The 57671-nt window shown below is 45.6% G+C and carries 50 protein-coding genes and 2 pseudogenes (1 of these 52 running past the window's edge); 29 read left to right on the top strand and 23 right to left on the bottom strand.

Annotated features, from left to right (window positions below):
* From WH43_RS20930 to WH43_RS17480, 4 genes are all read left to right on the top strand, one after another.
* On the top strand, window positions 1–200 hold a 200-nt coding region (locus WH43_RS20930; RefSeq protein WP_286049995.1), incomplete at its 5' end, for a hypothetical protein.
* 176 nt (window positions 201–376) lie between these two features.
* Window positions 377–796, top strand: a complete 420-nt coding sequence (locus WH43_RS17470; protein WP_053425856.1) for a hypothetical protein — start codon at window positions 377–379, stop codon at window positions 794–796.
* Window positions 797–1060: 264 nt separating this feature from the next.
* A complete protein-coding gene (locus WH43_RS17475; RefSeq protein ID WP_152342889.1) occupies window positions 1061–1291 on the top strand; it encodes a hypothetical protein in 231 nt (76 codons plus the stop codon).
* 404 nt (window positions 1292–1695) lie between these two features.
* Window positions 1696–2007, top strand: coding sequence for a hypothetical protein (locus WH43_RS17480; RefSeq protein ID WP_053425858.1), 312 nt, complete (start codon window positions 1696–1698; stop codon window positions 2005–2007).
* Between the two features lie 26 nt (window positions 2008–2033).
* On the opposite strand, the gene WH43_RS17485 is transcribed toward WH43_RS17480, so the two are convergent.
* The 6 genes from WH43_RS17485 to WH43_RS17510 all read right to left on the bottom strand — a co-directional run bounded on the left by WH43_RS17485 (window position 2034) and on the right by WH43_RS17510 (window position 10014).
* Complete coding sequence (locus WH43_RS17485) at window positions 2034–2723, bottom strand: response regulator transcription factor (protein WP_053425859.1); 690 nt, start codon at window positions 2721–2723, stop codon at window positions 2034–2036.
* Window positions 2717–4024 carry a sensor histidine kinase gene (locus WH43_RS17490; RefSeq protein WP_053425860.1) on the bottom strand — a complete coding sequence of 436 codons (1308 nt, stop codon included), beginning with the start codon at window positions 4022–4024 and terminating at the stop codon, window positions 2717–2719. The genes WH43_RS17485 and WH43_RS17490 overlap by 7 nt, the downstream gene beginning before the upstream one ends.
* 1 nt (window position 4025) lies before the next feature.
* A complete protein-coding gene (locus tag WH43_RS17495) occupies window positions 4026–5510 on the bottom strand; it encodes a TrkH family potassium uptake protein (protein ID WP_053425861.1) in 1485 nt (494 codons plus the stop codon).
* A 224-nt stretch (window positions 5511–5734) separates the two neighbouring features.
* Window positions 5735–6652, bottom strand: coding sequence for a histone deacetylase family protein (locus WH43_RS17500; RefSeq protein ID WP_053425862.1), 918 nt, complete (start codon window positions 6650–6652; stop codon window positions 5735–5737).
* 3 nt (window positions 6653–6655) lie between these two features.
* Window positions 6656–8518 carry a GNAT family N-acetyltransferase gene (locus tag WH43_RS17505; RefSeq protein ID WP_053425863.1) on the bottom strand — a complete coding sequence of 621 codons (1863 nt, stop codon included), beginning with the start codon at window positions 8516–8518 and terminating at the stop codon, window positions 6656–6658.
* Window positions 8519–8571: 53 nt separating this feature from the next.
* Entirely contained in the window at window positions 8572–10014 is a 1443-nt protein-coding gene (locus WH43_RS17510; RefSeq protein WP_053425901.1) for an aminotransferase-like domain-containing protein, read from the bottom strand.
* A gap of 121 nt (window positions 10015–10135) precedes the next feature.
* Between WH43_RS17510 and WH43_RS17515 the strand changes: the two genes are divergently transcribed.
* The 4 genes from WH43_RS17515 to tyrS all read left to right on the top strand — a co-directional run bounded on the left by WH43_RS17515 (window position 10136) and on the right by tyrS (window position 15161).
* A complete protein-coding gene (locus WH43_RS17515; protein WP_053425864.1) occupies window positions 10136–11044 on the top strand; it encodes a DMT family transporter in 909 nt (302 codons plus the stop codon).
* A 273-nt stretch (window positions 11045–11317) separates the two neighbouring features.
* The gene (locus WH43_RS17520; protein ID WP_053425902.1) at window positions 11318–12931 is read left to right on the top strand and encodes an ABC-F family ATPase; all 1614 of its coding nucleotides are present in this window, start codon (window positions 11318–11320) and stop codon (window positions 12929–12931) included.
* A 77-nt stretch (window positions 12932–13008) separates the two neighbouring features.
* Window positions 13009–13788 (top strand): response regulator transcription factor, encoded by a 780-nt coding sequence (locus WH43_RS17525; protein WP_053425865.1) that lies wholly within the window; start codon window positions 13009–13011, stop codon window positions 13786–13788.
* A 92-nt stretch (window positions 13789–13880) separates the two neighbouring features.
* Window positions 13881–15161, top strand: a complete 1281-nt coding sequence (gene tyrS, locus WH43_RS17530) for a tyrosine--tRNA ligase (protein WP_053425866.1) — start codon at window positions 13881–13883, stop codon at window positions 15159–15161.
* Window positions 15162–15227: 66 nt separating this feature from the next.
* Here tyrS and WH43_RS17535 read toward each other — a convergent pair whose 3' ends face one another.
* Complete coding sequence (locus tag WH43_RS17535) at window positions 15228–16469, bottom strand: cation:proton antiporter (RefSeq protein ID WP_053425903.1); 1242 nt, start codon at window positions 16467–16469, stop codon at window positions 15228–15230.
* 210 nt (window positions 16470–16679) lie between these two features.
* On the opposite strand from WH43_RS17535, the gene WH43_RS17540 reads away from it, so the two are divergent.
* The 3 genes from WH43_RS17540 to WH43_RS17550 all read left to right on the top strand — a co-directional run bounded on the left by WH43_RS17540 (window position 16680) and on the right by WH43_RS17550 (window position 19914).
* The gene (locus WH43_RS17540; protein WP_053425867.1) at window positions 16680–17147 is read left to right on the top strand and encodes a Dps family protein; all 468 of its coding nucleotides are present in this window, start codon (window positions 16680–16682) and stop codon (window positions 17145–17147) included.
* Window positions 17148–17498: 351 nt separating this feature from the next.
* Complete coding sequence (gene htpX, locus WH43_RS17545; RefSeq protein WP_053425868.1) at window positions 17499–18383, top strand: protease HtpX; 885 nt, start codon at window positions 17499–17501, stop codon at window positions 18381–18383.
* Between the two features lie 220 nt (window positions 18384–18603).
* A complete protein-coding gene (locus WH43_RS17550) occupies window positions 18604–19914 on the top strand; it encodes a hemolysin family protein (protein ID WP_053425869.1) in 1311 nt (436 codons plus the stop codon).
* A gap of 56 nt (window positions 19915–19970) precedes the next feature.
* On the opposite strand, the gene WH43_RS17555 is transcribed toward WH43_RS17550, so the two are convergent.
* Entirely contained in the window at window positions 19971–22277 is a 2307-nt protein-coding gene (locus tag WH43_RS17555; protein ID WP_053425870.1) for a methyl-accepting chemotaxis protein, read from the bottom strand.
* A gap of 205 nt (window positions 22278–22482) precedes the next feature.
* Between WH43_RS17555 and WH43_RS17560 the strand changes: the two genes are divergently transcribed.
* Window positions 22483–23349 carry an MBL fold metallo-hydrolase gene (locus WH43_RS17560; protein ID WP_053425871.1) on the top strand — a complete coding sequence of 289 codons (867 nt, stop codon included), beginning with the start codon at window positions 22483–22485 and terminating at the stop codon, window positions 23347–23349.
* A 25-nt stretch (window positions 23350–23374) separates the two neighbouring features.
* Window positions 23375–23929: a dienelactone hydrolase family protein gene (locus WH43_RS17565; protein ID WP_053425872.1), complete on the top strand. Its 555-nt coding sequence runs from the start codon at window positions 23375–23377 to the stop codon at window positions 23927–23929.
* 23 nt (window positions 23930–23952) lie between these two features.
* Here the strand turns inward: WH43_RS17565 and WH43_RS17570 are convergent, their stop codons facing one another.
* The 4 genes from WH43_RS17570 to WH43_RS17585 form a co-directional block, all read right to left on the bottom strand.
* A complete protein-coding gene (locus WH43_RS17570; RefSeq protein WP_053425873.1) occupies window positions 23953–24756 on the bottom strand; it encodes a DUF1338 domain-containing protein in 804 nt (267 codons plus the stop codon).
* An 84-nt stretch (window positions 24757–24840) separates the two neighbouring features.
* Entirely contained in the window at window positions 24841–26325 is a 1485-nt protein-coding gene (gene astD, locus WH43_RS17575; protein WP_152342891.1) for a succinylglutamate-semialdehyde dehydrogenase, read from the bottom strand.
* Window positions 26322–27353, bottom strand: coding sequence for an arginine N-succinyltransferase (gene astA / locus WH43_RS17580; RefSeq protein ID WP_053425874.1), 1032 nt, complete (start codon window positions 27351–27353; stop codon window positions 26322–26324). Before astA ends, astD begins: the two co-directional genes overlap by 4 nt.
* 84 nt (window positions 27354–27437) lie before the next feature.
* Window positions 27438–28643 (bottom strand): aspartate aminotransferase family protein, encoded by a 1206-nt coding sequence (locus WH43_RS17585; protein ID WP_053425875.1) that lies wholly within the window; start codon window positions 28641–28643, stop codon window positions 27438–27440.
* A gap of 154 nt (window positions 28644–28797) precedes the next feature.
* Here WH43_RS17585 and WH43_RS17590 point away from each other — a divergent pair, with 154 nt between their 5' ends.
* The 3 genes from WH43_RS17590 to WH43_RS17600 all read left to right on the top strand — a co-directional run bounded on the left by WH43_RS17590 (window position 28798) and on the right by WH43_RS17600 (window position 31794).
* Window positions 28798–29226, top strand: coding sequence for an Lrp/AsnC family transcriptional regulator (locus WH43_RS17590; RefSeq protein WP_053425876.1), 429 nt, complete (start codon window positions 28798–28800; stop codon window positions 29224–29226).
* Between the two features lie 144 nt (window positions 29227–29370).
* Window positions 29371–31059, top strand: a complete 1689-nt coding sequence (locus WH43_RS17595; protein ID WP_053425877.1) for an NAD-dependent malic enzyme — start codon at window positions 29371–29373, stop codon at window positions 31057–31059.
* Window positions 31060–31215: 156 nt separating this feature from the next.
* On the top strand, window positions 31216–31794 hold the full coding sequence (locus tag WH43_RS17600) for a hypothetical protein (RefSeq protein ID WP_053425878.1): 579 nt from the start codon (window positions 31216–31218) through the stop codon (window positions 31792–31794).
* A gap of 282 nt (window positions 31795–32076) precedes the next feature.
* Here WH43_RS17600 and WH43_RS17605 read toward each other — a convergent pair whose 3' ends face one another.
* Window positions 32077–32388 carry a hypothetical protein gene (locus WH43_RS17605; RefSeq protein WP_053425879.1) on the bottom strand — a complete coding sequence of 104 codons (312 nt, stop codon included), beginning with the start codon at window positions 32386–32388 and terminating at the stop codon, window positions 32077–32079.
* Window positions 32389–32691: 303 nt separating this feature from the next.
* Here WH43_RS17605 and WH43_RS17610 point away from each other — a divergent pair, with 303 nt between their 5' ends.
* The 9 genes from WH43_RS17610 to WH43_RS17650 all read left to right on the top strand — a co-directional run bounded on the left by WH43_RS17610 (window position 32692) and on the right by WH43_RS17650 (window position 39688).
* Entirely contained in the window at window positions 32692–33954 is a 1263-nt protein-coding gene (locus tag WH43_RS17610; RefSeq protein WP_053425880.1) for a phage/plasmid replication protein, II/X family, read from the top strand.
* A 15-nt stretch (window positions 33955–33969) separates the two neighbouring features.
* On the top strand, window positions 33970–34314 hold the full coding sequence (locus tag WH43_RS17615; protein WP_053425881.1) for a DNA-binding protein: 345 nt from the start codon (window positions 33970–33972) through the stop codon (window positions 34312–34314).
* A 79-nt stretch (window positions 34315–34393) separates the two neighbouring features.
* A complete protein-coding gene (locus WH43_RS20935) occupies window positions 34394–34534 on the top strand; it encodes a hypothetical protein (RefSeq protein WP_286049996.1) in 141 nt (46 codons plus the stop codon).
* Window positions 34535–34660: 126 nt separating this feature from the next.
* On the top strand, window positions 34661–34849 hold the full coding sequence (locus WH43_RS17620) for a major coat protein (RefSeq protein ID WP_053425882.1): 189 nt from the start codon (window positions 34661–34663) through the stop codon (window positions 34847–34849).
* 729 nt (window positions 34850–35578) lie between these two features.
* Window positions 35579–36631, top strand: coding sequence for a hypothetical protein (locus tag WH43_RS17630; protein WP_152342892.1), 1053 nt, complete (start codon window positions 35579–35581; stop codon window positions 36629–36631).
* A complete protein-coding gene (locus WH43_RS17635) occupies window positions 36631–37020 on the top strand; it encodes a hypothetical protein (protein WP_053425885.1) in 390 nt (129 codons plus the stop codon). The genes WH43_RS17630 and WH43_RS17635 overlap by 1 nt, the downstream gene beginning before the upstream one ends.
* 3 nt (window positions 37021–37023) lie before the next feature.
* On the top strand, window positions 37024–38232 hold the full coding sequence (locus WH43_RS17640; RefSeq protein ID WP_053425886.1) for a zonular occludens toxin domain-containing protein: 1209 nt from the start codon (window positions 37024–37026) through the stop codon (window positions 38230–38232).
* A 161-nt stretch (window positions 38233–38393) separates the two neighbouring features.
* Window positions 38394–38906: a cell envelope integrity protein TolA gene (gene tolA, locus WH43_RS17645; protein WP_053425887.1), complete on the top strand. Its 513-nt coding sequence runs from the start codon at window positions 38394–38396 to the stop codon at window positions 38904–38906.
* Window positions 38907–39244: 338 nt separating this feature from the next.
* Window positions 39245–39688, top strand: coding sequence for a hypothetical protein (locus tag WH43_RS17650; RefSeq protein ID WP_053425888.1), 444 nt, complete (start codon window positions 39245–39247; stop codon window positions 39686–39688).
* A 459-nt stretch (window positions 39689–40147) separates the two neighbouring features.
* Here the strand turns inward: WH43_RS17650 and WH43_RS17655 are convergent, their stop codons facing one another.
* The 10 genes and pseudogenes from WH43_RS17655 to gyrA all read right to left on the bottom strand — a co-directional run bounded on the left by WH43_RS17655 (window position 40148) and on the right by gyrA (window position 52304).
* On the bottom strand, window positions 40148–41860 hold the full coding sequence (locus tag WH43_RS17655; protein WP_286049997.1) for a potassium/proton antiporter: 1713 nt from the start codon (window positions 41858–41860) through the stop codon (window positions 40148–40150).
* Window positions 41861–41887: 27 nt separating this feature from the next.
* The gene (gene pyrF, locus WH43_RS17660; protein WP_053425890.1) at window positions 41888–42595 is read right to left on the bottom strand and encodes an orotidine-5'-phosphate decarboxylase; all 708 of its coding nucleotides are present in this window, start codon (window positions 42593–42595) and stop codon (window positions 41888–41890) included.
* A gap of 20 nt (window positions 42596–42615) precedes the next feature.
* Window positions 42616–43746: a tetratricopeptide repeat protein gene (locus WH43_RS17665; protein WP_053425891.1), complete on the bottom strand. Its 1131-nt coding sequence runs from the start codon at window positions 43744–43746 to the stop codon at window positions 42616–42618.
* A gap of 5 nt (window positions 43747–43751) precedes the next feature.
* Window positions 43752–43994: a LapA family protein gene (locus WH43_RS17670; RefSeq protein ID WP_053425892.1), complete on the bottom strand. Its 243-nt coding sequence runs from the start codon at window positions 43992–43994 to the stop codon at window positions 43752–43754.
* A gap of 35 nt (window positions 43995–44029) precedes the next feature.
* Window positions 44030–44314, bottom strand: a complete 285-nt coding sequence (gene ihfB / locus WH43_RS17675; protein WP_008899011.1) for an integration host factor subunit beta — start codon at window positions 44312–44314, stop codon at window positions 44030–44032.
* A gap of 69 nt (window positions 44315–44383) precedes the next feature.
* On the bottom strand, window positions 44384–46060 hold the full coding sequence (gene rpsA, locus WH43_RS17680) for a 30S ribosomal protein S1 (protein WP_008899010.1): 1677 nt from the start codon (window positions 46058–46060) through the stop codon (window positions 44384–44386).
* A 101-nt stretch (window positions 46061–46161) separates the two neighbouring features.
* Window positions 46162–46842, bottom strand: coding sequence for a (d)CMP kinase (gene cmk / locus WH43_RS17685; RefSeq protein ID WP_053425893.1), 681 nt, complete (start codon window positions 46840–46842; stop codon window positions 46162–46164).
* A gap of 114 nt (window positions 46843–46956) precedes the next feature.
* Window positions 46957–48243: a 3-phosphoshikimate 1-carboxyvinyltransferase gene (aroA, locus tag WH43_RS17690; protein WP_053425894.1), complete on the bottom strand. Its 1287-nt coding sequence runs from the start codon at window positions 48241–48243 to the stop codon at window positions 46957–46959.
* Entirely contained in the window at window positions 48243–49322 is a 1080-nt protein-coding gene (gene serC, locus WH43_RS17695; protein WP_053425895.1) for a 3-phosphoserine/phosphohydroxythreonine transaminase, read from the bottom strand. Before serC ends, aroA begins: the two co-directional genes overlap by 1 nt.
* Before the next feature lie 358 nt (window positions 49323–49680).
* A pseudogene (gene gyrA, locus WH43_RS17700) lies at window positions 49681–52304 on the bottom strand (DNA topoisomerase (ATP-hydrolyzing) subunit A).
* A 188-nt stretch (window positions 52305–52492) separates the two neighbouring features.
* On the opposite strand from gyrA, the pseudogene ubiG reads away from it, so the two are divergent.
* The 4 genes and pseudogenes from ubiG to nrdB all read left to right on the top strand — a co-directional run.
* Window positions 52493–53202, top strand: a pseudogene (gene ubiG, locus WH43_RS17705) (bifunctional 2-polyprenyl-6-hydroxyphenol methylase/3-demethylubiquinol 3-O-methyltransferase UbiG).
* Window positions 53199–53867, top strand: coding sequence for an HAD family hydrolase (locus tag WH43_RS17710; RefSeq protein ID WP_053425896.1), 669 nt, complete (start codon window positions 53199–53201; stop codon window positions 53865–53867). Before ubiG ends, WH43_RS17710 begins: the two are co-directional and overlap by 4 nt.
* 370 nt (window positions 53868–54237) lie before the next feature.
* Complete coding sequence (nrdA, locus tag WH43_RS17715; RefSeq protein WP_053425897.1) at window positions 54238–56523, top strand: class 1a ribonucleoside-diphosphate reductase subunit alpha; 2286 nt, start codon at window positions 54238–54240, stop codon at window positions 56521–56523.
* Between the two features lie 63 nt (window positions 56524–56586).
* Window positions 56587–57671, top strand: partial view of a class Ia ribonucleoside-diphosphate reductase subunit beta gene (nrdB, locus tag WH43_RS17720; protein WP_053425905.1) — the 5' portion only. Its footprint extends 46 nt past the window's final position; the window shows 1085 of its 1131 coding nt (coding positions 1–1085); its start codon is at window positions 56587–56589; the stop codon falls past the right edge of the window.

The raw sequence follows: 57671 nt of genomic DNA on the forward strand, positions 1-57671 counted from the left end.
AGCCAGTGTCTCAAGTTACAAATCATGTTCTTGCAACATTTATCCGCCAAAAACTAGCCCTAGCCATTGTAGTTCCAGAGGCAGAAAATCGCCTTAAACGTGGTTACGTAGATAATACAGAGCTATACGAACATTTGGGGTCAAGTCTTGCACCTTGCCCCGATATTTCAGTGTTCGGACAAACCATTAGTTTTGAATGAATTTGTAGCGTTTTTTTGTTAGTTATTTGATTTTATATACATTTTTTCTGATTTTGTGGGGCACGGGTCAAGACTTGCCCCTGAGGTATTCTTTTTCTTTCGGTTGTAGCTTGTATAGGCAGTAGGGTAGAAGGCAAAACCTGCCCTGAAATTTTATATAAAAAGGAGTTTTGTAGATGGTAACTAAATCGACCCGAGTGAGAACTATTTTAGCGGTGTCTTTATTGGGGCTTGCTGTTGCTGGCGGCTACGGATATACGAAATATAGCTATGCAAGAACGGTATCCAGCGAAATAGCTAGTTTGAAGTCATTTGATAAAGAAAAAATAGAATTAATTGCGGTTCAGGCATCAGAAAAAACCTTCACTTTGCAATTGAGCATTTCAGGGATCACTTCAACTGCGGAAAACATTGAAACTATTAAATCCTATTATGATGATTTAGCAGTAAATTACGCCTGTGGCAGCTCAAGTTTCAAAAATCAATTTGATGAAGGTTATCAGGTCAGTTTTGACATTAAATACTCAGAGCAGCCTGATATGACGTTCAAAAAAACCTATGTTTCGAAAGAACAATGCGCAAGAGCTCAGATATAACAAGTTACTTAGTTCTAGCCAATAATTGCGTAGCTACAACTGGTGTACCAACGGGGTTAAGTCTTGCCCCGCGTCCCATTATTCGAGCTATTTTCCGTTAAATTTTCTGGTCTTTTTCCTCAAACTCATAGAAGCTGAATCAGCCTGGTATTTTAGGCGCAAGACAAGGACTGACGCTACAGGCGTTCAAAGTCAGTTCGCACGCTTATGCAAAGCTGTATGTGCAGAGAACACTAATCAACACTGCTATTGATGAGGTTTACTATGCCAAAAAGTCTATTGATAAGCTCAATCTTTGCACTCTTATTATCGAGCACTCACGCCTTAGCTAATGAAGCCTGCTTGCTTGAAACCAATGCGGATTTTATGGGGGTAAAGCTGGATATTAAAGACTGCATACAAAATGCAGGTATGGCGACTACTGATTTTAAAGCTCAATGTGAGGGCTTGTCGCAAGCTGTGGTTTCTATGGGGGGGGCCAGCGGCCAAGATTAGTTATTTATCCAGCTGCCCTGAGCCGTTTCAGGCGAAATGTGATCATTCAAACACCGCACAAACTGTCTTTTTTTACTATAAACGATCGGCTGATGAAGCGGCAGGGCTCGAATCCAGCTGTGGGCTTATGCAAGGGAAGTATACAAAAGGGACATTATAGTAAAGGTGAGCGGCCCAGCGTATTCATGGCGCGCGGCACAGCTCTTAGGGCCTGGCGGTAGCGCCAGTGACAACACCTGTATCCAGCAGGTTGTTGATGCTGTTGTTTCATCATGCTTAACCAGAAGCTGACAGTAAAAAAGTGAAATGCGGTAAAAGTTACTTTACTGTTAATGATGTGTAGCATCTTTCGGGCTTTTTTCTATACTGAGATCAGCTTTTGTTAAATCTGCAAGGAGCTGATGATGGAAGACAGTATAGAACTGATGTTTATCATGTTGGTGGCGCTTTGCCTTTATGTGTTGGTGTTACATTTTGAGCATAAAAAGCAATTGTTTATGCTGCAGGCCAAACTTGATTTATTACTTAACCAGCAAGGACTGAAGTTTGACTGGCTAGAGCAGTTACCGGAAAAGCTACGTCAACAATTGCTTCAGGTGAAAGAAAGAGAAGGGATTTGGCTGATACGTCAGGAGACAGGTTTGGATGTGATGGATGCTAAGGCTTTGCTTGATCAATACAAACAACAACATTCCGATCACACTAAAGCCACGTAGCCCTGCGAAGAGGGCTCAGGAGCTGACTACTCGCAAAGCCGGTAACCAACCCCGGCTTCAGTTTTCAGATGCCGTGGCGCCGACGGATTGTCTTCCAGTTTTTGCCGTAGCTGCGCCATATGTACGCGAATATATTCGGGCCTGTCCTGGTAATGCTCGCCCCAAACCTGCTGCAAAATCTGATTATGTGTCAAAGCTGAACCTAAGTAGCGCACCAGCAACAATAAAATATCGTATTCGGTTTTGGTCAGGTGCACTTGTTCACCCGCTTTGGTGACGACACGTTGTACCGGATCCAGCTTAATATCGGCAAAAGCTAAAGGCTTAGCGGTTTTTTGTTGTTGTCGTAATGCGGCCCGAACCCGGGCTAGCAATTCAGCTGAACTAAAAGGTTTGGTGACATAGTCATTCGCGCCAGAGTCTAACGCCCGCACTTTGTCCTGTTCTTTACCCCGGGCAGAGATGACTATCACCGGCACTTCGGACCAGCTGCGCAGTTGTTGTAACCACTCAATGCCATCCATATCGGCTAAGCCTAAATCCAACAGAATTAAATCAAAACTATGTTCTTTTAACAGCGCGAAGCCGTGTTGGCCTTCGGCATGAAGCTGGCATTGATAACCCTGACTTTGCAGCAGCGTCTGTAAAAAGCTTTGTAAGCCTGGGTCGTCTTCAAGCACCAATAAACGTACGGTATTGGTTGTGGTATTTAGCATAGTGGCCACTCCAAGACTGCCGTTACTTTTTCTGATGCTGAGTCAGTGTGTAATTCAAATTTGCCTTGATGCAAAGCGGCCACTGCCTGACAAATATTAAGCCCTAAACCATGGCCTTTATCACGGGCTGCGGGGGCAACAGACTTGAGGCCGTTACTTAACCGGACAAAACAGTGCGAGGCGGTTTGTCCGATAGTTAACTCAAAAGGTGCAGCACCGTAACGCAAGGCATTTTCCAGCATATTGGCTAAGGCTATCTCCAGCAGCTCTAAATCACCTTTTAAAGGTGTCGCTGCGTTACAAATTAAATAAGTGCTGAGTTCTGCTGCTTGGTCGCCACGCCTGGCCAAAGCACCAGCCACTAAATCGTCGGAACTGAAATCGCAGTGCTGAATACGATGAGTGCTCAGTTGGGCTTTGCTCAGCTCCAGTACCTTTTCAAAATGCTGATTTAAAATCTGGCTTTGCTGGTAAATATTCTGCGCTTGCTGCTGACGTTGTTCTGTACTCAGTTGCAACTGTGGATCGGCCAGCATACTGGACGCGCCCATAATGGTGGCCAAAGGGGTGCGTAAATCGTGGGATAACGAGCGTAACAACATAGCTTTTTGTTGTTCCAGCTGAGCTTTGACTCTGTCCTGCTGCGCTTTTTCACTCAGTTCCAGCCTGGCATAACTTTGCGCCAATAACGACTGTGCTGTATGCAATAAAGTTGGGTGGCTGGATAAAAAACACTCTGGCACTACAATCCAGGCTACAGCCGGAGCACCCACCGCAAGCAACGCTTGCTCAGTGGTTACTTGCGGCTGTGGCCCCGCAACAAGTTGCACTGAGGCCCCTAAACGACGACTTAATAATTTGGCTGTGTAAGCGCATTGTTTTTGCCAGTCCTGCCTTTGGCCTAAACCTTTGGCCAGCATATACATGCCACGGGTTTGAGACATGGCATAACGCAAGCGTTTGACTTGTTGTTTTGAGCGGTCAGACAGCAGACTTATCAGCAAACCCAGCAACACCATCACCACAAAACTGATCAAGAAACTGGCATCGTGTACATCAAAAGTGTAATAGGGCGGTACAAAACACCAGTTCAGCACAAGCACTGACACTAAGGTGGTTAAACTGGCCCAGCGCCAGCCGTATTGTTGCGCCTGCCAGGCTACCCACAACAATTGCAGCATGGCGACATCTGTTGGGCTTATCCAGTCACGCAGCGGTAAACACAGCAGTATGATGACGAGTGGAAGTAGAAAGGTTCCGGCCAGCTCTTGCACGTAACGCAGTGTCCATAATTTGGCCATCTTAGTACCGCCAATAGGAAGGAGTAAACAAAATGAGTAAGGTCAAAATTTCCAGTCGTCCCAATAACATGCCTAAACACAACCACCATTTGGCCGCATCCGGCAAAGTCGAAAAATTACCAGCAGGGCCAATAATACTGCCAAGGCCAGGGCCGACGTTGGCCACAGCCGTTGCAGCTCCCGTCACTGCGGTAACTAAGTCCAGCTCACAAAAGGATAACGCCATAGCGATAAAGGCTATGGTAGCAAAATAGATAAAACAAAAGGCTAAAACGTTACCTAACAACTGGTCATCCACTTTTTTGCCGCCATAACTTTGGCTCCAGACAGCTTTGGGATGCACCAGCAATTTTAATTGTTTAATCAGTAACATAGCAGCTAATTGAATACGGAATATTTTCAAACCACCGGACGTAGAACCCGAACAAGCGCCAGCAAAAGTTAAGTAAAAAAACATCATAATGGCCATATTGCCCCAGACCGTGTAGTCCTCTGAGGCATAACCGCAGGTGGTGATAATGGAGACTACATTAAACAGGCTATGGGTGAGAGCATCAAATACGGCTCTGTCGTTATGCACCACCTGATAGACAGTCAGCAGCACACTGCAAAACAATACTATGGCAACAAAAGCCCGTACCTGAGGATCGCGCCACAAAGAGGTTTTATCGCCTTTGGCCAAACTTACAAAAAGCACAAAAGGCATAGCAGCCAGCATCATAAAGAAACTGCTAAACCAGAAAATTTGCGGCGAGTCTTTGTAAATGCCAAAAGAGGAATCGTAGTTGGCAAAACCACCTGTAGCTACAGTTGTCATGGCATGAGTAATAGCGTCAAAGCCTGTCATTCCAGCCAGATAATAGGTGGTCATAGTGCAGGCGGTCAGAACCAGATAGACAAAGCCAATAGCGGCGGACAGGGTAGAGCTACGCGGTAAAATTTTATCTGAAGTATCCGAGTTTTCGGTTTTAAATAACCGCATGCCGCCAATTTTCAGCGCAGGTAAAATGGCAATCGCCATCACAATAATACCTATACCTCCCATCCAGTTCAGTACAGCGCGCCAGAATAAAACACCTTTGGGCATGTTATCTAACCCGGCAAATACGGTGGAGCCTGTGGTGGTGACAGCGGAGACGGTTTCAAACACTGCGTCTGTTAAACTACAGTTGGGTACGATAAGCCATAACGGAATGGCCGAAAACACGCAAAGCGCCAGCCAGCTTAAGGTCGTCAGTAAAAACAATTGCCGGTGTTTAATATCTTTGGCATCTCGGCCTTTGTACACCAATGTATAACCCAGAGATGCGGTAAAAACAGCAGAGCCCAAAAACACCCAAAAGCTGCTTTCGTTATAAATAATGGATACCGCCATAGCCAGCAGCTTGACCGCAGATAACATCAGCAACAAATGCCCTAAAACTCTGTACATCAGGTAACGACTTGAGCTTTTTACTGCAGAACCCAACACCAAAGTGGCGGCCATAAAATTTTATCCGGCTTTAAACAACCATTGAATTTTAAAGCTTTGGCTCAGGGCAGGTTATAAAGATTGTATAAGGATTTATCATCATCGTACTTAAAGCTGCTACTCCAATTACTTAGGGAAACTGGAAATAGTCTCATGATACCCTGGTGCAGATGGATGGGCCGGGACAAGCCATGGCCCGACACCCAAACCTGAAAAGGTTTATCCACGCCCGCAGATTGTTACAACTGCCCCTTTAAGTAGGCCACAACACTACGCGCCAGCGGGCTATGTTCATATCCACCTTCGAGCATAGAGACTAAGCGGCCACTGCAATGCTGGTCTGCAATCTGTTTCAACTGCTGGCCTAACCATAAATAATCCAGTTCTGTTAGTTTCATCTGGCCCATATCATCTTCCATATGCGCATCAAAACCAGCGGACACCAATACCAACTCTGGCTGAAACTCGTGCATCAAAGGCAGCCATTCCTGCGTAAAACGCTGTTGATACAAAACGCCAGTAGTGCCAGCGGCCAAAGGCATTTTGACAATAGAGGGTGAATGACTGACAGGGTCAGTGTAGGGGTAAAACGGGTGCTGAAAAGAGGAAAAAAATTTGACTCTGGGCTCCTGCTGAAAAATATCTTCAGTGCCATTGCCATGGTGCACATCAAAATCGACAATCAGCACGCGCTGCAACTGATACTGCTGCATGGCATAAGCAGCGGCTATGGCGATATTATTAAACATACAAAAGCCTTTGGCGGCTTTGTATTCCGCATGATGACCAGGCGGTCGTATTAAACAAAAGGCCTGAGTGTCTTGCTGTTGCATCACCGCATCTACTGCATTAATGCCAGAACCTGCTGAATACAAAGCGGCGTTGAGTGATTTTGCATTGGCCTGTGTATCATCATCCAGCCAGATATGGCCAGTATCTGGCACTGCATCAAAAACATGATCAACATAAGCAGGGCAATGGGCTAAACATAATTGCTCACGAGTGGCTGGACTGGCGTCGCGTTGTTGCACCACAAATTCCAGACCGGAACTTAACAGCTGATCTTGTACGGCGTGAATACGGGATGCGGCTTCCGGATGATCGTGACCTACGTCGTAGGACAAACAACGGCCATGACTGAAGATAACTAAACTCATTGGCTACTTCTCTGGTTCAGCCACTTTTAACAGCAGCTCTAAATAAACTTCATCCGGGTCGCCACTGGCGATACGCTTAAAACCGGCTTTTTCAAACACCTTTTGCATCGGTTTGTTGTCGGCTCTTACATAAGCTAGCATGCGGTTGAGTTCGCGCATTCTGGCTATTTTGATCATTTCTTCCAGCAGACGTTTAGCCATGCCTTTGCCGTGTTGTTTTTCCCGGGTTACAAAAGCCACTTCAGCGCTATTGTCGGTTTCATTCAGGTAATAACGGCCTACAGCCTGAATTTCCAGCACTGAGCCTTGTTGTTTGACAATACAAAGCGCCAAATCGCGGGACTGATCGACACTGACTAAAGTACAGGACTTCTCCCGGCTCATTTGTTTGGGATGGTGGTTGTACCGCAACAGCAAGGTTTCTTTAGTATGGGAGTAAAAAAACTCCTGCAAACGGCGTTCGTCAGCAGGGTTTAAGGCTCGCAAATCAAACTGCTCCCCGGCTATGGTTAAGGTTTTTACGCCTACTTTGCCAAGCTCGACCACATCTTTAGGATAGTCTTTTTGATAATGCGGTACCCAGTAACGGGTTCGCACCTCATCCAGCAGTTGTTTACGAAACTTAGGATGAGCAACACGAATTAGTTCCAGCGCGCGTTCGCGGATACTTTTACCTCGCAGTGAGGCGACGCCAAATTCAGTCACCACATAATGCACATGGCCACGAGAGGTAACCACGCCGCCACCTTCGGTGATAGTGGCGACTATGCGTGAGACTGTGCCGTTTTTAGCCGTAGAAGGCAGCGCAATAATAGGTTTGCCACCTTTGCTCATTGAGGCTCCGCGGCTGAAATCAACCTGACCACCAATGCCGCTGTAAAATTTGTGACCAATCGAATCCGACACCACCTGGCCTGTTAAGTCGACTTCTATGGCGCTGTTAATCGCAATCATGGCGTCGTTACGGGCTATATTGGTTGGCGAATTAACATATTCGCTGGGGTAAAACTCGACATGAGGGTTGCCATCAACAAAGTCGTACAAGGCTTTGCTACCCATACAAAAACTAGTGACTGTTTTGCCTGGGTGAAAGGTTTTCTTTCTGTTGTTGATCACGCCTTTAGTGATCAATTCCATCACTCCGTCTGAAATCACTTCAGAGTGCACACCTAAATCTTTGTGATTACCGAGATAACGTAAAACAGCCTCAGGAATTTTACCTATGCCGAGTTGCAAGGTCGCGCCATCTTCAATCAGCATCGATACATACTGACCAATACGTTCTGTGACTTCATCCAGTTGTGGCGCCGGTAATTCAGGCAAATCTTCGGCTTGTTCAATAAAGGCGTGAATTTGGCTTTGATGAATAAAAGTGTAGCCATTGGTGCGCGGCATCTTAGGGTTAATTTGCGCTATCACTGTTTTCGCTGAACGCACAGCAGCGGATACGGCATCTACAGAGACGCCCAAGGAGCAATAACCAAACGCATCGGGCGGGCTCACCATCACCAAAGCCGCATCTAACGGCAGAATTTCATTTTTAAAAAGCGCCGGGACTTCAGATAAAAAACAAGGGGTGTAGTCAGCTCGCCCTTCAGCGACGGCGCTGCGGACTTTGTCACCGGCAATAAATAACGCATTGATTTTAAATAAGTCGCTGTATCGTTGTTCTGCCCAGCAGTTATCCGCCAGCACCATCAGTTGCACCAGCTCTATATCATGCAGGTTTTTACTGCGCGCCATTAAATCGGCGAGCAATGCCTGAGGCGCGGCGGCGTGGGAGCCAATAAAAATACGATTACCGGATTGCAGCAGTGCACTCCAGTCTAGCGATTTTGCCGGCGATTTATCTGATGTTTTGGCCATACGGCATCCTTTTTCTTCAGCTTGTCAGAATACAACTGATTTGTCAGTGCGACTTAAGTCGATTTTGCCTGGCGCAATTCCTCTGCCAATATCCGCCAAAATTCTTCATCCAGACACTGTGCCACATTAAGCCGCGTGTACTGATCAGCATCGGGCAGGGTGCTGAACTGTGAGCCCGGTGCCAATACTACCTGACGTTGCTGTAAGCGTTCAGACAATAGACTACTACTAACGCCTGCCGGCAGTTTGACCCAACACAAAAAACCTGCCGATGGCTCTGCCCATAACTGACACTCCAATTGTTTTAATTTCGAAAATACCAGACTGCGAGCCTGCTGCAAGCGACGTTTTAACTGTTCCAGATGACGGCGATAACCGCCACCTGTTAGCAGTACGTGCACCAAACGCTCCATGGTATTAGAGGTGGATATGCCGCTGATGAGTTTTAAATCAGTCAGGGCAGCAATAGTAGCGGGCGCTGCAGCAATAAAACCTACCCGCACATCAGCAGACAATGTTTTCGACATACTACCCACATAGATGATTTCAAAGCCATTGTTCGATTGGAACCCCGCCATTGAGGTGTAACGCGATACCGGCTGGGTTTCAAAATCAGCGTAAATATCGTCTTCAATCAATAAGCACTGATGCTGTTGCAGCAGTTGCAACACGGCAAAAGCACGGGCCGGCTGGATACTTAAAGACACAGGGTTCGACAGCACTGAATTGGTTAAATAGGCCCTGGGTTTAAATTGCTGCACCAGGCGCTGCATGACAACTAAATCTGGCCCTTCTTTAGTGCGGGGCACCACCAGCAGCTGCACCTGATGCAAACGCAACAAAGCAAAGAAGTTATAAAAGCCTGGGTCGTCCACCATCACCCAATCGCCTGGTTTCAGATGTAAACGAAACACCAAGTCAAGCGCATGAGAGGCGCTGTAGGTCAGCAGAATGTGTGCCGGTTCAGTGGTAATAGATAGCTGAGCTAAACGCTGAGTGAAATACTGACGCAACGGAAAATAGCCCTGAGCTGGACCATAGTCGGTTAAAGACTGAGGCTGGCGCGCCAATTCACGCATTGCCTGGCGTATTTCCTGATCCGGCATCCAATCCGGTGATAACCAACCTGCAGATGCTTTGATCCAATGGGGTTCTCTCAGCAGTGTCTGGCGCATCAGAGCAACATCCTGCTGTCTGCTACTTTGGCTGGCACTGGATTCCAGTTGTTGTTGCTGTTGTTCGGTTAACCGGCTGACGTAAACGCCACTGCCGGGCTGAGAGCGGACTAAACCAGAGGCTGAGAGCTTTTCATAGAGTTCTGCCACAGTAAATTTACTGATCGCTAAATGCGCAGCTAAAAGCCGGATGGAAGGCAGCCTTGCACCTGCTGCCCAGCGGCCAGATTGAATAGCCTGCTGTGCCTGTAGATACAACTGACTGCTAAAACTTTCTTTGCTGGCTTTATCCAGTTGCCACTGCGCTAATGCAATTGTCATGGAGTTTTTACCTGTACAGTCAAGTAAGCTTTCATGCCAACTGTCCTGATTGTCATGGTTATAAGCTTTGTATACTAACTGAAGTTGGCTGACTGTCCAGCCGCTTCTAGGAGTATTTGTCATGTCCGTAGTCTCTCCTTCACCACAAGATCAAAGCAGCTCGCCGTTTTGGCAAAAGCCATTGGTGCAAGGCTTGTGGTTTGGCAGTTTAGGCATGCTGATGTTCTCTGCAGGTTTACCTGCAACACGAATTGCCGTGCTTGATATGCCGCCGGTTTTTGTTGGCGCGGGCAGGGCTTTAATAGCAGCACTTTTGGCTTTGCTATTGCTGCTGGTGACCAGACAAAAATTACCTAGCACAAAACAGTGGTATGGGCTGTCATTGGTGGCTTTGGGCTCTGTTTTTGCTTATCCGGTGTTATCTGCTTTGGCGTTGCAACAGGTCGGAGCCAGCCACGGTATTCTGGTGACCAGTGTGATGCCACTTTTTACCGCCTTTTTTGGCGCATATTTAACTAAACAATGGCCACGCATTGGCTTTTGGCTGTTTGCACTGCTGGGGGCTGCTTGTGTTGCGCTTTATGCGTTACAGCACAGCACTGGCCCTTTTCAGCTCGCTGATGGTTATCTGGTGTTAGCGAGTTTTTTATGCGGTTTTAGTTATGCCAAAGGGGCTATTTTATCCAAAGAGCTCGGCAGCTGGCAGGTGATCTGCTGGGCACTGGTGATGTCCATTCCAGTTCTGCTGCCCTGGGTCTGGGCTTATCAGCCTGATTATGCTGCTGTATCCTTGCAATCCTGGCTGGCGCTGGGCTATCTGTCGGTCTTTACCATGTTTATCGGTTTTTTCTGCTGGTACAAAGGCTTAGCTATCGGCGGCATTGCGAAAGTCAGTCAATTGCAGCTGTTATCGCCTTTTAGTGGGCTGGCCTTGTCTGCGCTATTGCTAGCTGAACCACTGCAATGGATCCACTGGATATTGGCATTGACTGTGGTGGGATGCATAGCTTTAGGTCGCCGTTTTGGCTGATCACACTAAAAGCATCACGTATACCCAAGTAACTTGGAGTTGTGGCGAGGCGACAAGCCATTGAGACCCCAGGAGCATAGTAAACCTATGTGACTGGGGCGAAATGGCGCAGTCAACAAAGCTGCAGCTTCAAGGACGACGGGTATAAAACAGAGATACTTTGAGTTTAGCGTCAAAAAAGCGTATAGTGGCGCGCTATTTTTGGGGCTTTGCTGGAAGGTTTGATACCAACAGCATAGCTTGTATATGACTCTTTGTTGGATCAAAAACACTGTGATTTCTACCGCAAATATTACGATGCAATTTGGCGCTAAGCCGCTTTTTGAAAATATCTCCGTTAAATTCGGCGACGGCAACCGCTATGGTTTGATTGGCGCCAACGGCTGCGGTAAATCAACCTTTATGAAGATCCTCAGCAAAGAGTTAGATCCGAGCTCGGGCAACGTTTTTGTTGAACCGAATCACCGCGTAGCTAAGTTGCACCAGGATCAGTTCGCTTTCGAGCAATACACTGTAATCGACACAGTGATCATGGGTCATGCTGAATTGTGGAAAGTAAAAGAAGAGCGTGATCGTATCTACGCTGATCCAAATATGAGCGAAGAAGACGGTATGCGTGTCGCCGACTTAGAAGTCGCTTTTGGTGAAATGGATGGCTACAGCGCCGAATCCCGTGCTGGCGAATTATTGATAGGCGTGGGTATCCCGGTTGAACAGCATTTTGGCCTGATGTCTTCTGTGGCTCCGGGCTGGAAACTGCGGGTGTTATTGGCTCAGGTGTTATTTGCCGACCCTGAAATCATGTTACTGGACGAACCGACCAACAACTTAGATATCAATACTATCCGTTGGTTAGAAGAAGTCCTCGCTGAACGTAACAGCACCATGGTTATCATTTCGCACGACCGTCACTTCTTAAACAGCGTTTGTACTCATATGGCTGACTTAGACTACGGCGAGCTGCGTGTTTACCCAGGTAACTACGACGAATACATGACAGCTGCCACTCAGGCGCGTGAACGCTTATTGTCTGATAACGCCAAGAAAAAAGCTCAGATAGCCGAACTGCAAACCTTCGTCAGTCGTTTCTCTGCCAACGCATCTAAAGCGCGTCAGGCTACTTCACGTGCTAAACAAATTGATAAAATTCAGCTGGCTGAAGTCAAAGCCTCCAGCCGGGTGAACCCATTTATCCGTTTTGATCAGCAAAAGCAGCTGTACCGTTTAGCCTTAGAAGTGACTGAATTAAACAAGAGCTTTGATGATCTGCACGTTCTGAAAAACCTTGATCTGACCATTGAAGTCGGGGAGAAGGTCGCGATTCTTGGTACCAACGGTATAGGTAAAACCACCTTCTTAAAATGTTTAGTCGGCGATTTAACTGCTGACAAAGGCATAGTAAAGTGGTCTGAAAACGTCAACATTGGTTATTACGCTCAGGACCATGAATACGAGTTTGAAGGCGCTCAAAAAGATATGACGCTGTTTAGCTGGATGAGCCAGTGGAAACAGCCTTCAGATGATGAACAGGCTATCCGTGGTATTTTAGGCCGTTTATTGTTTTCTCAAGATGACATTGCCAAACCAACACGAGTGTTGTCAGGCGGGGAAAAAGGCCGGATGTTATTTGGTAAGCTGATGCTGCAACGGCCAAATATTCTGGTGATGGACGAACCTACCAACCACTTGGATATGGAATCCATTGAATCTTTGAACATGGCGCTTGAGATGTACAAAGGCACGCTGATTTTTGTCAGCCACGACCGTGAATTTGTATCCTCATTGGCGACCCGTATCGTTGAAATGACGGACAGCGGCGTTCGTAACTTCGCTGGTACTTACGAAGATTACTTAGTACAGCAAGCAGAATTGGCTGCTCGTTCGTAACAACAGCGCTAATGTTGTAAGCTAAGAAGCCGGTCTGAACACCGGCTTTTTTACTTTTGAGCGAGGACTTATTCCTAATGACTGAATGGCAGACAGTGGCTGATCTGGTTAGTAGCCTGCGGACCATAGACTTTAGTCAACGGCTGGCGGCTTTTCTTAAAACAGAGTTGCATTGTGACCAACTCCTGTTGTTGGGCTGCAGAACCGATAAACATCCGATTTATTTGTACGACTGCATAAATACGAAACGGGAGTTTTTGTTTCATCACTATTTAATGGATTCATACCTGCAAGACCCTTTTTATCTTCGTGCTCAACAAGCGACTGACGACGGATTATGGCGTTTGCAGGATCTGTTTGATTCGACTAAAGCCCGTAAAAGCTACCAGACGCTCTTTACCGAAAAGACCGGTTTGCATGATGAGTTCTGCCTGAGTTTTAAGCTGGAATCAAACCGCTGGGTTGTTCTGTTTATCGGTTATCGCGAACCCAACCAGGCCCGTTATCAAATCAGCTATGAAATACTGGCACGACTGCAAGGTCTACTCAGCGCTTTAGTTCGCCAGCATTGGGGTCATGACAGCTTTGTTGTATCCAGCGCTTCGTCGGACAAAACCGGCCTACAGCATCAACTGAGCCTGGCTTTTTCCTGTTTTGGTCAGCAGTTACTGACAGACAAAGAGCAGCAAATTGCCTGTTTGTTACTGCAGGGTTTTGATTCAGAGGATATAGCCCAGCAGCTGCACATTAGCGCTGGTACGGTCAAAAACCATCGAAAAAAAATTTACGCTAAACTGCAAATCGGCTCATTAAGCGAGTTATTCCAGTTGTTTCTCACTCATCTGCTGGTCAGCTAAAATGCCTTTCTTATCCCTTTAGGGACATGCCTTTTTCTGCTCCTGAACTTTAAACTGCTACTTTTCACATATATGCAAAAAGAGCGCAGCCAATGACAACAGCAGTCAGCAAGACTCCATTAGTAGAGGATTTACAACAGCGTGGACTGATAGCCCAAAGTTCCGCGCCAGAACTCTTACATGACTTTTTAAGCAGCAGACAAAGCTTGTACTGTGGTTTTGATCCTACAGCGGGCAGCTTACATATAGGTCACTTGGTTCCTCTGTTGATGCTAAAACGTTTTCAGGATGCAGGCCATCACGTAATAGCGTTAATAGGCGGGGCTACAGGTTTTATAGGCGATCCGAGTTTTAAATCGACGGAACGGAGTTTAAACGACCCCCAAAGAGTTAAAGTCTGGACCGAACAGCTTGGCAGCCAAATCATTGCGTTGCTGCAACCTGTATTATCCGAACCGCTGCAACTGGTCAATAATGCAGACTGGCTGTCGACGCTGGATGTTATTAGTTTTTTTCGAGATGTCGGTAAACATTTTTCAGTCAATGCCATGATGCGGAAAGAATCAGTACGCCAGCGGCTGGAGCGACCTGATCAGGGTATTTCATTTACAGAATTCAGTTACAGCCTGTTGCAGTCTTATGATTTTGCCATGTTAAACCAACGTTTTGGCTGCACTTTGCAGATAGGTGGCAATGATCAGTGGGGCAATATAGTGGCAGGTATCGACCTGACCCGCAGATTAAACAATACCAAAGTGGAAGGTTTAACATTACCGCTGATCACCAAAGCGGATGGCACTAAGTTTGGCAAAACCGAGTCTGGCACAATCTGGCTAGATAAAAGCAAAACATCGCCCTACAGCTTTTACCAGTTTTGGTTAAATACCGACGATAAAGATGTGTACAACATGCTGCGTTACTACAGTTTTTTAAGTTGCGATGAGATAGTAGCTCTGGAGCAAGCGGATCGCAACTCCGGCAGCAAACCTCAGGCTCAGCGTATTCTAGCAGAGCAGGTGACCCGCTTTGTGCACGGTGAGGTAGGGCTGCAATCGGCAGAAAGGATCACCAAGGCCTTGTTTACAGGACAGCCGCAGCAACTGAGCTTAGCTGAATTACAGCAGTTGGAACTGGATGCTTTGCCCTGTGTCAATATATGCAGTAGTCTGACGCTTACTGAGACCATACAAAAGTCTGGATTGGCGTTATCCAAAAGTAAGGCCAGAGAGCTGATTAGCTCGAACGCAATCAGACTGAATGGTGAAATCATACAGCAGGATTCGACGATGTTGGAATTTGAGCTACTGCATGATCAGTTCTGGTTACTGCAACGAGGTCAAAAGCAGTTCTGTTTATTGAAAATTAGTCTGTAGCGTTTTGTCACTTGCATAGGTTCAAGGCATGACGATAAGCACGCCTTGAACCTTCGGCATTAGAACCTAATCCAGCTGGCTGCGAAAGGAAGTGCGCCGCTGGAGTACGTTAAATAATGGTGTAGCCATCATAGTGGTGACTATGGTCATCAGCACCAACACAGAGAACAGGTCTTCTTTGATCACGCCGTTTTGCAGCGCAATATTGAGCAAAATCAGTTCCATCATGCCACGTGCATTCATCAAAATACCTACAGCAAGCGCCATAGGGTGGTTTTCACCACAAAGCCGTGCAGCCAGATAACAGGCCACCGCCTTAGCAAAAATTGAGGCCGCAATCACAGCCAGCGCAATTTGCCATAAGGTGCCCTGAGCCAATACCGACAGATCGGTTTTTAAGCCGGACACGGTAAAAAATAGTGGCACCAGACCAATCAGCACCAAAGGCTGCAGGCGTTTAATTAAATGTTCAGCCAACAATCCACGAGGCATAGCCACACCTAATAAGAAGCCACCAAAAACTGCATGCAGGCCTATCCATTCGGTCGTGCTGACGCTTACCACCCACAAGACTAAAATTACCAGAAAGAGGCGGGGAGTAATACGTTGGTCGCGCTGGTACCAACTTTCCAGTTGAGCAGCATGTTTGCGCACCAGCGTCAGCATTAGAGCTGCAAAAATTACAGCACCTATCACAGCTTTATAAAATAAAGTGTCATCGCCGCCAAAACTTGCCAGCAACAAGGCCATCAAACACCAGGCTGCGACGTCATCAATAGCTCCGGCTGCCAGTACTAAGGTGCCTAATTTACTGTTGGCCAAGCCCTGTTCCTGGATCACCCGGGCCAGCATAGGAAAGGCTGTGATGGAAATGGAGGCTCCGAGAAATAATGCTGCTTCGGCCCAGCTCAGGTTATCCGCAAAAAGCCCACCGTAATTTAATAACCAGCTGGCCAATAAACAAGCCATAACAAAAGGCGCCACTATGCCAGAAGCGGAAATAGCCACAGCGCTGCGTGCCCTGGTTTTAAACATACTGGTATCAAATTCAAGGCCCACTAAAAACATATAAAGACCAATACCAATTTGGGCACATAAAGATAAAAAAGGACGGTATTCAGCTGAGAACAGCTGTTGCTGGAATTCCGGCGCTAAAGCACCAAATAAGGTAGGGCCTAACAAAATACCAGCGATCATTTCGCCAACTACTCTGGGTTGACCAACCTGAATCGCTAGCCAGCCGACGATTCGGGCTACAATCAGGATCACTAATAACTGAATAAAAAAGGCACTGACGCCTACTGGCATAGCTTCCACAACATGCTCCATGGCAATGTAAACAAAGTGCGCATTGTAGCTGGGGTATTGTGACAAAACCAAGACTATCGAAACCACACCCTTGTTTTATGCCATCTTCGATCCCATTGATCTATATCAGCTTAACCCTATGGATATTTGAGCGCCTTGCGTGAATTGTGATAGGGTATTTGCATTCTTTGCCGCAACACGGAGTTTCTTATGAAGATTAATATTGGTATTGAAGATGATGATCGTAAAGCCATTGCAGATGGTTTAGCTGTGTTATTGGCTGATACATATACTTTGTATCTGAAGACACATAATTATCACTGGAACGTCACAGGCCCTATGTTTCAGACGCTGCATGTTTTATTTGAAACTCAGTACACTGAGCTGTCGCTGGCGGTAGATTTAATCGCTGAACGTATTCGGGCCTTAGGTGAATTTGCGCCGGGTTCTTATAAAGAGTTTGCCAAGCTCACCAGCATTAAAGAAGCCGATGGTATTCCTGCCGCTCAGGATATGATTAAAGATCTGGTGAAAGGCCAGGAAGCTTTAGCAAAATCTGCGCGCGCCATAGTACCTGTAGCGGATAAAGCTTCAGACGAACCTACTCTGGATTTACTCACTCAGCGTATGCAGGTGCATGAAAAAAATGCCTGGATGCTTAGAAGCTTGTTAGGTTAACACTTTATAGAGTCCATATCGTTTCGAATAAAATCAAAGCCTGTCCGGTTCACTCCCGACAGGCTTTTTTTGCTTATCTTTGTTGTTCATCACTCAATTTTTATCAGGTATAAGCTGCGTATTTGGAAGTTATATTCGATTTTACCTTATATGTTTATCCAGCTTATGATGAGGTCGTTCCCTGAATAACCCGATATCAAGGCCAGATGCTGATATTAGGTTGAGCAGAACCAGTACGTACTTGTTGTGGTTATAAATCCGCCCTTTGCCCCTGTTACAGCAATGAAACAGGGGCTTTTTTAGCAACAAGAGTATTGAACTTAGTGGGATAGCTGAATTACAGAGGTTGTTATGAAACGTATAGTGCTATTTTTAATCACCAACTTAGCTGTGATGTTAGTGCTGAGTATCGTTTTAAGTATTGTGTTTAAGGTCTTTGGTATAGATAACCGTAGCATGGGAGGCTTGCTGATATTTGCTGCTGTGTTTGGTTTTGGTGGATCTTTTATCTCGTTAGCTATGTCGAAGTGGATGGCAAAACGCTCCACTGGTGCAGTAGTTATCACAGAACCTTCCAATGCGACCGAGCACTGGCTGGTCAGCACTGTGCAGCGTCAGGCGAAACAAGCTGGTATTGCTATGCCAGAAGTGGCTATCTACGACTCGCCTGAAATTAACGCCTTTGCTACGGGTATGAGCCGTAATAATGCGTTGGTAGCTGTTAGCACTGGTTTATTGCATGCGATGACGCAACAGGAGGCTGAGGCTGTACTGGCGCATGAAGTATCTCACGTCGCCAACGGCGATATGGTAACGCTGACGCTGATCCAGGGGGTAGTGAATACCTTCGTTATTTTCTTCGCCCGGGTTGTGGCTGGTATTATCGACAACTTCTTCCGCTCCAGTGACGAAGAACAAAGCCAGGGAGGAGGTCTGAGTTATATGATCACTGTATTTGTGCTGGAAATGATCTTTGGTGTGCTGGCGAGCATTATCGTAATGTGGTTCTCCCGTCAACGTGAATACAAAGCTGACGCCGGTGCTGCGCGTTTAGTTGGCTCAGCCAGCATGGTTGCGGCGTTACAGCGTTTAAAAGGAAACCATGAAAGCCAGTTACAAGGCTCCATGACCGCTTTTGGTTTAGCCACTAAACCCGCAGCTTCAGAGCTTTTTATGAGCCATCCGCCATTGGATAAACGTATTGCTGCTTTGCAAAGCCGTTCATTTGAAGGCTAACATCGAAGTTTAATTTTCCGTTCAGAACAGCGGCTCTGTGGTTTACTACAGAGTCGTTTTTCTTTTGGGCACGATTTATCTTTGCGCGGATAAGGAAAAACCTAAAAGTTACTTTACTACTATGGGCAAATCACTAAGATAAGTGCCATATCCACCGATGCTACTTAGTGACAAGGCAACTGTCGCTACTTTTGGAATAACCGGAGCTTAATACTGATTTATGGAAATTTTTATTCTTGTGGGTTTGATAGTGCTCAATGGTTTGTTTGCGATGTCAGAGATAGCTATTGTTACAGCGCGGAAATCCCGCTTAACGGCAATGGCACATAGTGGCAGCAGTACGGCTAAAGCGGCACTAAAACTTGCAGAAGACCCTACCCAGTTTTTATCAACAGTGCAAATAGGCATAACCTCTATCGGTATCCTCAACGGTATTTTTGGTGAGTCTATTCTGGCTGAGCCGTTATCCTTGTGGTTGCAGAGTTTTGGTATTTCAGCCGAGATCACCAGCGTGGTCTCTACTGTACTTGTGGTGATTATCGTCACTTATGTCTCTATTGTGATAGGTGAGCTGGTCCCTAAACGTATAGGCCAAATTAGCGCAGAAACTATAGCGTGTCTGGTGTCTAAACCTATGACTGTACTGGCTATTGCCACTAAACCTTTTGTTTGGATGTTATCGGGGTCTACCCATAGTCTGATGCGTGCATTGGGCTTTAATCACCAGACGGAAGACAATGTCACGCATGAAGATATTCAGGCCATGCTGCAGGAAGGTTCCTCCGCTGGTGTGATTGAACACAATGAACACGCCATGGTGAAAAACGTATTCCGTTTGGACGAACGTTCTATTTCTTCTTTAATGGTGCCACGTTCAGATATCGTATTTTTAGATGTCAGTGAGTCACTGGAAGACAATTTACGGGTCGTGATGCAGGCGCCACATTCACGTTTTCCGGTTTGTCGTAATAATCTTGACGATATAGTAGGGGTTGTGTCAGCCAAACAGCTGCTGGCGCAATCTATCTCGGGTAAAGAGATCCATATCGCCTCGCTAGTTAAACCTTGTAACTACGTGCCTGATAGTTTGTCCGGTATGGAGCTGCTGGAGCATTTCAGAACTAGCGGTTCGCAAATGGTATTTGTGGTGGACGAATACGGCGATCTAAAAGGGATGGTGACCTTACAGGACATGATGGACGCTTTAACCGGTGAGTTTGCTCAGGATGATGAAGATGATCAGATGGTGATCCGTCGTCAGGATGGTTCTTTATTACTCGACGGTTTAATTCCAATCATTGATTTAAAAGATGCGTTGGATATCAGAAAACTGCAGGACGAGGAAGAAGGGCGCTATCAAACCTTGAATGGTTTGCTGATGTACGAGTTGGGTAAAATTCCACAAACTGCGGATATTGTTGAGATTGCTGGCTGGCGTCTGGAAATTGTTGATATGGATGGCAAACGAGTGGATAAAGTACTGGCGCAAAAAATTCCGTACGAAGAATCCGAAGACGAGTTGCAAGATTAACCAGTACTTCCGTTATAAAGCAAAGCCCCTGACAGGGGCTTTTTAGTTTCAGAACCTTAGACTCTGAATACTTTGGCATTACTCAATAATTCAGCGGCAAGTAATTCCTGTTGTTTTGCTGTGATATGAAGCTCTGCCATCGCCTGTTCGGTATGAGCGGCCAAAGCTTGTACTGCACTCAGCTCGTCGCGCATTTGCCGATTCTGCTGCACTTGGTGCTCGCTGGCTAGGGCGATAGTGGATGTTGCAGTGCTCACTTGCGAAATCAGTTGTTTAATTTCACTTAACGACTGCTGTGCCTGTTCTGAGCCTACGACACAAAGCTCTGCGCTTTGTCGTTCTTTGGCTAAATCCAGCGCGGTTTCGTCCACTGTGCTCATCAGACGGTTCAGCATTTGCTGAATTTCCATGGTGGCCTGACGGGTGCTGCCTGATAAACGCCGTACTTCATCAGCTACGACTGCAAAACCACGGCCGTGTTCTCCCGCTCTGGCTGCTTCAATGGCAGCATTCAGGGCCAGCAGATTGGTCTGCTCTGAGATCCCTTGAATTGTATCCAGCACGGTAACTATGTCTGTAGCAGCAGAGCGCAGTTGGTCCATGCTGTGGCTGGAAGAGCTGACTTGGTCTGCCAGATGACGCATTGAGCTTGCCACTTTATCCACGGCCTGAAAACCTGCATCAGCTTGCTGGTTAGCATAATTCGCCTGTTCAGCGCTGATGCGTAGCTGTTCTGCCGATTGCTGTAGCTGCAGATCCAGCTGCTGTGATTGGTGTTGCAAGTCGCTGATCGCAGTACCTTGTTGCATAGCTGAACTTTTGCATTCCAGACTGATTTGCAAGTTCTGAGTTGCAGCAGAGGCGCTCTGTTCGGATGTACTGGTGAGTTTGGCGACGAGCGTGCCAAAAGAGCCAAATAACGTATTCAGCGCAACACCAATATCTGATAGCTCATCTCGAGTATTTAAATGAAAACGTGCAGATAAATCATGAAATTGTGCGGATTGTTCAATACGCTGATGCAAAGTCAGCATAGGTTTAGCAAAGCGCTGGGCTAATAAATACACCAGTGCTACGACCAGCACACCCAGAATCACTACAGCCACAAGAGTACTTAAAATCAGATTAGTTCGAATTGTACCGACCGCTTCCATACGTTCAGATAAGTCTTGCTGCACAATAAGAGCATACTGGTGATGGCCAATTTGCAGAGGACGCCAACTGATCAGGGACTCTATGCCTCGATAATCTTCAGCTTCGGCTACACCTGACTGGCCTGCTAAAGCATCTTTAATTTGCGGTAATCGAAGTGTAGCGTGACCACCTAAACCATAAGGCCCGGCTTTAAACTGTGGATACTCTGCAATGAAACGGGTTTTATCGGTTAAATAGGGGCGTAATTCCGTCACCAGTCTGTGTTCTTGATCCACCAGATACAAATCACCGGTCTGGCCTAACCCTAAATCCTGCCATTTTTGATTTCCGGTTATCAAATCTGTAAAACGACTGACAGGGTACTGAGCTATTAAAAAGCCCACCGGAGTGTCGCTGCTGTTTGGATGAAACACGGGTACACCAAAAAACAGCACTTGTTGTTGGAAAGAACCATTAAAGGCGCTGATGGCGGAGATTTGCAGACCTGCTTTAGGGTTTTGTTGTAAGCTTTTGGCAAGTTTTGCCAGTTCAGTGTCGGCAAAAGCGCCATTTTGTAAATTGCTGGCAAATACCGGGCCTTTATTAACGTTGTATAAAATGTCCAGACTGTTGGCATCTATCAACAGTAAATCCTGAAAGCCATAACGATCGACTATTTCCTTAAAGCTGCTGTGGTATTTTTTGTGCTGCTGACCATAAACGGAACCATCGCTGCGATCTTCCAGCAACTGCTGTTTGCCTAACGGTTGAGGATTTTCGGCCACATAAAACTTTTGCAGTAGCAAGGTCTCAAATTTGGCTTTCTCAAGCCAATCTTTGGTATTGATCGATAAGCCTTGGGTCTGAGTTTGGTAGTAGGGCTGATATTTAGTGCTGTACCAGGCATTCATTTGCTGCTTCAGACCATCCAGGTTAGGTGCTGAAACTTCGTACCTGTAGGAAACAAAAGGGTTTTTAAAGCTGTAAATGGCTTCTTGCGTCAGTCGGTTATGAGCCAATACGTTCAGTAACTGCTGCTGGCTGTTAAGTTGGGTTTGCAGCATAGTATGCCGGCTGGCGGCAAGAGCCTGAAATTGTTGTTCTGCACTCTGATAGACAGCGTCCGAGCTGTCTTGTAAAGCTAATAATCCGCTGGTACTGGCAGATAAAATCACGGCAATGATGGTAAGTACACCAGCTCCAATGGTTAGTTTTCTGGCGATATTCATACAACAGCTATCTCCACAAGGTTTCAGGCACAGGCAGAGTAGAGTTGGTTGGTTGCAGAATTATGACAATTCAGAAACCGTTGCCACGGCTGCTGAATTAACACGCTTCATATGGAATTTAAGTAATATGCTTATTCCTTTATGGAATGAAAAAGCTTTGCTAAGATAAACAATCTTTAATTCGGTCCACCAGTAGCGGTGATTTATGCAGCAGCCTGTCGTCCATGCTTTTTTCGAGCCCCAAAGCTTCACCTACAGTTATCTGGTGTGGGATCCTCTAAGCAAAGAGGCTGCGGTGATCGATCCGGTATTGGATTTTGATGCAGCCTCCGGTGCCACCAGCACAGGTTCTGCAGAGCAGATCATTGCTAAAGTCAAACAACATAACCTGACAGTACAGTGGTTGTTGGAAACTCATGTACATGCCGATCATCTGTCTGCGGCGGCTTTTCTGAAACAACAGCTGGGTGGCCTTAGTGCCATAGGTTCGCGCATAACTGAAGTACAACAGTTATTTACTCAGGTGTTTAATCTGAAGGACTTAAAACCTGACGGCTCGTCGTTTGATAAACTATTTGCTGATGGCGAGGAGTTTATACTCGGAACCATTCGCTGTTCTGTGTTACACACCCCAGGGCATACACCGGCCTGTGTCAGTTATTGTATCGGGGATGCAGTCTTTGTCGGTGACACTTTGTTTATGCCAGATTATGGCTCCGCGCGTTGTGATTTTCCGGGCGGTGACGCCGCAACCTTATACAACTCGGTTCAAAGGCTCTATCAGTTGCCGGAGCAAACCCGGATGTTTTTATGCCACGATTACAAAGCTCATGGCCGTGATGAGTTTGTGTGTGAAACCACTATAGCAGCGCAAAAGAAGCAGAATATCCATCTAAAACAAGGTACCAGTAAAAAGGACTTTGTTAGTATGCGCACGGCAAGAGATCAAACACTGAGCATGCCAAAGCTGATATTACCATCGGTGCAGGTCAATATGCGGGCAGGGCAGTTCCCTGCTGCAGAAGATAACGGCACTGTGTATTTAAAACTTCCGGTTAATCTATTCCGTTAAGGATCTTGTCAGAGGGTACAGTCTGATGCAGCTGTTGGTGGTGACGGATATTTTCGGTACTCAGCCTGAAGTGCTTTTGCAATTTGACCAGCTAGGTTTGGATTATCTGTGTGTGCAGCCTTATGAGCATCAGCCTCCATCTTTTACTGATGAGACTGCAGCCTATCAACATTTTCTTGCGCATGGTGGTCTTCAGGCTTATATCAAGAAACTAGGGGATGTGCTTAAAGCTCAGACAGAAGCTGTATTTTTAGTAGGTTTTAGTGCTGGTGCCGCAGCCTGCTGGGCGAATCTGGTGGTAGAGCATTTAACCATTGCACAGTGTGTTGGTTTTTATGGCGGCCAAATTCGTCAGATGACGCATCTAGAACCGCTTTACCCAACAGAGCTGATATTTGCCGAAGAAACACATTTTTCCGTGCTGGATGTGATGGATGATTTAGCAGGTAAAATGAACCTGCAACAAAGCCTTGTACCTTATTCTCATGGTTTTATGAATCTGTTGTCTAAGGGCTATCAGGTTGAAGCCGCCGGTGTTTATTGGGAAAAAATAAAGGCCGGATATTTATCCAGCCTTTAGTAGTCGGAATAGAGGGTTAGCTATTAACGCACGTTGGTGCTTTCGAAGATTTTATCTGCTGAAGCGGCAACAAAACCACCATACAGCTGGCCGTTGGCCATAGGGTAACGACGGGCAAATTCGTAGAAGCAACTAGGAATATTGCGAGTACCATCACTGAACTGAACCGGTGCTTCGTCCGCTAAAGTAGAAGATTGTTCCAGTAATACGTCTGGTGTACCTTTGATTTCTCCACCTGAGGTATTTAACGGAAAACCTGCATCTTTTAATGCCTGATTCACTGACTCTAAGGTTTCATAGTTGTTCAGTGCGTTGACGCTGACGGTAAAGTGGTTGGCACGGTAGCCCCAGACTGACATCCAGGCGGCATATTCACTTTCAGCTAATAAGGTTTCATAACTTTGCTGATCAATAGTCCAGTGACGGCCTGAATACAGGAAGTTATCAGCTGTGACCGCTTCTTCAGGGATTTGATCAACTAGTGTACGTACTATGCTTTGCAGCTTTTCAGAGCACTTTTCTAACAGCAATTCAGAGATGAATACTTTTGGCAGTGTTGGATCTTTATGCTCAAAGTGTTTGGCATAGAGTTTTTTCGCTTCAAAATGGTATTCACCACCTTCGGTATAGCCCAAAGCCAGCAGGTGAGCTGCCAGCTTGTCCAAACCTACTTTTTCGATGTTAAAAGTACGGAGTGCAATATGGTCATTGATCACGTCGTCTTGTTGTGACGAGCCTAAAATGGCATGAATTTTTTTTGCCGATGGGGTCACTTCCAGGTAGTTCGCCCACAGTTGGTTAAACAGTTCTTTCACATCAGTATGCATAACGAGTCCTGCTCTGTTGATTAGGGTATTCTCGCCGGCAAGTGTAATGACTATACCGGCTTATTGTTTTGATCTGGTTCAGTTTTATAGCACTAAACCCGGACTTAAGGTTGCGGGCAATACCACCTGATCGGCTTCAACTGAAGAGACCGGGTAGGCACAATAATCAGCAGCATAATAAGCACTGGCTCGGTGATTGCCGCTAGCGCCTATACCGCCAAAAGGTGCTGCACTGGAGGCTCCGGTAATGGGTTTGTTCCAGTTGACTATGCCTGCACGAATCTGCTTAAAAAACAGCTGATAATCATCAGCTGAATCCGCCAGTAAACCTGCAGATAAGCCATATTTGGTGTGATTCGCTTGCTGGATCGCCTGTTCGAAATCGTTGTATCGATAGACTTTTAACAGCGGACCAAAATGTTCTTCGTCCGGAATGCCGTTTACACCTGTCACATCCAGAATACCTGGCGTGGCATAAGCCCCATGAGTTTCAGGTAAAGTCAGTTCGACCAGTACTTTAGCGCCCATATCCACCAGCTGTTGCTGAGCTTTGGCCATACCTTCGGCCGCTTTGGCAGAAATCATCGCGCCGTAAAAAGGTTGTTCTGTGGCAAAAGGATCGGCTACACGAATGTTTTTAGTGGCAGCCACCAGCTCTGCCAAAATGGCATCGCCATTGGCGGTGTTGGGCACAAACAAGCGACGGGCGCAGGTGCAGCGTTGGCCTGAGCTGATAAAAGCTGACTGGATAATGTCATGCACCGCAGCTTTGATATTGGCAACATCCTTGATAATCAGTGGGTTGTTGCCACCCATTTCCAACGCCAGGATTTTACCTGGCTGACCGGCAAACTGTTGATGCAAGTAATGCCCTGTGCCTGAACTACCGGTAAAAAATAAGCCATCCAGCTCTGGATGCGCCGCCAGAGCTTTGCCTGTAGTGACTTCACCTTGTAACAAGGTCAGCACGCCTGCAGGTAAACCTGCCTGCTGCCATAACTGCACAGTGTATTCCGCCACTTTTGGAGTTAGCTCAGAGGGCTTAAATACCACTACGTTACCTGCGATCAAAGCCGGAACTATATGGCCGTTTGGTAAATGACCGGGGAAATTATAAGGACCAAATACCGCAACCACTCCATGGGGTTTATGGCGGATAAAGGCCTTTGCGCCAGGCATAGGGTTTTCCACAGTGCCAGTACGCTCTTCATGGGCGCGCTTGGATATAGCGATTTTGCCTATCATGGCCGCCACTTCTGTACGGCTTTCCCATAAGGCTTTGCCTGTTTCTTCGGCAATAGTGCGCGCCATGGTTTCGGTGTTTTCTTGCAGCAAAGCTGCAAATTTTTCAATCACAACCAGGCGCTCAGCCAGAGACAATGCCGACCACCGATAAAAAGCCTGACGCGCTACCAACAATGCCTGATGCACCTGCGCTTCGTCAGCACTATTGCCTTGCCAAATGGCTTTGCCTGTTGCCGGGTTTATGGATTCAAAGGCTAAACCAAAACCTGCTTGCCATTGGCCTTCGATAAACTGCACCGCAGCTTTTGTATTCACTTCGTTCATTTCACTGCCTTTTCTAAGGAGAGGTAACGTACAAAATCGCCATTACTGACCATCAAAGCTTCAGCTAATTCAGGGCTGATCAGCAGTTCGTGATTGTCATTCAGGGCAGCATTTTTACTAAATACAGCACGGAAATTGGCTGTCTGCGTATTGCAAATGGCAAGGGTCGCATTGCCTTCAACAGGTGCAACCCGTACTTTCATTTTGTGACTGTTACGCACTGACTTAATTTGTTTTAACTGACATTCCACCGTTGGACCACCGTCGAATAAATCAACATAACCACGGTGGAAAAAACCTTCGTTTTCCAGAAGAGCTAACGCAGGTTTAGTGTTTTCATGCACTTCACCTATCACTTGTTGTGCAGATTCAGGCAACAAGCTGACATAAATAGGATGGCGCGGCATCAGATCGGCAATAAAGCCTTTGTTACCAACACCAATCATATAATCGGCGGTAGGGAAGTCGATGCTAAAGAAGTACGACTGCAGCCATTTCCAGAAGGGGGGTAAACCCGAGTCATCGGCGACGCCGCGCATTTCTGCGATCACCATTTTGGAGAAACGCTTTGGATGCTCAGCCATAAATAAAAAGCGCACTTTGGATAAAAAGCGGCCGTTTAAGCCCTGGCGGTAAGGTTCCCGTAAAAACAGCGTACAAATCTCAGATACTCCTGTGTAGTCGTTACACATGGTCAGCACTTCAACTTGTTTGAATACATCCAACTCTTTGGAGTGATGCACTACGGTACTTTTATGGAAATGGTACAAGGGGTTTTCCAGGCCAACCGAGGCTTCTATCCCTGAGGTGCCGACTATTTCACCTGTGCTGGTATCTTCCAAGACAAACAGATAACCCTGATCGCCCATGGCCTCAACGGCAGTTGCGAAACTTTGCTCTGAACGGGCAATTTTCGCCTGCAATTTCTGCTCATTGACCGGCAAAGAGGTAAAACCTGCACCTGATTCAATCGCGATTTGCATCAGGACAGGGTAATCCGATTGTCGGATAGGACGGATCAACAACATAAATTCAGTATTCCTGCGTAGTTCTTGTTTTTATGAAAGTTTTTGACAAAAATCGGGGAACTGAATCAGCTCCCCGCACAAGGCTTAAGCCTGTACCATCTTAGCGACAGCTTTTTCAAGACGTTTGAAACCTTCAGCTATATCGGCTTCCGGAATGATCAGTGACGGAGTCATACGAATAACACTGTAGCCAGCGACTAACATCATTAAACCTTCATCAGCTGCGGCCAGCATAAAGTCACGGGCTTTGCCCTGATACTTATCATTCAGTGCCGCACCTATTAACAGGCCCTGACCGCGAATTTCACTGAACACATCGTATTTAGCATTTATAGCTGTTAAACCTTCACGGAATAATTGTTCACGCTGTTTTACGCCATTTAACACTTCAGGCGTGTTGACTGTATCAAAAGCAGCGATACCTACAGCACAAGCCAGTGGATTACCACCGTAAGTCGAACCGTGTGTGCCTACGACTAAATGTTTTGCAATAGCAGTGGTGGTCAGCATTGCGCCAATAGGGAAACCGCCACCTAAGGCTTTGGCCGTGGTCAGAATATCTGGGACTACACCTAAACCCATATAGGCGTATAACTCGCCAGTGCGGCCTACACCTGATTGCACTTCGTCAAAAATCATCAGTGCATTATGCTTTTTACATAAAGCAGCCACACCCTGGATAAATTCCTTAGTTGGGGTGATGATGCCGCCTTCACCTTGCAACGGCTCTAACATCACAGCACAGGTGTTGTCAGAAATCAGTGCTTCAAAACTCGCCAGATTATTATATTCAGCATGCACTATATCAGCTGGTTTAGGACCAAACCCATCTGAATAGGCAGGTTGGCCACCTACAGTTACAGTAAAGAAAGTACGGCCGTGGAAACCTTGTTTGAAGGCAATAATTTGGGTTTTATGTTCACCCACTTCATTTTTAGCCCAGCGACGAGCCAGCTTTAAGGCGGCTTCGTTCGCTTCAGCTCCTGAATTGGCAAAGTAGACTTTTTCAGCAAAGGTAGCATTAACCAGTTTTTGCGCCAGAATAAGAGCTGGCTCGTTGGTCATCACGTTTGATAAATGCCATAACTTGTCAGCCTGCTCTTTTAAAGCACCCACTAGTGCAGGATGGCAATGACCTAAACAGTTCACGGCTATACCGCCGGCGAAGTCGATAAACTCGCGGCCGTTTTGATCCCATACTCTGGAGCCCAAACCTTTGGCCGGGATCACTGCAGATGGTGCGTAGTTAGGAACCATGACTTCATCGAATAAAGATCTGCTGACTTGCATTGACATTCTACCTTAATACTTTGTGTTAACGCCCCTGAAACACAGGGGACAAAAGAAATTTCATTTATTATATTGGCCAGACTTACCAATATGCAGTAGCATTATTAACAATATTTCAGTTAATTCTGTCATTTTGATAAGGCGATTGAGCATAATGATAAGTTCTGATGACGAAAAACTACTGGGCATGTTACGGCGTAACGCCAGAGCAAGTATTTCTGATTTAGCTAGGGCCTTAAATGTCTCGCGTAGCACAGTACAAAACCGCCTGCATAAACTGGAACAAAGCGGTGTGGTCAAAGGTTATGTAGTGGAATACGGTAGCGCATTTTTAAGCCAGTTAGTCTCAGCCCATGTGGCTATTAAAGTACGACAAAAGTTGACGACAAAAACCAATGTAGAGTTAAAGCAAATCAGCCAGATCTCTGAGCTCTATGCCATCAGTGGTGAGTACGATCTGATAGCGGTAGTTCAGGCGCAAAGTACAGAGCAGTTAAGTCACATTTTGGATGAAATTGGTAATCTGGACGGGGTAGAGCGCACTAACTCTTCGGTCATTCTGGAGACTAAATTCAAAAGATAAGGCTGGAAAGAGCCATTTTCAGGTCTGACCAGCATTAAATGATCGTCATTTAACCACACTTTGACCTTTGTGTGGTTGCTGCATCAGTCAGACCTGCTATGATCGGCCGCAGTTGAGCCAACAGGCTAGTCTCGAGAGATCCCCATGAGTACAAAACAACCTCTTTATACCTCTTACGCAGGTCCAGCTTTATTAGAAACTCCTTTGTTAAATAAAGGCAGCGCTTTTACCAGAGAAGAGCGTATAGCCTTTAACCTGATTGGTTTATTGCCTCCACGTTACGAAACTATTGAACAGCAACTGGCCCGTGCTTATATGCAGTATTCCAGCTTCGCTGAACCCATCAACAAACATATTTATCTGCGTGCTATTCACGATAAAAACGAAACGTTGTTTTATCGTCTGGTGAAAGAGCATCTGGAAGAAATGATCCCGGTGATTTATACGCCAACAGTAGGGGATGCCTGTGAGCGCTTCTCGGCTATTTATCGCAGCGCCCGTGGTATTTTTGTCTCCTACAGCGAACGTGAGCATATGGATGACATACTGCGCAGCGTCACTAAGAAAAAAGTCAAAGTCATAGTAGTTACAGACGGCGAACGTGTACTGGGTTTAGGTGACCAGGGCGTTGGCGGTATGGGTATTTCCATCGGCAAGTTATCTTTGTATACAGCCTGTGGTGGTATCAGCCCAGCTTATACCTTACCAGTGATGTTGGATGTGGGTACCAATAACGAAAAACTGTTGAATGACCCTGTCTATATGGGATCTAAACATAAACGTATTACCGGCGAAGAGTACGATGCTTTTATCGACCAGTTTATGAAAGCGGTAAAACGCCGTTGGCCTGAAGCTTTGGTGCAATTTGAGGACTTCGCTCAGCCTAACGCTATGCCTATTTTAAAACGCTACCGTGAAGAATACTGTTGTTTTAACGATGATATTCAGGGCACAGCTGCCGTGACTGTAGGCTCTTTATTAGCCGCTTGTCGCAGTAAAGGTGTAAAACTGTCATCACAAAAAGTGGTCTTTGTTGGGGCTGGTTCGGCCGGTTGTGGTATTGCAGAACAAATTATCAGCCAAATGAAAACCGAAGGTTTGGATGACGCAACTGCCCGCAAACAAGTCTACATGGTTGACCGTTTTGGTTTATTAACCGAAGGCATGGCTGATTTACGTGATTTCCAAGAAGCTCTGATGCAGAAAAAATCAGATTTGGCAGACTGGGCATACAGTGGAGACTATGCTTCTTTATTGGATGTGATGAATTGCGCTAAACCGGATATCTTAATTGGTGTGTCTGGCCAACCAGGTTTGTTCACTGAACAAGTGATCACAGCGATGAAAAAACACTGCGAACTGCCAATTATTTTCCCGTTGAGCAATCCGTCTAAACAAGTGGAAGCAACGCCTGAACAAGTGATTAAGTGGACAGAGGGTAAAGTGATTATCGCTACCGGCAGTCCATTTAAGCCTGTAACTTATAAAGGCCAGACCTACCATATTGCGCAGTGTAATAACTCGTACATTTTCCCAGGTATTGGTTTGGGTGTGGTTGCGGTGAAAGCCAGTCGCATAAGCGATGACATGTTACGTATTGCCAGCGAAACCTTGGCCGCGGCGTCGCCATTAGCCAACACAGGGCAGGGATCCTTACTGCCGGCTTTGTCTGAACTGTCTGAGCTAAGTAAAAAAATCGCCTTCGAAGTGGCTAAAATTGCACAAAAGCAAGGCTTGGCGCTGGAGATCAGTGACGATGAATTACTACAAAAAATTGAACGCAATTTCTGGAAACCAGAATACCGCGAATATAAACGCGTCAGTGGTCATTAAAATCGGTCATTAAGTTTTCTATTTTTCATTATAGAAACTAAATGAAAAGTTGGTTTAATCAATACCTTAGCGATTAAACCAACTTTTTTTGTTTTTCCCTCCAACTATTTATTCAGCAGCTCCGACTTAGTTATAACTGAATCACAGGAGCTTGTTATGAAATTCCAAAAATCATTTACCTTTACGCTGTTATCAGCAGCTATTGCAATCACTGTTGGCTGCACAGCTCAGGCTGAAACCGCATCGGCAAACGTCGCTGCTGTACCGCTGCAAATTGCTTATATTAAGAACTGCAAAGTTGTACAACAGCGCGCTATGACCACAGATGAATTCGAGGCTTACCAACGTTTAGAAGCTGTTGAGCAACAAATGGAAGAGTTGAATTTACCTTTAAAAGCATTTGAAGCAGAAATGGAGCAGCACGGCGAACGTATGGCTGAGCTTTCAGATCTTGTGCATCAGGAAGATGAACACAGTATTCGGATAGATAAAGTTAAAATGGCTGAACAACACAAATTAGCCGAAGAAATCCAGGAAATCACAGAACGCCACAGACCACATTTCGCAGCCTTAGAGCAAAAAGGTGATGAAATCAGCGACATAGCCAATGACTTTACCGACTTGTTGGAAAAGTCAGCGCCAGCCGGTGGTTTTGATCATATTCAGGTGATATCAGATTCAGGCAAAACAACCGAATGTTACGATGGCGGTATTAAACTGATTTCCCGCAATTAATCTTCATCTTGATCAGGAAACCATATGCGTTGATGCGTATGGTTTTCCTGCTTAGCTTGGGCATGTGTTCTAATTAATGAGTTTAACGCTGTAAATAAAGGTTTATATCGGAAGTAATAGTATATAAGCAGCAGGACAGCAGCCACACAAAAATCTGATATCTGATTGATAAATATGGGTATATCCTCTTTACCTTAAATACACAAAGTGTCACATAATGATTATTATGTTAAATTGAATATTAGACTGATGCGGCAGCATCACTGTTCTGAGGCGTTCCCATCAGCCTAATGTCAGGCTGACTACTGCCACTGCCGTGGCTATCCTCTTTAGGAAGTTTGTTAACGCTTCCTGTATGACTGGGTTTTTACTTCTCTCTATGTCTAGTTTGACAAGCACTTCGCCAATATCTAAACCGCATTGTTCAGCGACAGACAAACCTTGTTCAGGTGTTAAGTGCCGTCTTCCAGCTTTTATGTGAGCAATATTCCCTTGATTTGCACCGTCAATTAACGCAGCAACTTCAGAATCTTTGGTTAGCCCTTTTTTTTCTTTTAACTGGGTGATTAGCCAGTAGCTGTAGTTCTCTACCATTTGCCTAGCCTCTTGAATTTTCGCTGATTCTAGCACACTCAAAAAATGTCACGCTTGACATACTTGATTTAGTCGATCATCATAAAAATATGTCAACAATGACATATCCATTTGTTAACTACTTTCGCAAATGCAGGGACTCGATATGGACATGTGCTTAACCGTTTCTGAGTGGCTTTCACTTGATTGGGTGTTTTACCCGATAGCCATTTCTTTAGGTTTTGTCTTTGGCTTCTATACCTCTAAAGCCCTGCAAACTCAAAAACACACGCTGTCTTGTGAATTCGTCTCTAAGGCCCGTAAATGATTGATATGGTCGCCATCAGCATTTTCTTTCAGTCCAAAGTGGTGAACGAAACCCCTGTTCAAAACTTTGTAGACGAACACATGCTTATGCGTGAATACGGTATTTCCATGGACGGCCAAGTGTATTGGGAAGATGGAAAAGCAGTTCACCAACGCTTACACCATAAATTCGAGTCTATCCCAAGCCATAACGCCACACTGGCTTTTAAAATCGTCAACGGCACTGACTTTAGAAACTATCCGTATTTAAAAATCGTCGGCAATCCGGCAAAGCTGCTGCAAGGCCATAACGTGTACGGCTCAGACAATATTGAAATGTGTGTCATGGCCGTAGTCGATTGCTTCGCCCTTGCCTATCCAGAACTCGCAGAAGTTTTAGACTGGTTTAGTGCTGTCATTGATTACTTTGATATCACCTACACAGCTCACTGTGAAAATGACCATCAGGCCAGACAGGTCATGGATATTTTGAAAAACGTCAAAAACCGCCAGACAAAGCCCAGTTATTGCCCTTATGAAGAAACCACGTACTGGAACAAAGGCAGCGAATGCCGTGTTTTAAAGGCTTACCTGAAATCCATTGAAGTACAAAAGCAGATTGAAGAAGCCACCAGGCGATTAGCCCGGTTACATCCCAATCAGCAGAAAACCAGTCATTTAGCCCGTCAAATACAGGAAATGACCAGACCAGAAGTTTTGAAATTTGCAGACGGTGCTGTCCGCTTTGAAGCCCGTGTATTCGCAGGTTGGATGAAAGAAAAAGGTGTGCACTGCTCCCTTGCTCTAATTACTGATCCCGAACTTCAGAAAAAAGACCCCGACATAATACCGCGCCTTTGGCGCTTAGCATTTAAAGACGTTTTCGCGTCTTTTGAAGGTGCCACTATGAACGCCTACGACACATCAGAAGTTCACGATAACTTGCGTGCCGCATATTTCAGAACCACCAACAAAGGCAACATCAGCTACAGCAAGGCAGACCGCCTTTTTGTTCTGTATCGCGCCATTGTTAACGATGGTTTTGAGCAGACAAAAGCACGCTTTCCGCGCAACACATGGAGCCGCATTTTAAAGGACTTAACTGACGCTGGCCTGTCCTTGGCTCAGCTTCAAAACCTCAACGGCTTAACCTCCAATGTCGTTCCGCTCATTCAAATGATTACGGTCAATTTCGACCAACAACACCCTGCTGGATATGTTGAGCCTAAACCAATGAGACAGCAGATTTTACAACACTCAGCGCTTGCGCTTGCTTCCTGATAAGGGGAACTAACTATGTCAGAACTACTGAACATTCCTACATTTCAAGGCTTAACAGTAAACGGAAAACTTTTAGGAACCCGTATCCAAAAAAGCAAACCTGATGCCAACGGCCAAACCCGAAATACGCTCTATTGCGGTATTGAAGTTGAAAAAACCAACTCGTATGGCGCTTCTGAATCTGTCATTTTTGACATTGTGATCAGCGAAAACCTGATTAAAGCCGGCATTCCAGCCAAGCTCGCATTGATGAATGACACTCAGGTCAGTCTGCCTATCTGGAACCGTGTTTGGCAGGGTACAAAAAGTGCTGGTGTAACGATGTATTTAGCGAACGAAGTAGAAGCACTTTTTAAATAACTCCGAAACTATCCTTCCCTACGCCCCTGCCTGCCTCTTTAGAGGTAGGTAGGGGTTTAGGGAAGATGGAGCAAATACCATGGAAATTATCCAACTTGACCCTGCACAAATGCAGCACTTCACAGATTTAGCGAATAACGCTGTGAATGCGATCGTCATGGCCTTAGCCATTGTCTGCTTTTGGCTTGGCCTGAATTCATGGGAGCCGTCAGCAAAATGATAACTCCCGTTGATACCGTCAGCATTCTTTTGGGTGCTGGCTTGATGGGTTGGCTCATGGGGGCCGCCCTTTACTCTTTCAGACGCTTTGTTTGGAAGGCTCTTAACTAAAAAGAAGGAAATTGTTATGAAAAACCAAAACGCCGTTGTGAAACCGCGTCATAAAGCACTGTTAGTGGGTGCTGTTGTATTAGGCTCTATCGCTCAGGCTCATGCAGCGTTACCACAAGCTGTTACTGATGCCTTTAACGCTGTTTCTTCTGATGTCGCTGACATGGGTGATTTAGCGTGGCCTTTGGCTGTTTCCGTGCCTTAATCGGTATCGGTATTGGCCTGTTTAAAAAGTTTGTTGGTAAAGCAGCAAGCTAAGAAAAAAGAGGCCATCAGTTATGAAGTTCGGACTTCCTGCCAAGTTAGCCATCATCTTAATGGTGGCCTCTCCCTTTGCTTACGCTGAGTTTGAATGCTTACCTTTAGCTGGAACAACTCTGTTTATGTCTGTGTCTGGTGCTAATGGATGCCCTCAGCGCTCTTTTAAGCTAGTTAACGGTACTCAATGTGAAGTTGTATTGCATCATCCTCAATGTAATGGTGTTGAAGGTGAATGGTTCGCAACCTACAGATACACAGGCTCGGTTTTTAACCAGAATCCTACAGACCCTGATAATCCATCTAATCCAGTACCTGATGATTTGTCTGAAATACGTCAGCCAAGGCAATATGTCGGTGAAGATGCAGCAAATTTTAGTAATGCTCAGTATTATTCAGAAAATTCTCTGCTTGCAGCTACTAGCGTTATTTTTAGAAATCAAAACTCTCTTTATCAAAATATTGCTGATAGATTGTCAAATCATGATCAGGACATTAAATCTTCACTTCAAAACAATGTTTCAGCCGTAAATTCTTTAGGTGCTAATTTTTCAACGTCTTTGGATAGATTTGATGCTTCAAATAAAGCTTTTCATGAAAAAACATATGAAGCACAAGCTTTAGCTCAGCAATCCCTTGATAATTTACCTAACCTTTCGTTTGGCATTGAAGCCTTATGTCCTATGCGCAGGTTACTTACGATAGCGCCTATAATGCTAATTCAAATGCTCTTGAGGCTTTTTATGCCGCTCAAAATGCTGAGCAGGCAGCTTATGATACCTATGGATTACTATCTGATACCCGAGAAGATATTATAGAATCCCGCAACACTATTCGGAAAAACACCACCACCCTTTCCTCTATAGATTCAGCAACATCTCAGCTTTGGGGTATGTCTGACACGATAAATTCTGAAACTCGCGGAGCTGTTCAAAATGCCGCATCGTCTACCCAAGACACTATTTGGTCCTCTAACAGTCAGATTATGGATTACATGGGCTCTTTGAATTCAGCTCAGTCTGATGAACTTTCTGAAATTAAATCGTCTATTGAAGCCCTCGCCAACTCTGGTGGCTCAGGTTCTGATATGACCGCCACCAATGAAAAGTTAGACAAGATTAACAACACGCTAGAGTCAAACAACACAAATCTATCCTCTCAATTAGGTCAGCAATTGGATGAAATAGAGTCAGCCATAAAAAATAATTCTGGTGGCGGTTCTGGTCAGGGCGATGCTGTTGCTCATGAGAAGTTAGACGGCTTAGGTGATAAGCTTGACGGTATTAAAGGTTCCTTGGATAGTCTTTCCGATACCTCCGGCTTTTCTGATGATTTAGCACAGGGCACAGCGCAGGGTAAGTCAGATTTAAACCAGCTTTTAGACGGTTATGACTCAGATAAAATGCTTTCAGACCGTTTTAAAGCAATCACAGATGAAGCTGAAAAAACCATGAAGGATTCAGGTTTATCTAAGTTTTCCGACCCGTCTAAATTCATTGATGATTCTGGCTTTGTAAAGCCACAAGATTTTGACGATTTAGTCTCTTTTGCACAGCGTCAAGGTTGCTCACCTTACCGTATCACTATTCATGGTGACGACTATCAGGTCGATTTATGTCGTTACGCCAATCAATCCTCATCTTTTTTGAATTACGTGTTTGCTGTTCTTACCGCTATTTTCTGCTTTGTCATGATTTCACAGACCCTAATCAATGAGAGGTTGTCATAATGCCGTGGGGTGCTATTTTTTCGGGTAGTTTTTGGGCGTCTATCATTGCCTTTTTGGGCCCTGTCATTAATAAATTTTTGCAGTGGTACCTGACAGGTGCTTTAAAATCGTTTGTTATTCAGGCCCTGCTGTTTGCAGGAATTCTTGCTTCAATTAACTGGTTAATCACCACCATCAATTCGTTTGTTAAGACCGCCATTGGTCAGGCTCTTAATTTTTCACCCGATGCTATACCAGCCATTTTTGCTTTTTTACCGTCTAACCTCGTCACCTGTTGGAATGTTGTCGCAACCGTCTACTTGTCCTGTGTTGCGTATAACATTGCCAAAGAGCTGATTAAGCTTAAAGCCAGAGCCGCAGAACGTGCCGCTGGTTTCATGAAAGCCTAAACAATGCCCGTTTACGTTATCACCGGAAAATTGGGAGCTGGTAAGTCTCTTGGCGCTGTGGCCAGAATTCAGCACTACCTCTGGCAAGGCCGCAAAGTAGCCACCAATCTGAACCTCAACCCTGAGCACTTGCTCGACTACTGGAAGCGAAACACTGAGATTTACCGCATCCCGAACAAACCCACTGTGGTTGATTTAGAAGCCTTACCGATGGGTCATGATGAAGATGGCCCCAATGACTCCAGAAACGGCGCTTTAGTGCTCGATGAATGCGGTACATGGTTTAACAGCCGAAGCTGGAACGACAAAGACAGGGGCGCCTTAATCGAATGGTGCCGCAATGCCCGAAAAAAACGGTGGGATATATTTTTTATTATTCAAGACGTGTCGGTGATGGATAGCCAGGCGCGTGAATCGTTCGCTGAGCATGTGGTGTATTGTCGCCGGATGGACAGATTTAATATTCCGTTTTTAAAGCTGCCGCTTCCGAAAGCACACCTTGGAGTCGTTAAATACGGTGACGGCGCGTATGCGCCGACCGTAGACCGCTGGTGGTACTTTGGCACACACCTTTACAACGCCTATGACACTGAGCAGGTGTTTAGTGCGAATAACGAAATTCAGGCAATTAGCCGGATGCTGCCACCTTATTTTACACATGGCCGCTATGTGAGCAGATGGGAGAAATTTAAAAATGACCTTAAACAGCAAAACTTTGGTAAACACTGGCCTTTTTTGATTGGGGCAGCACTGTCCGCCTTTGCAGTGAATGCCCTAGTGGTTTTTCAGCCCGAGGAACCACGAAAAGGACTCTTTACCTGTAACCAGACCTATAAGACGCTCTATGGCTCTTGCTCTGCTGAGCCAGTGGCTCCGTATGAGTATTACTATCCGAAGCCAGCAGAGGGCGAATCAGGCGCTTTAAATTCGAATCCAGAGCCTAACTCTGAAGGTGAAACTAAGCCTACTGAGAAAAAATCTACTAAATTCTATTTTTCTGCGGTGATGATTGCTGGCCGTGAAGTTCAATACTACTGGGTCGATGAAGATAACAACCCTGTTGATATTGGTCAGTTTAAGGTGCTCAGCCACCCTCGCGAATGTGTGCTGAAAGTTCAGACTGCTGACCATGTTCAGCATGATGTCACCTGCTTACCACTGGAAAAGCGTTATGAGAATTCAGAGGCCATAGCCTCACTTACTAAAAAGTAACCGGCTTTTAAAAAATCCAGCGACAGAAACGCATTAGGCCCGAACGGGCCTTTTGTGTTTTGGCGCAACTTAGCTGATCTGATTCTGTGCTCCGTTCGCACCTTGCTAAGATAGATATTCTGGTTTTAAATTGATTTCCGTATCTATGAAAGGGACTCACTTTGAAGCCTATAGCTATTTTTTTACTTATTTTTGCATGTATGGTTGCTGGTTTCTCCGGTGCAATTTTATACAACTATTTCAGCTTAAATACCGCACAGGCTCAGCTTGTGCAATTGCATGCAAATGCCGCACTCCATGACAAGCTTATCAACGAACCATATCAGCAAGAACGAGCCGAAGTTGAACGCAGACAGGTAAGTCCTTTCAAGATGATTTCTCTGGATTCCCCTGACTTAACTGAGAGACAAAAATATCTGATGCTAATAATGTCTAAAATCCGCGACAATTGGATTGTCGATGACTCTATGCGAGGCAAAGAATGCCGTGTGAATATTCAGTTTCAATCTGATGGTGCCTTGGCATCAGTTTCTGTATTAGACGGTGATTACAATCTCTGCGTTTCAGGATTGTCAGCCATACAAAAAGGATCTCCCTACCCCATGTCAACTGATCCGCATGTATATGACTCACTGAAAAACATTACAACCACTCTTAGTCCTCAAATAAGATGAAAATGAGTCTGGTAGTTTCACTATCTGAAATCTAAAAATTTACAGTTCATCCCGAATGACTAATCTAACCACTCTTTTCTTACAATTTCCTACCCAATGGATCAGTGCTGTGGTAAATCTGTCTCGCAGCCGCAGGTCGGGCTACAGTAATAGCCCGACCTTGTTCCATTTTGGACACTTTTGGCTGTTTTTCGCACCCAAAAACACAGGTGATTGAAACTGCTAGATTTTTGCAAAATCAGGATTTTTAAGTAATTGATTTATAAAGATTTAATCAGGTTAAGATTTTATTTTGCTGTTTACTGCACGCCCTTTCTGAATTTTAGGGAGTATCAGTAATGGAACTTAGGAAATTTGAGCCACTAACGGCCTTTCAAGAACTCTATCACCAAGCCTTCGGCTACAACTATGACAAACATGAACGGGCATCAAAATTCTTTGGTGTCTGTGAAAGAACCTGCCGCCGCTGGTATGACGGTGAACCTCATGCAACAGCACACCGTTATCTACAGGTTCACTGTAAAGGTTATCTGCCCTATCACCCTGCTTGGCGTGATATGTATATCGACTCTGAAGGCTGGCTAAATACACCTCATGGCCGTTGTACCTCTGGTGATGTTGCTTTGCTGTGGCGTTTCAAGTGGTCTGCTGCGCAGTCTCAACGCCAAATATCAGACCTTAAGAAAAAGGTTGCTGCTATGCAATCTGAGTCTAAAATGAAGATGCTTTTACATACAGCCGACTATTTAAATCGTCTGGTTAATGAAATTACAGGACACTAATTTTTGGAGCGTTTATGGATGAATTCGAGATAATAGGATGGATACTGGTTGCTATAGTAACTATTGTTGGAACCGTAATTTACTGTTCCAGTCCTTCACTTCACAATTGTGGCTCGTGTGGCAACTTTATGACCATGAAACAGAATAGGTATTGGTATAAAGTTGATGGTGAAGACGTTCCTTTTTGTACTAAATGTCATAATAAGCGTGTAAATCCGCCCAAGCCTCGTGCACCTCGGATTTCAGGTGCGCCTCGTAAACCTCGTATGCCTCGTTTTTGATATTTAAAAGGGCCATTATGGCCCTGTTTTGTTTCCATTATGTTAAATTACTTATAGATGTCTATAAGGTTGAGTTAAACAACTTCACCTATCCCGTAATCCAGAGCTTCTAACAGTAACAGATAAGCCTGATGCTTGATTCAAGTCATTCATCAGGTATCAGGCTTATCTTTATTGATTAAGCCGACTTAATACCCACCTGCAGTATTTGGTCGTGGTCGTCTATTTGACGTACTGTCAGTACTAACTGATCCAGCTGCACCTGGTCGCCAACCACCACACGTCTGTGGAACTTTTCAGTGATGTATTCGGACAGGCTTTGGCTTGGGTCCTGATCTGCAGCGAATTGAATACTGTAGAAGCCATCCAGCTCGTTTAAGGTGATTTCGCCGTTTAATACGAAGTCACCGAAGAAATCCAGTTTATCCAACGAGGTTTGCTCTGCGCTGGTGGACACTTTGTCACTGACTGCTTTTACATCTTTGGCTTTGCTTAATACCAGCAGCATATCGTTCAGTTGAAAGCTTGGGCTTTGCTCGGCTTTGATCCATTCACCTTTACGCAGCACACCTAAGTAGCTGACATCCGGCGACATATTCAGTTGCTGCCAGTCGCTGTCAACAATAGGTGAACCTTTGCCGACTTTGAAGGACAACACTTGCAGCAAATCATTACTGGCAACACTATCCAGTGTCATGGAATGATCCGGGCCTGGCTCTGGTGGTACTTCAAGCTTTAGCCAGCGCGCGACTGGTGCTATAGACCAGCCCTGAATAAGCAAGGATACAATCACCACGAAAAATGCGACGTTAAAGTATAAGTCTTTATTAGGTACACCAGCTAACCATGGGAATAAAGCCAGAATAATAGGTACTGCGCCTCTTAGCCCTACCCAACTGATAAATACCTGATCTTTCTTTGGAAAATGAAATGGCACCAGACTTAAAAACACAGCTATAGGCCGGGCTATAAAAATCATCACCAAGGCCAAAATTAAAGCCGGAACTGCGTATTCCATCAGTTTGCTTGGCGTCACCAATAAACCCAGCATCAAAAACATAATGATTTGACTGAGCCAGGCTAAACCGTCGTGCATACGTAAAATCTGCTGAATTTGTGGTAAACGGGCATTGCCTATTAAAAAGCCCATTAAATACACCGCCAGAAAGCCGCTGCCACCAAATTGGTTGGTTAAGCCATAGATCAGAAGCGCATAAGAGACGGCCAGTAAAGGGAAAAAGGCGGCGCTTAAAGGCAGTTTGCGACACAATAAAACAAAGAGGCGCCCTGCTCCATAGCCTACCGCAGCGCCAACGACGGCTTGTTGAAAGAATACAGTCGATAAGGACCAGTTTAATTCACTTTGGCCAGCCAAGACGCCAACCAGAGTGAAGGTCAGCATCACCGCCATAGGGTCGTTACTACCCGACTCTATTTCCAATGTGGATGCCACCCGCTCTTTGATATTTAAGCCGGCAGACTGGAAGATAGAAAATACAGCTGCGGCATCAGTTGAGCTCAAGATAGCGCCTAACAACAAGCCTTCGAGCAAGGTCAAATTAAACAGATAAGAAGCTGCCACACCTAAAATACCGCAGGTCAGTACAACGCCCAATGTAGCCAATACCGCAGCAGGCGCCAATACGACTCTCACTCTATCCGGATGAGTGCGCATACCACCATCAAACAGGATAATCACCAGAGCTATAGAGCCAATCAGCAACGCTACATCAGGATTGCCAAACTTGATGCCCAGTAAACCGTCTTCACCGGCCAGCATGCCAATAACGAGGAAAATTAATAATAAAGGCGCACCTAAGCGCGCCGAGATCAGAGTAGCAACGATACTGGAGAAAAACAGAGCCCCTGCAACCAGGATTGTTAAATTCACTGCATCCAAATAAAAGCTCCTTTTTTCTTAATGCGCGGGGTAAATCTCCCGGTAGATTTGTTGTAAAGCGGATAACGGATCGGCAGCTTTGGTAATTGGGCGCCCTATCACCATATAGTCTACACCAGCCTTTAACGCATCAGCTGGAGTCATCACCCTTTTTTGATCATCAGCAGTGGCAAAAGATGGACGAATACCAGGTGTCACTAAGCAGAATTCTTTACCAAATTGCTGTTTTAATTCAACAGCTTCTTGTGCAGAACAAACCACGCCATCCAAACCTGACTTATCCACCAGCCCAGCCAGTCTTAGTACCTGCTGCTGTGGCGTTAAATTAATACCCAGCTCCACTAAATCACTTTGCTCCATACTGGTCAATACGGTCACAGCAATCAACAGAGGTTTATCTTTACCAAAGCTTTCTAAGGCTTCACGGGCAGCTATCATCATACGGCTGCCGCCAGAGGCATGTACGTTTACCATCCACACGCCTAAATCTGCAGAGGCTTTCACTGCTTTGGCCACTGTATTTGGAATATCGTGAAATTTCAGGTCTAAAAACACATCAAACTTGCGCTGCTGCAGCTCTTTGACAAAGTCCGGCCCAAAGTGAGTAAACATCTCTTTGCCGACTTTTAAACGACATAAAGCCGGATCAAGTTGGCTGACTAAATTCAAAGCTGCGTATTTTTGTTCAAAGTCTAAGGCGACCACTATAGGGCTGGTGTTATTCATCAGGTTCTCTTTTTTTCAGATCAGCGACCGTCAATGCCGGTCATTGGCTCTACCGTTTCCCACTGCTGACAAGACGGACAGAGCCAATAAGGTTGCTTGGTTTTAAAACCACAATTGCGGCAATGATACAGCACTTTGGTATCCAGATAAGCCTGTACCATCTGCTCTATTTCAGCCAAATGCGGCTCAGACGGGTTCTGTAACCGTCTGATTTGAATAAACTTTAAAAATAAGCGGATATTCGGCTGCTGCTTTAATTTATCTGTTAGTAAATTTTCAGCTTGTTGCAGATTCTCGCCTTGTGCATAAAATTGTGCCAGCTCTGCGATAGCACTGATGTTTTTATGTTTGCGGCTCAGTTCCGTCAGTAGTGTTTGCCACTCTGCCGGTTCTGGCGTTGTTTGTTGCACTAAAGGCAACAACTCAGCGGCCCATTGTGGCCGTTGCTGCAGTATGGCCAGCAATAGCTCACGAGCTTCGATAAATTCTTCTTCGGCAATCAGCTTTTTTGCCAGCTCGTACTTGGGCCGTAAAGACACTGGATAACGTTGGATTAGCTGCCGGTACGCGTCGCTTGGCACCGGCTCTTTACGCCAGGCTTCACAGCTAAAATTCGCCACACCAATACGCAAGGAACGAGAATCTGTTTGCTCTACTACAGCACGGAAATCCATGGCTTTTTGCCATTCGTGTGTGGCGGTAAATAAGCTAAATAGTTGTTTTAAAACAGCTTCGCGTATGCTTTCAGCCTGCACCAGTGCGCTTAATAAAGGTTCTGCTCTATCGTATAAACCCGCACTAAAGTAATCTTTGGCCAGCTCAAACTGTATTTTTTGTGCCTGCTGTTTTGGCAGCTTTAACTGATGCAATTTTTCATGGATACGAATGGCTTTATCCCAGTCACCACGGCGGCGGAATAGATTGGCTAAGGCCAGGTAGGTATCAATAGTAGCGGCTTCGACATCAAGCAATTGCAGTAATTGCTCAATAGCTTTGTCTTCCTGATCAGTTAACAGGAAATTTAAGCCAGAGGATAAGTTTTTAGTGACAGAAGCCCTGCCCTTAAGCTCTTTTTGTTTTTCGCTGTTGCGTCCCATAAACCAACCGTAAGCGGCGGCGACAGGAAGTAACAGAAATAACAGTTCCAGCATAGGAGTCAGGTTTTATCTGAAGATTTAGCAAACCAACCTTTGGTTTTTGCCTTCAGGATAAAGGCCATAGACACACTCAGGCCAAGCAGAAAACCAGAGACTAAAAACAGAGCGGCGATATCCACCACTCTGAGTTCTGTTTTTGCAATAAGATAATTAAATTCAGCAACTTGCTGATTGAGGGAACCCAGAATAAGCCCGAAAACAATCAGGGCAATAATAAAGACAACATAAAAAAATCTGGTCAAAACTCCGTCAACCCCGTTTTTTTGCTGAAAAGAGATCAGGTGTTCGTTTTCACCCGGTCACGTAATTCTTTACCCGGTTTGAAATGAGGCACGTATTTGCCATCTAATTCCACTTTATCGCCGGTTTTTGGATTGCGACCTACACGAGGTGCGCGGTAATGCAGAGAAAAACTACCAAAACCACGAATTTCGATACGCTCGTTATTCGCCAGTGAGGTGGCCATTTGTTCCAGAATTTCTTTGACTGAAGATTCGATGTCTTTCACCTGGACATGAGAAAAATCAGTAGACAGTTTTTCGATCAATTCAGATTTGGTCATGGACCCTCCGCTGTATCAGTAGAATGAAGGACCGGAGCAAATGCTCCAGCCCTTCTATACAAGCATCAATTAGTCAGCTTTTTGAGCAGCTTTGAATGCTTCGGCCATAGCGTTACCACCAAAATCAGTATCATCCTGCTTTTTGATCGTATCCATAGCTTCTTTTTCTTCAGCTTCGAATTTCGCTTTGATTGACAGGCTGATTACGCGGTTTTTGCGGTCAACACCCATCAGGCGAGCTTCTACTTCTTCACCAACTTTTAATACTGTAGTAGCGTCTTCGATACGCTCACGAGCGATGTCAGATACGCGAACGTAACCTTCAACACCACCTTCCAGCATTACAGTAGCGCCTTTCGCGTCAACTGCAGTTACGTTGCCTTTAACGATAGCACCTTTTTTGTTATCAGCAAGGTAGCCGTTGAACGGGTCTTCGTCTAATTGCTTGATGCCTAAAGAGATACGCTCGCGCTCTGGGTCAACTTGTAACACAACTGCGTGTACTTCGTCGCCTTTCTTGAATTCACGTACAGCGTCTTCGCCAGTTGAATTCCAGCTGATGTCTGACAGGTGTACTAAACCGTCGATGCCACCGTCTAAACCGATGAAGATACCGAAGTCAGTGATTGACTTGATCTTACCAGATACGCGGTCACCCTTGTTGAAGCCCTTAGCGAACTCTTCCCATGGGTTGGCTTTACATTGTTTCAGACCTAAAGAAATACGACGACGTTCTTCATCGATTTCCAGGACCATAACTTCCACTGAATCACCTAAGTTAACAACTTTAGATGGGTGGATGTTTTTGTTAGTCCAGTCCATTTCTGAAACGTGTACTAAACCTTCAACGCCTTCTTCGATTTCTACGAAGCAGCCGTAATCAGTCAGGTTAGTTACGCGACCAGTGATGCGAGCACCTTCTGGGTAACGTGAAGCGATAGCGGCCCATGGATCTTCACCCATTTGCTTCAGACCTAAAGAAACACGTTGTTTCTCACGGTCAAACTTCAGAACCTTAACTGGAATTTCGTCGCCAACATTGACGATTTCGCTTGGGTGTTTAACACGTTTCCAAGCCATGTCAGTGATGTGCAGTAAACCGTCAACGCCACCTAAATCTACGAATGCACCGTAGTCAGTCAGGTTCTTAACGATACCTTTAACTTCCATGCCTTCTTCTAAGTTTTGTAACAGTGTATCGCGCTCAGCACTGCTTTCAGATTCGATCACCGCACGACGTGATACAACCACGTTGTTGCGCTTCTGATCCAATTTGATTACTTTGAACTCAAGTTCTTTGTGTTCTAAGTGTAATGTGTCACGTACCGGACGCACGTCAACTAATGAACCAGGCAGGAATGCACGGATACCATCAACTTCGACAGTGAAACCGCCTTTAACTTTGCCAGTGATGATACCGATAACAGTAACTTTATCTTCACAAGCTTTTTCCAGGCGAACCCAGGATTCATGGCGTTTAGCTTTTTCACGAGATAATAAGGTTTCACCGAAACCGTCTTCTACCGCGTCCAGAGCTACGTCGATGATATCACCAACGCTCACTTCAATCTCGCCAGCCAGGTTTTTGAATTGTTCAACCGGGATTGCTGCTTCAGATTTCAGACCGGCATCAACCAGTACTACATCTTTATGAATAGCAACGATGGTTCCTTTAACGATAGAACCAGGGCGAGTTTCGATAGTCTTGAGGCTTTCCTCAAACAGTAGTGCAAAATTTTCAGTCATATTCACTTTTTCAGTTTAAGTGCTCCACGCACAGTCCTGTGTCATGGGGTTGCTAAGTTAACTTGTCATCTTCCTTGCGACAAGCTGTCCAACGTGAAGGTCTAGGCCTGGTTCAACTTTTTACAGACGTTGAGAACCTCGTCCAACACTTGTTCAATGGATTTATTCGTCGAATCCAGCATGTATGCATCGTCTGCAGGCTTTAAAGGCGCTACGGCGCGATTCATATCCCGTTCGTCACGGGCCTGTATTTCGCTCAAAAGGTCGCCGATGTTAACATCATGGCCCTTTTCTTTCAACTCTAAATAACGCCGTCTGGCGCGCTCTGACGCGTCGGCTGTTAAAAAGATTTTAACTTCTGCCTGTGGAAACACCACAGTGCCCATATCACGGCCATCAGCAACCAACCCCGGAGCTTCTTTAAACGCACGTTGACGGCGTAATAAGGCTTCACGCACCCGTGGTAAAGAAGCAATTTTAGAGGCCACTGACCCCACTTCTTCAGTACGGATGGTATGAGTGACATTTTCGCCTTCCAGCGTAATGCGGGTATTGCCTTGTTCATCACAAGTAAACTGCACATCAAGGTGAGCAGCCAAAGGTTGTAATGCTTCTTCGTCAGAAGGGGCAATCTGGTGATGGATAGCAGCCAAAGCTAAAACACGATAAATCGCTCCGCTATCCAGCAGATGCCAGCCCAGTTTTTGGGAAACTAAACGGCAAATAGTGCCTTTCCCTGAGCCACCTGGTCCATCAATGGTAATTACCGGCGCTTGTTGCATTCTGCCTCCAAAACAGTCGAACACACAAAAAGATGCGGCATTATACAGAAATAAATGACAAAAAGCGCGGTTAAATCATGGAGTGCGCGTAACCATTTAGGTTACGCGTTATTTTCAAGCTAAAGTACTGAGAGTGCTAAATACTTCAAAGTATTGAGGAAATGTTTTACGGGTGCAATCCGGGTCTTCAATGGTTACAGCCGTATCACTTAATGCAACCAAAGAGAAACACATGGCCATCCGGTGATCGTTGTAGGTGGCTATGCTGGCATGTTTCAGCTCTGTTGGTGGAGTGATGATAATGTAATCTTCACCTTCTTCCACTTCAGCACCTACCTTGCGCAGTTCAGTCGCCATAGCATTCAGACGGTCGGTTTCTTTCACGCGCCAGTTGTAGACATTACGAATGGCGGTTGGGCCTTGTGCGAACAAAGCAGTAGTCGCAATGGTCATAGCTGCATCAGGAATCGCATTGTAATCACGATCTATCCCCTTTAACTGGTTACGAGTAACCGAAATGTAGTCATAACCCCAGTCTACTGTCGCGCCCATCGCCTCTAACGCATCGGCAAAGTGGATATCCCCCTGCACCGCATTTTTGCCAATGCCTGTGACTTTAATGGTGCCGCCTTTAATCGCAGCAGCTGCGAGAAAATAAGAGGCAGAAGATGCATCTCCTTCCACCAGAAAATCACCTGGTGACTGATACTGCTGATTACCTTTAACAACAAAGATCTGATAGTTCTTGTTCTCGACAGTAACGCCAAACCGCGCCATCAAAGCTAAGGTAATATCGATATAAGGTTTAGACACCAGCTCGCCGCTAATGACAATTTCGCTGTCTCCTGACAATAAAGGTGCCGTCATCAGCACTGCAGTCAAAAACTGACTGGAGACTGAGCCATCAATACTTATTTTGCCACCAGCCAGGGCTTTACCGCGAATACGTAGCGGCGGATAGTCTTTGTGCTGCAGGTACTCAATATTGGCATTCCACTGCAACAAGGCATCCACTAAATGGCCAATAGGCCTTTCATACATCCGTGGCTCACCTGTTAAGGTGACATCGACATTGGATACAGCTAAAGCGGCAGTTAAGGGCCGCATTGCTGTGCCAGCATTGCCTAAAAACAGCTCTAACGGCTCTTTGTGCTGAAATACGCCCGCTACACCAGTGATTTCGCAGACTGTTTTATCAGCAGATAACGAAAACTGTACGCCCAGCGCTGTTAAGGCGTTAAGCATATGACTGACATCGTCGCTGTCGAGCAAATTGGTGATACGGGTTTTGCCTTTGGCCATAGCGGCCAGTAATAAAGCGCGATTGGAGATACTTTTTGAACCAGGTAAATGCACCACGCCTTCTACTTTAGCGATAGGCTCTAGAGTTAAGGTTTTCATTAGCCGTGCACCCGCTCAAATTCTTTCATAAAGGTCACTAAAGTTTGTACACCTTCTAGTGGCATCGCATTATAGATACTGGCGCGCATACCACCGACCATACGATGGCCTTTTAGCGCCAACAAACCATTGGCTTCAGCTTCGTTGACAAACAGGTCATTCAGGCTTTCGTCACCTAATAAAAACGGCACGTTCATTGATGAGCGGAATTGCGGCGCTACGTCATTACGATAAAAATCGCTTTGGTCGATATAGCCATACAAAGTTTGTGCTTTGAGTGTATTACGTAGCTGCATCGCTTCTACACCACCCTGACGCTTCAGCCACTGGAAGACTAAACCTGCCAGATACCAGGCATAAGTAGGCGGTGTATTAAACATACTATCGTTGTCAGCAGCCAAACGATAATCCAAAACGCTAGGAATACTGCTACCTTTGGCTGGTAACAAATCTTCGCGCACTATCGCAAGGGTTAAACCTGAAGGCCCGATATTTTTCTGAGCACCTGCGTAAATCACACCATAGCGGCTGACATCAATAGAACGCGACAAGATAGTGGATGACAGATCGGCCACTAAAGGCGCTTTAGTGCTGGGTAAATCGATAAACTCCATGCCATCTACGGTTTCGTTTGGACAAAAATGCACGAAGCTGGCGTTGTCATTCAGTTGCCACTCAGAGGTTGGTACTAAAGTGCGAAGACCATCTTGCTTAAACTGAATAGCCTGAGCTTTTAATGCCGTGAATTTTTCTGCTTCTTCAACAGCAGCCTTAGACCAAGCGCCTGAGACAATATAATCTGCAGTTACACCGGTTTTGGCTAAATTCAGTGGCACAGCTGAAAACTGACCACGGCCGCCACCATGCATAAACAGCACTTTGTAGTTGGCGGGTATGCTCAGTAAATCACGCAGGTCCTGCTCGGCTTGGGCCGCAACCTGCATAAAATCTTTGCCTCTGTGACTCATCTCCATAATGGAGCAGCCGCGACCGTGCCAGTTGATCAACTCTTCCTGTGCCTGTTGCATCACTTCCACCGGCAACATAGCCGGGCCAGCACAAAAGTTATAGGTGGTCATCTCTTGCTCCTGTTACAACGCTTTATCGAATGAAAAACAAATTAGAAAACGGCTTTGGGTCATCTTGGGATGATCTTTATTTAGTGGCCTTGGTGTTACATCTGACATTGCTTGACGTCTGGACGGCTCTTTATCGGACGCTACTTTAACCCACTTTTACAAGCGAGCAAATAATAAAAAATCGTATGGAACGATTTTTAACAACGCGTAGCGTTGGCCCACAGGTAAGCGCCATGGATGGCAGCAAATAAAAAATTGTCAGGATCAATTTTTAACAATGCGAAGCATTGGCCTGAAGGGTGAGCGCCAGGGATGGCTGCGAATAAAAAGGACGCCGCAGCGTCCTTCTTTATCACAATTATTCTTCTTCGCCGTCCGCTACAGTATCCTCTGTCGGATTTTGTGCGGCTAAGGCTGCAGCTTCCGCTTCTGCGGCTGCTACTTCGTCCTGGTCCTGAATTTCGTCGATGCGTTGTACACCTACTACTTTTTCACCTTCGATGGTGCGGATCAGGATAACACCAGCGGTGTTACGGCCTACTTGTGATACTTCGCTGACGCGGGTCCGTACCAGTGTGCCTTTGTCAGAAATCAGCATGATTTCATCCAGCGCATTCACTTGCACTGCACCTACCACCAGACCATTACGTTCGGACACTTTAATAGAGACCACACCTTGAGTCGCACGGCTCTTCTCTGGGTATTCCTGCAATGCGGTACGTTTACCGTAGCCGTTTTCAGTCACAGTCAGAATAGCGCCTTCACTCTTCGGAACAATCAAGGACACCACAGAGCCGTTTTCGCGTAAGCGAATACCACGAACACCTGTAGCGCCACGGCCCATTGGACGGACCTGATCTTCTTTAAAGCGTACGACTTTACCGTCGTCCGAGAACAACATGATCTGGCTGTTGCCGTCTGTGATATCAACACCAATCAGCTGATCGCCTTCGTTCAGGTTCACGGCAATAATACCGTTACTACGTGGACGAGAGTATTCAGTCAGTGAGGTTTTCTTCACGGTACCGTTGGCTGTCGCCATAAACACATACTTGCCTTCTTCGTATTCACGAACCGGCAGAATAGCGGTGATACGTTCGTTTTCTTCCAATGGCAGTAAGTTCACTATCGGCTTACCACGCGCCTGACGGGAGGCCAGCGGTAATTGATACACCTTCATCCAGTACAGACGACCCCGGTTAGAGAAACACAGAATCGTATCGTGGGTGCTGGCGATCAGCAGCTGGTCAACAAAGTCTTCATCTTTGACTGTAGTTGCCGCTTTACCACGACCACCACGACGCTGAGCTTCATAGTCAGACAGAGCCTGGTACTTGGCGTAACCTAAATGCGATAAAGTCACGACCACGTCTTCTTCGGTGATCAAGTCTTCCATGTTGATATCCATCGCGTTGTCCTGAATTTCAGTACGACGGGCATCACCATATTGGGCTTTGGCAGCTTCTAACTCTTCACAGATCACTTCCATTAAACGCTCCGGGCTCCCCAGAATGTGTAACAGTTCAGCAATCAGCACTAATAACTCTTTGTACTCGTCCAGAATCTTTTCATGTTCCAGACCCGTCAGTTTGTGTAAACGTAGATCAAGGATGGCCTGAGCTTGTTGTTCAGTCAGGAAATACTCGCCATTACGGATACCAAAATGTTCTTCCAGCCACTCAGGACGGGCGGCGTTTTCACCGGCACGCTCTAACATGGCGCTGACATCACCTAACTGCCAGCCACGGGCGACTAAACCTTGTTTTGCATCGGCCGGGTTGATGAGTTTTTGATTAAATCAATAATTTCATCAATATTGGCAAGAGCGATAGCCAAACCTTCTAAGATATGAGCGCGGTCACGGGCTTTACGTAAGTCATAGACTGTTCTGCGTGTCACCACTTCACGGCGGTGCAACACAAAACATTGCAGCATATGTTTTAAGCCCATCAACTTCGGCTGGCCCTGATCCAGAGCTACCATGTTGATACCAAACACAGTTTGCATCTGAGTTTGGGTATACAAGTGGTTGATTAAAACGTCTGACGATTCGCCACGTTTGACTTCAATGACAATACGCATACCGTCTTTATCAGACTCGTCGCGTAATGCTGAAATACCTTCGATGCGTTTTTCTTTGACCAGCTCGGCGATTTTTTCAATCAAACGGGCTTTGTTGACCTGATAAGGAATTTCATCGACAACAATAGTCTCACGACCGGTTTTTTCGTCGGTTTCGATATGAGTTCTGGCGCGGATATACACCTTGCCCCGACCAGTACGGTAAGCTTCTTCAATGCCACGACGGCCATTGATAATAGCTGCAGTCGGGAAATCTGGTCCTGGCATCAGTTCCATTAATTCAGGAATGCTGATATCCGGATTAGCAATCAAGGCCAGACAGGCATCAATCACTTCATTTAAATTGTGTGGCGGAATATTGGTCGCCATACCTACTGCAATACCAGAAGAGCCGTTGACCAGCAGGTTTGGGATCTTCGTTGGTAATACAGCCGGGATCATCTCGGTGCCGTCGTAGTTAGGCACATAATCGACTGTTTCTTTGTCCAGATCGGCTAACAGCTCACCGGCAATGCGAGACATACGCACTTCGGTATAACGCATTGCTGCTGCAGAGTCGCCGTCGACTGAACCGAAGTTACCCTGACCGTCGACCAGCATGTAGCGTAAGGAGAAAGGCTGGGCCATACGAACTATGGTATCGTACACAGCGCTGTCGCCGTGCGGATGGTATTTACCTATCACGTCACCGACAACACGGGCAGATTTTTTGTAGGCTTTGTTCCAGTCGTTGCCTAACTCTTTCATCGCAAACAAAACGCGACGGTGAACTGGCTTTAAACCGTCCCTTACGTCCGGTAAGGCTCGTCCCACAATAACGCTCATTGCATAATCGAGATAAGAATTCTTTAATTCTTCTTCGATATTAATGGGAACAATTTCTTTGGCCAAATTTGTCATAAAAAGCTTTTTTCCCTTAAATCAACAAGATACCCGCGTTTTTTACTGTAATGGGTCGCGGGACAAAGGCGGATTCTACCACAGAAAAAATACCTTGCCAGTTCTGTTGTGCTTTGTACAGATGTGTCTGGTGATTGCTCAAACAGATCAAGGCTTTATAATAGGCAAAATTTTAAATGGATACGCTTATGAACCCCTCTTCCAATGTTGATCCGGCCGAAATTGCCAAGTTTAATGAAATTGCATCCCGCTGGTGGGATCCAACCGGCGAATTCAAACCATTACACCAATTAAACCCTTGTCGTCTGGCCTTTATCAGCGATCAGGTGCAAGGCTTGTTTGGTAAAAAAGCCGTCGATGTTGGCTGTGGTGGCGGTATTCTGGCTGAGGCGATGGCAAAAGCTGGTGCAGAAGTTACAGGCATTGATATGGCCGATGAAGCTCTAACAGTGGCTAAATTACATGCATTAGAGTCTAAGGTCTCAGTTCAGTATCAACAAAGCACAGCGGAAGATTTTGCTGCAGCCAATCAAGGCAGCTTCGATTTAGTGACCTGTATGGAAATGCTGGAGCATGTGCCAGAGCCAGCTTCTGTAGTGAAGGCTTGTGCTGATTTAGCCAAACCGGGCGCGACACTGGTGTTTTCGACCTTAAATAAACCTGGAAAGCTTATCTGATGGCCATAGTTGGCGCTGAGCAAGTCCTCAAACTAGTGCCTAAAGGTACGCACGAATTTGAGAAATTTATCCGCCCTTCTGATCTGATGCGTTTTATTGATGATGCAGGTTTACAGGTAGTCGATGCCACAGGCCTCCACTACAACCCTATTAATCAGTCTTTTCGCACAGGCCCTGGGCTGGATGTGAATTATTTTGTGGTAGCGAAAAAGTCGGTATGAATAAGATACTAACCAAGCCTGCTGCTGTTTTATTTGATTTAGACGGCACGCTAGTGGATACAGCAGAGGATTTAGGTGCTGCACTGAATTTTGTGCTGCGACAGCATGGTATGGCTGAAAAAAGCTATGAAGAATATCGCCCTATGGCCTCGCATGGTGCTAAAGGTTTGCTCCAACTTGGTTTTGGCGAAGCGCTAAAAGACATTGATTTTGGTAAAGCCCGCCAGAACTTGTTGGATTATTACCATCAGCATAGTGGTGTACATAGCTGCTTGTTTCCGGGGACTGAACAGTTATTCGCTGCACTTGAGGCTCGAAATATCCCCTGGGCTATAGTGACCAATAAACCTTATAAGCTGGCGGCCAAAGTACAACGTCAGTTACCCGCTTTACTTAAAAGCCGTTTGTTAGTAGGCGGCGACAGTCTGGCACAACGTAAACCCGATCCGACTCCTTTATGGATGACTGCTCACTCTATGCAGGTTCCTGCAAACCAGTGTTGGTATATAGGAGATGCTGAACGAGATATAGAAGCAGGACGTCGAGCTGGCATGCAAACCGTGATGTGCGATTTTGGCTATGTTGGGCCAGATGATAAAACTGAACTCTGGGGCGCAGATTTACATATATCCCACTTCACAGACCTGATCCAATACCTCGATTAAGTTCAGTTTTTTCATATTTTGTTCAATTAAAAATCACCTCTTTGCAGGTGATTTTTTTTAGTGACTTAAAATTTAGCCGAACAGACAAAATAGATTTTTTACTGAAAAACTATTGCTTCCCTGCAGAGGTTTTTAAACGCCTATTTCGCACGTTAGCGGGCACTAACATGCTGTTTTTTTCGCCCGCTGGCAGGGGTTGCAATTGCTATTGATCCACTCTATCTTGTGATCCGTTCTTCTTTCACCCCTAGATGTTGTGTCGCTCTGTTGAGTTCGACCTAATGAAGCCAAAGGCGGGTGAATTCGCTGCACAGCAGAAATTCTGTGCACAAAATAATAACAATTGAGATGGAATTTTCGGCGGAAAAATATGACTCAAACATTATACGTAACCAAAAGAGATGGTCAGCGCGAACCATTAGACTTAGACAAAATCCACCGTGTGATAGATTGGGCTGCTGAGGGGTTACAAAACGTATCAGTGTCTCAGGTTGAGTTACGTTCGCACATTCAGTTTTACGACGGCATCAAGACCGCCGACATCCATGAAACCATCATCAAAGCCGCTGCCGATTTAATCTCAAAAGAGACGCCGGATTATCAATATATGGCTGCTCGCTTGGCTGTATTTCATTTACGTAAAAAAGCCTATGGTCAGTTCGAGCCACCAAAGCTGTATGATCATGTGGTCAAAATGGTGGAAGAAAAGCGTTATGACGCTCATATTCTGGCGGACTACAGTAAAGAAGAATTAGAGCAGTTAGATAGTTTCATCGTCCACAGCCGCGATTTAGATTTCAGTTACGCTGCGGTAAAACAGTTAGAAGGTAAATACCTGGTACAAAACCGGGTGACAGGTCAGATTTACGAAAGCGCCCAGTTCCTTTACATATTGGTTGCCGCCTGTTTATTTGCAAATTATCCAAAAGATAGCCGCTTGAGCTACGTGCGTCGTTTTTACGATGCTGTATCTATGTTTAAGATTTCGTTACCTACGCCTATTATGTCTGGCGTACGTACTCCAACCCGTCAGTTCAGCTCTTGTGTGTTGATTGAATGTGGTGACAGCTTAGATTCCATCAACGCAACCAGCAGCGCGATCGTGAAGTACGTCAGTCAGCGTGCCGGTATCGGTATTAATGCAGGCCGTATTCGTGCTTTGGGTAGTCCTATCCGTAACGGTGAAGCTTTCCATACAGGGTGTATTCCTTTTTACAAGCACTTCCAGACCGCAGTGAAAAGCTGTTCTCAGGGTGGTGTTCGTGGTGGCGCAGCAACACTGTTTTATCCGCTGTGGCATTTAGAAGTCGAATCCTTACTGGTGCTGAAAAACAACCGTGGTGTCGAAGAAAACCGTGTACGTCACTTAGATTACGGTGTGCAGTTTAACCGCCTGATGTACACACGCCTGATTAAAGATGAAATGATCACCTTGTTCAGTCCTTCTGACGTACCAGGCTTGTATGACGCATTCTTTGAAGATCAGGAAAAGTTTGAAGCGCTCTATGTTCAATACGAAGCAGATGCTTCTATCCGTAAAAAGCGTATAAAAGCTGTTGAGCTGTTTACCCTCTTTATGCAGGAACGTGCCAGCACAGGTCGTATCTATTTACAGAACGTTGATCATTGCAATACACATAGCCCGTTTAATCCGAAGTTTGCTGCTGTGCGTCAGAGTAACTTGTGTTTAGAAATTGCGCTGCCAACTAAGCCATTGAATGACATCAACGATCCAAACGGTGAAATAGCGCTTTGTACACTGTCGGCCTTTAACTTAGGTGCTATTGAACATTTAGATGAGCTGGAAGAATTAGCTGAGCTGGCAGTACGTGCTTTAGATAGTTTACTGGATTATCAGGACTACCCTATTCTTGCTGCTTACCATGCCAGTATGAACCGCCGTACTTTGGGTATAGGCGTGATTAACTATGCGTATTACCTGGCGAAAAATGGCGTCAAGTACTCCGATGGTTCTGCCAATGGCTTAACGCACCGTACTTTTGAAGCGATTCAGTATTACCTGATGAAAGCCTCGAACAAGCTGGCTCAGGAATTTGGCTCTTGCCCTAAATTTAACGAAACCACCTATTCAGAAGGCATTATGCCTATTGATACCTATAAAAAGGATCTGGATAAAGTTTGTGCTGAACCATTGCATTATGACTGGGACCAGCTGCGTAAAGATGTGGTTGAGCACGGTTTACGTAACTCCACTTTATCTGCCCTGATGCCATCTGAGACCTCTTCGCAAATTTCAAATGCGACTAATGGTATTGAACCACCACGTGGTCACATCAGTATAAAGGCTAGTAAAGACGGCATTTTAAAGCAGGTTGTGCCTGAGTATGAGCGCCTGAAAAACCAGTATGAGTTGTTATGGGATATGCCTAACAACGACGGTTATATCAGCTTAGTGGCTATTATGCAGAAGTTTGTTGATCAGACGATTTCTGCCAATACCAACTACGATCCAGGCAAGTTCGAAGGCGGCAAAGTGCCAATGAAGATCTTGTTAAAAGACTTACTGACGGCTTATAAGCTGGGTGTTAAAACCATGTACTACCACAACACCCGTGATGGCGCTTCTGATATACAAGAAGACATCAAAGCGACGCCGGAAGACGATGGTTGTGCCGGTGGCGCCTGTAAAATTTAAGTCAGGGGCTGCATTGCAGCCCTCTTTTTGTATGCATAACAAACAATAAACTGGATGTTGCTGATGAGTTACACCACCTTTAGCCGTACGAACAATGATCAAATGAAAGAGCCGATGTTTTTCGGCAACCCGGTGAACGTGTCCCGCTATGATCAACAAAAATACGGTATCTTTGAAAAACTGATTGAAAAACAATTGAGCTTTTTCTGGCGCCCTGAAGAAGTAGATGTCAGTAAAGATCGTATCGATTTTCAGCAGCTGCCCGAACATGAAAAGCATATTTTTATCAGTAACTTAAAGTATCAAACTTTACTTGATTCAGTGCAAGGCCGCTCCCCGAACGTAGCTTTGCTACCTATCGTCTCTTTGCCAGAGCTGGAAACCTGGATTGAAACCTGGGCCTTTAGTGAGACCATCCATAGCCGTAGCTACACTCATATTGTGCGTAACATTACCAATGAACCGCACAAAGTATTTGACGATATATTGCTCAATGAACGCATCATTGAGCGCGCTGATGATGTTACGCGTTACTATGACGACTTAATTCATTCAGTGAACCTCTATCACTTATGTGGTGAAGGCACTCATGTGGTCGATGGTCAAACCCACACTATCAGCTTACGCGATCTGAAACGTAAGCTTTATGTCTGTATTTTGTCAGTCAACGTGCTCGAAGCTATTCGTTTCTATGTCAGCTTTGCCTGTAGTTTTGCCTTTGCTGAGCGTGAGCTGATGGAAGGCAATGCAAAAATTATCAAACTGATTGCCCGCGATGAAGCTCTGCATTTAACAGGCACTCAGCATATGTTGAATATTATGGCCGCAGGTGAAGACGACCCGGAAATGGCTGAGATAGCTAAAGAGTGCGAAGACGAAGCCTACGCCATATTCCGCAAAGCAGCTGAGCAAGAAAAAGACTGGGCTGAGTTCTTGTTTAAAGATGGTTCGATGATTGGTTTAAATAAAGATATTTTGTGCCAGTACGTTGAATACATTACCAATAACAGAATGCAGGCTGTGGGCTTAAAACCAATTTTTGGCACAACACAAAATCCTATTCCATGGATCAATGCCTGGTTGGTGTCTGATAATGTGCAGGTAGCTCCGCAGGAATCTGAAATCAGCTCTTATTTAGTCGGTCAAAT

Origin of the sequence: Rheinheimera sp. KL1 (assembly GCF_001275035.1) — a bacterium.
GTDB classification, from domain to species: Bacteria; Pseudomonadota; Gammaproteobacteria; order Enterobacterales; family Alteromonadaceae; genus Pararheinheimera; species Pararheinheimera tangshanensis.

What these genes read in the sequence shown, in the direction of transcription:
- WH43_RS17555 (WP_053425870.1), bottom strand. Translation starts at nt 22,277, where the DNA reads ATGAATATCGCCAGAAAACTAACCATTGGAGCTGGTGTACTTACCATC.
- WH43_RS17600 (WP_053425878.1), top strand. Translation starts at nt 31,216, where the DNA reads ATGAAATTCCAAAAATCATTTACCTTTACGCTGTTATCAGCAGCTATT.
- ihfB (WP_008899011.1), bottom strand. Translation starts at nt 44,314, where the DNA reads ATGACCAAATCTGAATTGATCGAAAAACTGTCTACTGATTTTTCTCAT.
- WH43_RS17595 (WP_053425877.1), top strand. Translation starts at nt 29,371, where the DNA reads ATGAGTACAAAACAACCTCTTTATACCTCTTACGCAGGTCCAGCTTTA.
- aroA (WP_053425894.1), bottom strand. Translation starts at nt 48,243, where the DNA reads ATGAAAACCTTAACTCTAGAGCCTATCGCTAAAGTAGAAGGCGTGGTG.
- WH43_RS17710 (WP_053425896.1), top strand. Translation starts at nt 53,199, where the DNA reads ATGAATAAGATACTAACCAAGCCTGCTGCTGTTTTATTTGATTTAGAC.
- WH43_RS17490 (WP_053425860.1), bottom strand. Translation starts at nt 4,024, where the DNA reads ATGGCCAAATTATGGACACTGCGTTACGTGCAAGAGCTGGCCGGAACC.
- WH43_RS17560 (WP_053425871.1), top strand. Translation starts at nt 22,483, where the DNA reads ATGCAGCAGCCTGTCGTCCATGCTTTTTTCGAGCCCCAAAGCTTCACC.
- WH43_RS17605 (WP_053425879.1), bottom strand. Translation starts at nt 32,388, where the DNA reads ATGGTAGAGAACTACAGCTACTGGCTAATCACCCAGTTAAAAGAAAAA.
- WH43_RS17590 (WP_053425876.1), top strand. Translation starts at nt 28,798, where the DNA reads ATGATAAGTTCTGATGACGAAAAACTACTGGGCATGTTACGGCGTAAC.
- WH43_RS17515 (WP_053425864.1), top strand. Translation starts at nt 10,136, where the DNA reads ATGTCCGTAGTCTCTCCTTCACCACAAGATCAAAGCAGCTCGCCGTTT.
- WH43_RS17630 (WP_152342892.1), top strand. Translation starts at nt 35,579, where the DNA reads ATGTCCTATGCGCAGGTTACTTACGATAGCGCCTATAATGCTAATTCA.
- WH43_RS17635 (WP_053425885.1), top strand. Translation starts at nt 36,631, where the DNA reads ATGCCGTGGGGTGCTATTTTTTCGGGTAGTTTTTGGGCGTCTATCATT.
- rpsA (WP_008899010.1), bottom strand. Translation starts at nt 46,060, where the DNA reads ATGACTGAAAATTTTGCACTACTGTTTGAGGAAAGCCTCAAGACTATC.
- WH43_RS20935 (WP_286049996.1), top strand. Translation starts at nt 34,394, where the DNA reads ATGGAAATTATCCAACTTGACCCTGCACAAATGCAGCACTTCACAGAT.
- WH43_RS17585 (WP_053425875.1), bottom strand. Translation starts at nt 28,643, where the DNA reads ATGCAAGTCAGCAGATCTTTATTCGATGAAGTCATGGTTCCTAACTAC.
- WH43_RS17470 (WP_053425856.1), top strand. Translation starts at nt 377, where the DNA reads ATGGTAACTAAATCGACCCGAGTGAGAACTATTTTAGCGGTGTCTTTA.
- cmk (WP_053425893.1), bottom strand. Translation starts at nt 46,842, where the DNA reads ATGCAACAAGCGCCGGTAATTACCATTGATGGACCAGGTGGCTCAGGG.
- WH43_RS17525 (WP_053425865.1), top strand. Translation starts at nt 13,009, where the DNA reads ATGACTGAATGGCAGACAGTGGCTGATCTGGTTAGTAGCCTGCGGACC.
- nrdA (WP_053425897.1), top strand. Translation starts at nt 54,238, where the DNA reads ATGACTCAAACATTATACGTAACCAAAAGAGATGGTCAGCGCGAACCA.
- tyrS (WP_053425866.1), top strand. Translation starts at nt 13,881, where the DNA reads ATGACAACAGCAGTCAGCAAGACTCCATTAGTAGAGGATTTACAACAG.
- WH43_RS17495 (WP_053425861.1), bottom strand. Translation starts at nt 5,510, where the DNA reads ATGGCCGCCACTTTGGTGTTGGGTTCTGCAGTAAAAAGCTCAAGTCGT.
- WH43_RS17485 (WP_053425859.1), bottom strand. Translation starts at nt 2,723, where the DNA reads ATGCTAAATACCACAACCAATACCGTACGTTTATTGGTGCTTGAAGAC.
- WH43_RS17570 (WP_053425873.1), bottom strand. Translation starts at nt 24,756, where the DNA reads ATGCATACTGATGTGAAAGAACTGTTTAACCAACTGTGGGCGAACTAC.
- pyrF (WP_053425890.1), bottom strand. Translation starts at nt 42,595, where the DNA reads ATGAATAACACCAGCCCTATAGTGGTCGCCTTAGACTTTGAACAAAAA.
- WH43_RS17475 (WP_152342889.1), top strand. Translation starts at nt 1,061, where the DNA reads ATGCCAAAAAGTCTATTGATAAGCTCAATCTTTGCACTCTTATTATCG.
- WH43_RS17615 (WP_053425881.1), top strand. Translation starts at nt 33,970, where the DNA reads ATGTCAGAACTACTGAACATTCCTACATTTCAAGGCTTAACAGTAAAC.
- WH43_RS17610 (WP_053425880.1), top strand. Translation starts at nt 32,692, where the DNA reads ATGATTGATATGGTCGCCATCAGCATTTTCTTTCAGTCCAAAGTGGTG.
- WH43_RS17500 (WP_053425862.1), bottom strand. Translation starts at nt 6,652, where the DNA reads ATGAGTTTAGTTATCTTCAGTCATGGCCGTTGTTTGTCCTACGACGTA.
- astD (WP_152342891.1), bottom strand. Translation starts at nt 26,325, where the DNA reads ATGAACGAAGTGAATACAAAAGCTGCGGTGCAGTTTATCGAAGGCCAA.
- WH43_RS17540 (WP_053425867.1), top strand. Translation starts at nt 16,680, where the DNA reads ATGAAGATTAATATTGGTATTGAAGATGATGATCGTAAAGCCATTGCA.
- WH43_RS17665 (WP_053425891.1), bottom strand. Translation starts at nt 43,746, where the DNA reads ATGCTGGAACTGTTATTTCTGTTACTTCCTGTCGCCGCCGCTTACGGT.
- WH43_RS17640 (WP_053425886.1), top strand. Translation starts at nt 37,024, where the DNA reads ATGCCCGTTTACGTTATCACCGGAAAATTGGGAGCTGGTAAGTCTCTT.
- astA (WP_053425874.1), bottom strand. Translation starts at nt 27,353, where the DNA reads ATGTTGTTGATCCGTCCTATCCGACAATCGGATTACCCTGTCCTGATG.
- WH43_RS17620 (WP_053425882.1), top strand. Translation starts at nt 34,661, where the DNA reads ATGAAAAACCAAAACGCCGTTGTGAAACCGCGTCATAAAGCACTGTTA.
- htpX (WP_053425868.1), top strand. Translation starts at nt 17,499, where the DNA reads ATGAAACGTATAGTGCTATTTTTAATCACCAACTTAGCTGTGATGTTA.
- WH43_RS17550 (WP_053425869.1), top strand. Translation starts at nt 18,604, where the DNA reads ATGGAAATTTTTATTCTTGTGGGTTTGATAGTGCTCAATGGTTTGTTT.
- WH43_RS17650 (WP_053425888.1), top strand. Translation starts at nt 39,245, where the DNA reads ATGGAACTTAGGAAATTTGAGCCACTAACGGCCTTTCAAGAACTCTAT.
- WH43_RS17505 (WP_053425863.1), bottom strand. Translation starts at nt 8,518, where the DNA reads ATGGCCAAAACATCAGATAAATCGCCGGCAAAATCGCTAGACTGGAGT.
- WH43_RS17510 (WP_053425901.1), bottom strand. Translation starts at nt 10,014, where the DNA reads ATGACAATTGCATTAGCGCAGTGGCAACTGGATAAAGCCAGCAAAGAA.
- WH43_RS17565 (WP_053425872.1), top strand. Translation starts at nt 23,375, where the DNA reads ATGCAGCTGTTGGTGGTGACGGATATTTTCGGTACTCAGCCTGAAGTG.
- serC (WP_053425895.1), bottom strand. Translation starts at nt 49,322, where the DNA reads ATGACCACCTATAACTTTTGTGCTGGCCCGGCTATGTTGCCGGTGGAA.
- WH43_RS17535 (WP_053425903.1), bottom strand. Translation starts at nt 16,469, where the DNA reads ATGCCAGTAGGCGTCAGTGCCTTTTTTATTCAGTTATTAGTGATCCTG.
- WH43_RS17480 (WP_053425858.1), top strand. Translation starts at nt 1,696, where the DNA reads ATGGAAGACAGTATAGAACTGATGTTTATCATGTTGGTGGCGCTTTGC.